The sequence below is a fragment of the Cyanobium sp. Copco_Reservoir_LC18 genome (assembly GCF_009834675.1).
GTDB classification, from domain to species: domain Bacteria; phylum Cyanobacteriota; class Cyanobacteriia; order PCC-6307; family Cyanobiaceae; genus Cyanobium; species Cyanobium minutissimum.
In genome coordinates this window covers 1-54,610 of sequence record NZ_ASAC01000022.1, presented here as the reverse complement: position 1 = coordinate 54,610, position 54,610 = coordinate 1, and the positions used below count along the sequence as shown (strand labels likewise).

Annotated in this window: 55 protein-coding genes (1 of these 55 cut by a window edge); 27 read left to right on the top strand and 28 right to left on the bottom strand. The window is 70.4% G+C overall.

What is annotated here, in order from left to right; genetic code table 11:
• The 3 genes from L107_RS11490 to L107_RS11480 form a co-directional block, all read right to left on the bottom strand.
• A protein-coding gene (locus tag L107_RS11490) for an efflux RND transporter permease subunit (protein WP_159818950.1) crosses the window boundary here: on the bottom strand, window positions 1–304 show its beginning. 2,966 nt of this gene lie to the left of the window's left edge; 304 of the gene's 3,270 nt are visible here — the first part of the coding sequence; it begins with the start codon at window positions 302–304; its stop codon lies beyond the left edge, outside the window.
• A 303-nt stretch (window positions 305–607) separates the two neighbouring features.
• Complete coding sequence (locus L107_RS11485) at window positions 608–1,297, bottom strand: response regulator transcription factor (RefSeq protein WP_159818948.1); 690 nt, start codon at window positions 1,295–1,297, stop codon at window positions 608–610.
• 51 nt (window positions 1,298–1,348) lie between these two features.
• Window positions 1,349–2,920 carry an iron uptake porin gene (locus L107_RS11480; protein ID WP_159818946.1) on the bottom strand — a complete coding sequence of 524 codons (1,572 nt, stop codon included), beginning with the start codon at window positions 2,918–2,920 and terminating at the stop codon, window positions 1,349–1,351.
• 127 nt (window positions 2,921–3,047) lie between these two features.
• Between L107_RS11480 and L107_RS11475 the strand changes: the two genes are divergently transcribed.
• From L107_RS11475 to L107_RS11455, 5 genes are read left to right on the top strand one after another with little or no spacing between them, the layout of a single operon-like run.
• Window positions 3,048–4,613 carry a glycosyltransferase family 39 protein gene (locus L107_RS11475; protein WP_159818944.1) on the top strand — a complete coding sequence of 522 codons (1,566 nt, stop codon included), beginning with the start codon at window positions 3,048–3,050 and terminating at the stop codon, window positions 4,611–4,613.
• Entirely contained in the window at window positions 4,610–7,120 is a 2,511-nt protein-coding gene (locus tag L107_RS11470; protein ID WP_159818942.1) for a glycosyltransferase family 39 protein, read from the top strand. The genes L107_RS11475 and L107_RS11470 overlap by 4 nt, the downstream gene beginning before the upstream one ends.
• On the top strand, window positions 7,117–8,520 hold the full coding sequence (locus L107_RS11465) for a glycosyltransferase (protein ID WP_159818940.1): 1,404 nt from the start codon (window positions 7,117–7,119) through the stop codon (window positions 8,518–8,520). The genes L107_RS11470 and L107_RS11465 overlap by 4 nt, the downstream gene beginning before the upstream one ends.
• Window positions 8,521–8,569: 49 nt before the next feature.
• A complete protein-coding gene (locus L107_RS11460) occupies window positions 8,570–9,514 on the top strand; it encodes a lysylphosphatidylglycerol synthase transmembrane domain-containing protein (RefSeq protein ID WP_159818938.1) in 945 nt (314 codons plus the stop codon).
• The gene (locus L107_RS11455) at window positions 9,511–11,535 is read left to right on the top strand and encodes an acyltransferase family protein (protein ID WP_159818936.1); all 2,025 of its coding nucleotides are present in this window, start codon (window positions 9,511–9,513) and stop codon (window positions 11,533–11,535) included. The genes L107_RS11460 and L107_RS11455 overlap by 4 nt, the downstream gene beginning before the upstream one ends.
• Before the next feature lie 476 nt (window positions 11,536–12,011).
• On the opposite strand, the gene psbD is transcribed toward L107_RS11455, so the two are convergent.
• Window positions 12,012–13,070: a photosystem II D2 protein (photosystem q(a) protein) gene (gene psbD / locus L107_RS11450; RefSeq protein ID WP_015108802.1), complete on the bottom strand. Its 1,059-nt coding sequence runs from the start codon at window positions 13,068–13,070 to the stop codon at window positions 12,012–12,014.
• 153 nt (window positions 13,071–13,223) lie between these two features.
• Between psbD and L107_RS11445 the strand changes: the two genes are divergently transcribed.
• Window positions 13,224–13,790 carry a photosystem I assembly protein Ycf4 gene (locus L107_RS11445; RefSeq protein WP_106222324.1) on the top strand — a complete coding sequence of 189 codons (567 nt, stop codon included), beginning with the start codon at window positions 13,224–13,226 and terminating at the stop codon, window positions 13,788–13,790.
• A 2-nt stretch (window positions 13,791–13,792) separates the two neighbouring features.
• Window positions 13,793–14,524, top strand: coding sequence for a peptidylprolyl isomerase (locus tag L107_RS11440; protein WP_159818934.1), 732 nt, complete (start codon window positions 13,793–13,795; stop codon window positions 14,522–14,524).
• A gap of 28 nt (window positions 14,525–14,552) precedes the next feature.
• Here the strand turns inward: L107_RS11440 and ilvN are convergent, their stop codons facing one another.
• Window positions 14,553–15,083, bottom strand: a complete 531-nt coding sequence (gene ilvN, locus L107_RS11435; RefSeq protein WP_015108799.1) for an acetolactate synthase small subunit — start codon at window positions 15,081–15,083, stop codon at window positions 14,553–14,555.
• An 88-nt stretch (window positions 15,084–15,171) separates the two neighbouring features.
• Entirely contained in the window at window positions 15,172–16,131 is a 960-nt protein-coding gene (locus L107_RS11430; protein WP_159818932.1) for an alpha/beta fold hydrolase, read from the bottom strand.
• Between the two features lie 25 nt (window positions 16,132–16,156).
• Between L107_RS11430 and L107_RS11425 the strand changes: the two genes are divergently transcribed.
• The 4 genes from L107_RS11425 to L107_RS11410 all read left to right on the top strand — a co-directional run bounded on the left by L107_RS11425 (window position 16,157) and on the right by L107_RS11410 (window position 18,742).
• Entirely contained in the window at window positions 16,157–17,320 is a 1,164-nt protein-coding gene (locus L107_RS11425) for a N2,N2-dimethylguanosine tRNA methyltransferase (protein WP_236550646.1), read from the top strand.
• Window positions 17,321–17,346: 26 nt separating this feature from the next.
• Window positions 17,347–17,445, top strand: a complete 99-nt coding sequence (gene petM / locus L107_RS11420) for a cytochrome b6-f complex subunit PetM (RefSeq protein WP_015108796.1) — start codon at window positions 17,347–17,349, stop codon at window positions 17,443–17,445.
• A 65-nt stretch (window positions 17,446–17,510) separates the two neighbouring features.
• The gene (locus L107_RS11415; RefSeq protein WP_159818930.1) at window positions 17,511–18,473 is read left to right on the top strand and encodes an NAD(P)H-binding protein; all 963 of its coding nucleotides are present in this window, start codon (window positions 17,511–17,513) and stop codon (window positions 18,471–18,473) included.
• Window positions 18,474–18,523: 50 nt separating this feature from the next.
• A complete protein-coding gene (locus L107_RS11410) occupies window positions 18,524–18,742 on the top strand; it encodes a hypothetical protein (protein ID WP_015108794.1) in 219 nt (72 codons plus the stop codon).
• Here the strand turns inward: L107_RS11410 and L107_RS11405 are convergent.
• On the bottom strand, window positions 18,711–19,331 hold the full coding sequence (locus L107_RS11405) for a pseudouridine synthase (protein ID WP_159818928.1): 621 nt from the start codon (window positions 19,329–19,331) through the stop codon (window positions 18,711–18,713). The genes L107_RS11410 and L107_RS11405 overlap by 32 nt on opposite strands.
• 256 nt (window positions 19,332–19,587) lie before the next feature.
• Here L107_RS11405 and infA point away from each other — a divergent pair, with 256 nt between their 5' ends.
• Window positions 19,588–19,857, top strand: coding sequence for a translation initiation factor IF-1 (gene infA / locus L107_RS11400; RefSeq protein WP_015108791.1), 270 nt, complete (start codon window positions 19,588–19,590; stop codon window positions 19,855–19,857).
• Between the two features lie 48 nt (window positions 19,858–19,905).
• Here the strand turns inward: infA and L107_RS11395 are convergent, their stop codons facing one another.
• Both L107_RS11395 and L107_RS11390 read right to left on the bottom strand, forming a co-directional pair.
• A complete protein-coding gene (locus L107_RS11395) occupies window positions 19,906–20,196 on the bottom strand; it encodes a hypothetical protein (RefSeq protein ID WP_159818926.1) in 291 nt (96 codons plus the stop codon).
• Window positions 20,197–20,334: 138 nt separating this feature from the next.
• Complete coding sequence (locus tag L107_RS11390; RefSeq protein WP_159818924.1) at window positions 20,335–21,828, bottom strand: DEAD/DEAH box helicase; 1,494 nt, start codon at window positions 21,826–21,828, stop codon at window positions 20,335–20,337.
• Between the two features lie 139 nt (window positions 21,829–21,967).
• On the opposite strand from L107_RS11390, the gene L107_RS11385 reads away from it, so the two are divergent.
• The 4 genes from L107_RS11385 to L107_RS11370 are packed head-to-tail and all read left to right on the top strand — an operon-like array spanning window position 21,968 to window position 25,893.
• Complete coding sequence (locus tag L107_RS11385) at window positions 21,968–23,125, top strand: NAD(P) transhydrogenase subunit alpha (protein ID WP_236550645.1); 1,158 nt, start codon at window positions 21,968–21,970, stop codon at window positions 23,123–23,125.
• Complete coding sequence (locus L107_RS11380; RefSeq protein WP_159818920.1) at window positions 23,122–23,415, top strand: NAD(P) transhydrogenase subunit alpha; 294 nt, start codon at window positions 23,122–23,124, stop codon at window positions 23,413–23,415. Before L107_RS11385 ends, L107_RS11380 begins: the two co-directional genes overlap by 4 nt.
• Complete coding sequence (locus L107_RS11375) at window positions 23,412–24,842, top strand: NAD(P)(+) transhydrogenase (Re/Si-specific) subunit beta (RefSeq protein WP_201295874.1); 1,431 nt, start codon at window positions 23,412–23,414, stop codon at window positions 24,840–24,842. The genes L107_RS11380 and L107_RS11375 overlap by 4 nt, the downstream gene beginning before the upstream one ends.
• Window positions 24,843–24,858: 16 nt before the next feature.
• Window positions 24,859–25,893 carry a YheT family hydrolase gene (locus L107_RS11370; RefSeq protein ID WP_159818918.1) on the top strand — a complete coding sequence of 345 codons (1,035 nt, stop codon included), beginning with the start codon at window positions 24,859–24,861 and terminating at the stop codon, window positions 25,891–25,893.
• Here the strand turns inward: L107_RS11370 and L107_RS11365 are convergent.
• Together L107_RS11365 and L107_RS11360 are read right to left on the bottom strand one after the other, a co-directional pair.
• Window positions 25,868–26,212, bottom strand: coding sequence for a ferredoxin (locus L107_RS11365; protein WP_159819348.1), 345 nt, complete (start codon window positions 26,210–26,212; stop codon window positions 25,868–25,870). The two genes, L107_RS11370 and L107_RS11365, sit on opposite strands and share 26 nt — an antisense overlap.
• Window positions 26,213–26,214: 2 nt before the next feature.
• Window positions 26,215–27,465, bottom strand: coding sequence for a 1-deoxy-D-xylulose-5-phosphate reductoisomerase (locus L107_RS11360; RefSeq protein WP_159819346.1), 1,251 nt, complete (start codon window positions 27,463–27,465; stop codon window positions 26,215–26,217).
• Between the two features lie 94 nt (window positions 27,466–27,559).
• Between L107_RS11360 and L107_RS11355 the strand changes: the two genes are divergently transcribed.
• On the top strand, window positions 27,560–27,787 hold the full coding sequence (locus tag L107_RS11355) for a hypothetical protein (RefSeq protein ID WP_159818916.1): 228 nt from the start codon (window positions 27,560–27,562) through the stop codon (window positions 27,785–27,787).
• On the opposite strand, the gene L107_RS11350 is transcribed toward L107_RS11355, so the two are convergent.
• The 4 genes from L107_RS11350 to L107_RS11335 are packed head-to-tail and all read right to left on the bottom strand — an operon-like array spanning window position 27,777 to window position 30,967.
• Window positions 27,777–28,943 (bottom strand): glycosyltransferase family 9 protein, encoded by a 1,167-nt coding sequence (locus L107_RS11350; protein WP_159818914.1) that lies wholly within the window; start codon window positions 28,941–28,943, stop codon window positions 27,777–27,779. The genes L107_RS11355 and L107_RS11350 overlap by 11 nt on opposite strands.
• Window positions 28,921–29,172, bottom strand: coding sequence for a hypothetical protein (locus L107_RS11345; protein ID WP_159818912.1), 252 nt, complete (start codon window positions 29,170–29,172; stop codon window positions 28,921–28,923). Before L107_RS11345 ends, L107_RS11350 begins: the two co-directional genes overlap by 23 nt.
• Window positions 29,169–30,200, bottom strand: coding sequence for a glycosyltransferase family 2 protein (locus tag L107_RS11340; protein ID WP_159818909.1), 1,032 nt, complete (start codon window positions 30,198–30,200; stop codon window positions 29,169–29,171). The genes L107_RS11345 and L107_RS11340 overlap by 4 nt, the downstream gene beginning before the upstream one ends.
• Complete coding sequence (locus L107_RS11335; protein ID WP_159818907.1) at window positions 30,200–30,967, bottom strand: hypothetical protein; 768 nt, start codon at window positions 30,965–30,967, stop codon at window positions 30,200–30,202. Before L107_RS11335 ends, L107_RS11340 begins: the two co-directional genes overlap by 1 nt.
• Window positions 30,968–31,179: 212 nt before the next feature.
• Between L107_RS11335 and L107_RS11330 the strand changes: the two genes are divergently transcribed.
• The gene (locus tag L107_RS11330; RefSeq protein ID WP_159818905.1) at window positions 31,180–32,499 is read left to right on the top strand and encodes a hypothetical protein; all 1,320 of its coding nucleotides are present in this window, start codon (window positions 31,180–31,182) and stop codon (window positions 32,497–32,499) included.
• A gap of 18 nt (window positions 32,500–32,517) precedes the next feature.
• On the opposite strand, the gene L107_RS11325 is transcribed toward L107_RS11330, so the two are convergent.
• The gene (locus L107_RS11325) at window positions 32,518–33,717 is read right to left on the bottom strand and encodes a glycosyltransferase (protein WP_159818904.1); all 1,200 of its coding nucleotides are present in this window, start codon (window positions 33,715–33,717) and stop codon (window positions 32,518–32,520) included.
• 44 nt (window positions 33,718–33,761) lie between these two features.
• Between L107_RS11325 and L107_RS11320 the strand changes: the two genes are divergently transcribed.
• A complete protein-coding gene (locus L107_RS11320) occupies window positions 33,762–34,898 on the top strand; it encodes a hypothetical protein (protein WP_236550644.1) in 1,137 nt (378 codons plus the stop codon).
• A gap of 27 nt (window positions 34,899–34,925) precedes the next feature.
• Here L107_RS11320 and L107_RS11315 read toward each other — a convergent pair whose 3' ends face one another.
• Genes L107_RS11315 through L107_RS11295 form a run of 5 tightly spaced genes read right to left on the bottom strand, consistent with a single transcriptional unit; the run spans window position 34,926 to window position 43,399 of the window.
• On the bottom strand, window positions 34,926–35,201 hold the full coding sequence (locus L107_RS11315; RefSeq protein ID WP_159818900.1) for a hypothetical protein: 276 nt from the start codon (window positions 35,199–35,201) through the stop codon (window positions 34,926–34,928).
• Window positions 35,198–36,712 carry an HlyD family efflux transporter periplasmic adaptor subunit gene (locus L107_RS11310; RefSeq protein WP_159818898.1) on the bottom strand — a complete coding sequence of 505 codons (1,515 nt, stop codon included), beginning with the start codon at window positions 36,710–36,712 and terminating at the stop codon, window positions 35,198–35,200. Before L107_RS11310 ends, L107_RS11315 begins: the two co-directional genes overlap by 4 nt.
• Window positions 36,712–39,663: a peptidase domain-containing ABC transporter gene (locus tag L107_RS11305; RefSeq protein WP_159818896.1), complete on the bottom strand. Its 2,952-nt coding sequence runs from the start codon at window positions 39,661–39,663 to the stop codon at window positions 36,712–36,714. Before L107_RS11305 ends, L107_RS11310 begins: the two co-directional genes overlap by 1 nt.
• The gene (locus L107_RS11300; protein ID WP_159818894.1) at window positions 39,660–40,490 is read right to left on the bottom strand and encodes a peptidylprolyl isomerase; all 831 of its coding nucleotides are present in this window, start codon (window positions 40,488–40,490) and stop codon (window positions 39,660–39,662) included. Before L107_RS11300 ends, L107_RS11305 begins: the two co-directional genes overlap by 4 nt.
• On the bottom strand, window positions 40,490–43,399 hold the full coding sequence (locus L107_RS11295; protein WP_236550643.1) for a glycosyltransferase: 2,910 nt from the start codon (window positions 43,397–43,399) through the stop codon (window positions 40,490–40,492). The genes L107_RS11300 and L107_RS11295 overlap by 1 nt, the downstream gene beginning before the upstream one ends.
• On the opposite strand from L107_RS11295, the gene L107_RS11290 reads away from it, so the two are divergent.
• The 5 genes from L107_RS11290 to L107_RS11270 all read left to right on the top strand — a co-directional run bounded on the left by L107_RS11290 (window position 43,398) and on the right by L107_RS11270 (window position 47,641).
• Entirely contained in the window at window positions 43,398–45,140 is a 1,743-nt protein-coding gene (locus L107_RS11290) for a hypothetical protein (RefSeq protein WP_236550642.1), read from the top strand. The two genes, L107_RS11295 and L107_RS11290, sit on opposite strands and share 2 nt — an antisense overlap.
• Window positions 45,137–45,451, top strand: a complete 315-nt coding sequence (locus tag L107_RS11285) for a hypothetical protein (RefSeq protein WP_159818890.1) — start codon at window positions 45,137–45,139, stop codon at window positions 45,449–45,451. Before L107_RS11290 ends, L107_RS11285 begins: the two co-directional genes overlap by 4 nt.
• Window positions 45,452–45,708: 257 nt before the next feature.
• On the top strand, window positions 45,709–45,930 hold the full coding sequence (locus tag L107_RS11280; protein ID WP_106222378.1) for a CopG family transcriptional regulator: 222 nt from the start codon (window positions 45,709–45,711) through the stop codon (window positions 45,928–45,930).
• A complete protein-coding gene (locus L107_RS11275; protein WP_159818888.1) occupies window positions 45,930–46,292 on the top strand; it encodes a type II toxin-antitoxin system VapC family toxin in 363 nt (120 codons plus the stop codon). Before L107_RS11280 ends, L107_RS11275 begins: the two co-directional genes overlap by 1 nt.
• Before the next feature lie 8 nt (window positions 46,293–46,300).
• Entirely contained in the window at window positions 46,301–47,641 is a 1,341-nt protein-coding gene (locus tag L107_RS11270) for a DUF6880 family protein (protein WP_159818886.1), read from the top strand.
• A gap of 13 nt (window positions 47,642–47,654) precedes the next feature.
• Here L107_RS11270 and L107_RS11265 read toward each other — a convergent pair whose 3' ends face one another.
• Window positions 47,655–48,059, bottom strand: a complete 405-nt coding sequence (locus L107_RS11265; protein WP_159818884.1) for a type II toxin-antitoxin system VapC family toxin — start codon at window positions 48,057–48,059, stop codon at window positions 47,655–47,657.
• Window positions 48,056–48,307, bottom strand: coding sequence for an AbrB/MazE/SpoVT family DNA-binding domain-containing protein (locus L107_RS11260; protein ID WP_159818882.1), 252 nt, complete (start codon window positions 48,305–48,307; stop codon window positions 48,056–48,058). The genes L107_RS11265 and L107_RS11260 overlap by 4 nt, the downstream gene beginning before the upstream one ends.
• Before the next feature lie 407 nt (window positions 48,308–48,714).
• Here L107_RS11260 and L107_RS11255 point away from each other — a divergent pair, with 407 nt between their 5' ends.
• Both L107_RS11255 and L107_RS11250 read left to right on the top strand, forming a co-directional pair.
• Window positions 48,715–48,978, top strand: coding sequence for a type II toxin-antitoxin system Phd/YefM family antitoxin (locus L107_RS11255; protein WP_159818880.1), 264 nt, complete (start codon window positions 48,715–48,717; stop codon window positions 48,976–48,978).
• Entirely contained in the window at window positions 48,975–49,367 is a 393-nt protein-coding gene (locus L107_RS11250; RefSeq protein WP_159818878.1) for a type II toxin-antitoxin system VapC family toxin, read from the top strand. Before L107_RS11255 ends, L107_RS11250 begins: the two co-directional genes overlap by 4 nt.
• A gap of 195 nt (window positions 49,368–49,562) precedes the next feature.
• Here L107_RS11250 and L107_RS11245 read toward each other — a convergent pair whose 3' ends face one another.
• Complete coding sequence (locus tag L107_RS11245; protein ID WP_159818876.1) at window positions 49,563–49,832, bottom strand: hypothetical protein; 270 nt, start codon at window positions 49,830–49,832, stop codon at window positions 49,563–49,565.
• On the opposite strand from L107_RS11245, the gene L107_RS11240 reads away from it, so the two are divergent.
• Window positions 49,831–50,256 (top strand): nucleotidyltransferase domain-containing protein, encoded by a 426-nt coding sequence (locus L107_RS11240; protein WP_236550641.1) that lies wholly within the window; start codon window positions 49,831–49,833, stop codon window positions 50,254–50,256. The two genes, L107_RS11245 and L107_RS11240, sit on opposite strands and share 2 nt — an antisense overlap.
• 105 nt (window positions 50,257–50,361) lie before the next feature.
• Here the strand turns inward: L107_RS11240 and L107_RS11235 are convergent, their stop codons facing one another.
• The 4 genes from L107_RS11235 to L107_RS11220 form a co-directional block, all read right to left on the bottom strand.
• Entirely contained in the window at window positions 50,362–50,637 is a 276-nt protein-coding gene (locus L107_RS11235) for a type II toxin-antitoxin system VapB family antitoxin (protein WP_159818874.1), read from the bottom strand.
• A gap of 403 nt (window positions 50,638–51,040) precedes the next feature.
• Window positions 51,041–52,240 (bottom strand): hypothetical protein, encoded by a 1,200-nt coding sequence (locus L107_RS11230; RefSeq protein WP_159818872.1) that lies wholly within the window; start codon window positions 52,238–52,240, stop codon window positions 51,041–51,043.
• Between the two features lie 200 nt (window positions 52,241–52,440).
• Window positions 52,441–52,620, bottom strand: a complete 180-nt coding sequence (locus L107_RS11225) for a hypothetical protein (protein ID WP_159818870.1) — start codon at window positions 52,618–52,620, stop codon at window positions 52,441–52,443.
• A gap of 714 nt (window positions 52,621–53,334) precedes the next feature.
• On the bottom strand, window positions 53,335–54,300 hold the full coding sequence (locus L107_RS11220; protein ID WP_159818868.1) for a hypothetical protein: 966 nt from the start codon (window positions 54,298–54,300) through the stop codon (window positions 53,335–53,337).
• Window positions 54,301–54,610 lie beyond the last annotated feature (310 nt).

Sequence of the window (54,610 nt, the reverse complement as noted above, 5' to 3'; positions counted from 1 at the left end):
TGTCAACGGCAACGGGAAAGAAGACGTTGATGTTGCTGATGCCATCGGAAGAGGTATTGGAGGCCATGTATTTCATCTCCTCCACCCCGTTGATTTCCTTCTCCAGGACCCTTGTGGTGGTATCGAACGTGGTGCGGGCGTCAGCGCCGATGTTGGTGGCGGTGACTTGAATCTGGGTGGGTGCCAGCTGCGGCAGTTTCTCCAGGGGCAGCAGGGGGATCGCCACACCGCCAACGAGCAGGATCACCAGGGAGCACACGGTGGTGAGGACCGGATTGCGGATGAAGCGGTCGGAGAGGCTCACGGCGGAGTTCGCGAAGGGAGGTGGGCGAGGAGCCGGAGACCAAGGCTCTGGTGATGGGTGAACAGCCGTCCAAGATGTGCTGGCTTGGCTCGTTTGATGTGGTGAGATCAGCTTGTTGGGGGTGGACCCGGCGAGCAGGCTCTGTTGCGCGTTCTTGATGTCTCCGCATGGGCTGGCGCGCCACGCATCGGTGTCCTTGGAGCGGATCCCCTCGGTAGGCAAGGAAGTGGAGCTCTCCAGACGACATCCGCGAACGCCGCCATGCACCGATCGGTCACGCTTCCATTGGATCCCCTGATCGTCTCAACCCAGCTGCACCATCCCGCAGCGCACCCCCTTGAGCACGGCCTGCAGGCGGTTGTTGACGCCCAGGGTCTGGAGCAACCGCTTGGTGTAGGTGCGGGCCGTGGCGTCGCTCACCCCCAGCTTGCGGGCGATCTCCCGGTCGCTGAGGCCGCTGGCCAGCAGGTCGAGCACCTCGTACTCCCGCGGCGTCAGCCGCGGACAGCTGAGGTAGGGCAGCTTGCCGGAGCGCAGCGAGGGGCTGCGGTAGGAGTGGTGGCCCATCACGGCGATCACGGCGGCCTGCAGGGGCCGCTGGTCGTCGACGATGTCGGCCTCGGCCACCACGGCCTCCAGCCAGGGGGCGTGCTCGTACTCCGCCGGGATCACATCCCCGAGGGCCAGCATCACCACCTTGAGGTCGGGGTACAGCGCCTTGGCCCGGCGGGTGAGGTCGAAGCCGTTGCCGCTCTCCAGGTGGTCGGTGCAGAGCAGCAGGTCGTAGGGATCCCGCTGCAGGTAGTCGAGGCAGCCCTGCTCGTGGGTGATGGCGCAGCCGATCAGGCTGCGGTCGCTGATGCTCTCGCACAGGGCCCGCAGCAGGAAGCGGCCCTTCATGGCGATCGCCACCTTTCCCCCGGACGCCACCGACAGCAGCACCGCATCGAAGGTGTTCCCCTCCAGGCTGCCCAGGAACGGCGTGAGATCCATGGTGGCCAGGCCATCCAGGTCTCCCTCATCATCCGTTCCCGTGGGCCGGGATCAGAAGCGGAAGGTGGTCTTCACCAGGCCACCCAGCTGGCGGAAGCTGGTGTCGGGGCTGGTGAACTGCCCCAGGGGCCGGCTCAGGTAGAAGAGCGCCGGGGTGACGCTGATCTGGTCGGTGACCTGCCACTTGTACCACCACTCCCAGGCGAAGTTGCCGTCCTGGGGCGTCTGGCCGTCGGCCAGGGCCGTGGCGAAGATCGGCTGACCCACCGCCATGCCGAGGGCATTGCCCTTGACGAAGGCGTCGTCCCACTGCAGGCCCACCATCCACGACTGGCTGGTGCGCAGGGCGCCGGGGGCCTGGGCGGTGTCGTAGCTGGTGCCGTTGATGCCCCAGCCCAGGCTGATGGAGGGACTCCAGCCGGCGTTGGCCGGCTGCCAGTAGCCGCTGATGCCGAAGGCATCGGTGCGGCTGTTGGGGTTGGCTTCGTAGGTGAGGCCGGTGAAGGGGGTGGTGCCCGGCACCCCCACACCCGACTGGATGCGGGAGTAGATCGCCGCCAGGCCCCACCGCTCCCTGGCGTAGCCGATCTGCACGGTGCCGGTGCCGGCCGACGCCACGGTGCCGATGCCGCCGCTGTTGGGATCACCCACGTCGCCGTTGGCGGCCACGTAGTTGGCGCTGATGCTGAAGCCGCCCTGCTGCCACCAGAGGCCGGCACCGGGTCCGAGATTCTTGTTGTAGGCCGCCGGGGCGCCGTTGAGGGTGAACAGGTTGAGGATGGTGTCGGAGGGGTAGGCGCTCGGCCAGAGGGCGAGCATGTCCTCCTGGCCGACGCGGCCGCCGAAGGTGGCGGTGAACTGGCTGCCGATCGGGAACTGATAGAAGATCTTGTCGATCGCCACCACGTCGCCGCAGTCGACCCCAAGGCCGCAGTCCTCCTGGAAGGCCACCTCCAGGGTGGAGAGGCCACCGGTGGGGCCGGCGCCTCCGAAGGCGGAATCGGCGAAGTTGCCGGCCCGCAGGATCGTGCGCAGCAGGTCCTTGCCGGTGAAGCTGGTGTCGAAGCTCAGCTGGATGTCGTAGCTGAAGGTGGTGGCCCCCACGGCGGCCCGGGCGGCATCGACGTTGAGGGTGTCACTGCCCGAAAACGCATTGGCACCGATCACGAAGGTGGCCTGGCCGCTCAGCTTGGTGGTGGTGGAGAACTGGGTGGCCTCCAGCTCGCCCACCTTGGCCTCCAGGCCATCCACCCGGCCGCGCAGCACGGCGAGTTCCTTCTCGAACTCGGCCATCAGGCGCTTCAGCTCGTCGGTCACCTCGGTGATCCGGTCGAGGCAGGCGTTCAGCAGGGCCGCCGCTTCATAGCGGGTCATGGCCTGGCCGCCCTTGTAGGTGCCGTTGGGATAGCCGGCGACGCAGCCGTAGCGCTCGATCAGGTTCGAGAGCGCCTGGTAGGCCCAGTCGGTGGGCTTGACGTCGGAGAACTGGTTGATGCTGGTGACTTGCTCCTCGGAGGCGTACTTGTTGACGCCGTCGATGTTGAGCTCAGCCGCCTGGACCGCCACGGGGGCGAGCAGGCCGAGAGCTGCAGGAGCGACCAGCAGTTGCTGGAAGAGTTTCATGGGTTCCTCACACGGAAGCGGCGCAATGCGCCAAACGAAGAATCCCGCACGGGACCAGGACCATCCAGCCACCATGTGCCAGAAAGCACAACGGCCGGTACCCGGGGGTGCTGCCAGAGTGCCGCCCATGAAGGCCCTGTGGGCGTCGCTGCCCTTCCTGCCCCTGTTGCTGACGGCGGCGCCGCGCAGCTTCCTGGCCCACGACGAGGGCTACTACGCCCTGCAGGCCCGCTGGATCGCCCAGAGCGGCCAGTGGCTGGGCCCTCCCTGGTGGGACCAGGTGGTGTTCGATCGCAGCATCGGCCTGCCCTGGCTGATCGCCGCGGCCGGCCGGCTGCCGGGGGTGGGGTCCTGGTCGGCCCATCTGCCCTCCCTGGTCGCCGCCTTGGCCTGCCTGCTGCTCACGGCCGACCTGGCCCGACGGCTGCTGGACGGGGACGGTGCCGGCTGGCTGGCCGCGGCCGTGCTGGCCCTCACCCCCCTCTGGCTCGACTATGCCCATCTGGCCAGCCAGGACATGCCGCTGCTGGCCCTGGAACTGCTGGGCATCGTCGCCCTGCTGCGGGCCGGTGACACCCACGGGCGGCCCTGGCCCTTCCTGGCCGGCGCCTGGATCGGCCCGGCCTTCCTGATCAAGGGCTTCATGGTGGCCCTGCCCGTGCTGGCCCTGCTGCCCTTCCTGCTGCTGGAGCGTGGGGCCCTGCTGCGGCGGCCGGCCTTCTGGCTCGGCCTCCTCCTGGGCTGGCTGCCGGTGGCGCTGTGGCTGGGCCTGAGCCTCCGGGTGCTGGGCCTGCCGGTGGTGGCCGGCCTGTGGCAGAAGCTGCTCTACCTCTCCGAAAGCGACGTCTACAGCGCCGGCCCCCTCTATTACCTCTGGAACCTGCCGGCCAACACCTTCCCCTGGAGCCTGCTGGCCCTGGCGGGCTGGTGGGGCTGGCTGGCCGGGCCCCTGGAGCGGCCCCGGCGCCTGCTCCTGCTGCTCTACCCGCTGCTGATGCTGCTGCTGCTCAGCGCCTTCCGCACCAAGACCCCCTACTACGGCCTCCAGCTCACCCCGTTCATCGCCCTGGCGGCCACGGCCGGCCTGCGCTCCTGGGGCGCCGGGGCCGGCCGGTGGGCCCGGGGGGCGAGCCTCGGCATCGGCGGGCTGGGACTGCTTCTGGTGCTGGCGGCGGTGACAGTGCTCTGGCCCGGCACGCCGGCCGGCCGCCTGGTGGCCAACGCGGTGGCAGACCTGCCCCCATCTCCCCAGCTGTTCGCCCTGGCGGCGGGGTGCCTGGGGCTCGCCTGGGCCCTGGTGCCCTGGTGCCGCCCGGGCTCCCCCCGACTGGGGGCCCTGCTGATCGGCCCCTGGCTGGCCCTGGCCCTGCTGGTGCAGGCCGGCCTGTTCACCGATCGCAGCCCCCGGCAACGGCAGGCCCTGGAGCGCCCTGAGGCCAGGGCGGCGCTGGCGGCGGGGCCGATCGCGGCGGTGGCCGGTGTCCCCCTCAGCGGCGAGGAGCATGCTGGGCTGATCCTGGTGGCCCTGGCCAGCCCCCGGCTCACGCCCCGCATCGGCCCGGCGGAGCGGGTGCTCCCCGGGGAGCGGGTGTGGATCCGTCGCCGGGAGCTGCCGTCGGGATGGCCCGTGCGGCTGCAGGCCCCGGAGCTGGAGCCCTGGGTGCTGGCCCAGGCCCCGGGGGCGGCCCGATGAGACGGGCACGGAGCCGGGACGGGTGGATCCTGCTGGGGCTGTGGCTGGCCGGGGTGCTGCTGGATGGGCTCTGGCTGCAGGGCCACGCCCAGCCGCCGGCCTGGGACCAGGGGGAACACCTGAGCCGGGCCCTGGGGGTCTGGCGGGTGCTGGGAGAGGCGGCGCCCTTCGATCCGCTCTGGTGGCAACGGCTCTGGGCCGAGACCCCCACTTACCGGGGGCCGTTCACCTATCTGGTGACCGCACCGGTGTTCGCCCTGCTGGGCCCGGGGTATGGCAGCGCCATCCTCTCCAACAGCCTCTTCCAGGCCCTGCTCCTGGGCAGCCTCTACGGCCTGGGGCGCCTGGCCCACAGCCGGGCCGCCGGGCTCTGGGCCGCCTTCCTCTGCGCCGTCGCCCCGGCCCTGCTGAACCAGCGCAGCGACTACCTGATCGATTTCAGCCTGACGGCGGTGCTCACGGCCACCTGGTGGCTGCTCACGGTGCGGGTGCTGGGCCGCCCGCGGCACCCCTGGCTCTGGAGCCTGGGGGGCGGGCTGGGGCTCGGGGCGGTCGTCCTGACCCGCCCCACCGGCCTGGTGATGCTCTGGCTGCCCCTGCTGGGCCTGGCCTGGCGGGCCCTCGTGCCCCTGCTGCGACAGGGCCGGCCGGCCCCCCGGGCCCGATTCGGGCGGCTGGTCGAGGTGCTGCTGGCGGCGGGGGCGGCGACGGCCGTGGCCTGGCCCTGGTGGAGCCAGAACTGGCTGACGATCCTCTCCACCGTCAACAAGGCCCGCCAGTGGGGCGTCCTCTACCAGGACGGTCTGGAGGCGAACACCCTGGCGGGCTGGCTGTTCTACCCGCGCCTGCTGCCCACCATGGCCGGGGCCGGCCTGGTGGCGGTGGTGGTGGCGGGGGGGGCGCTGAGCCGCTGGCAGCGACGCGGCGGCCCGGGCCCCATCCTGCCCTGGCGGCGACTCACCTGGTGGCTGAGCTTTCCGCTCGGCGCCCTGCTGCTGGCCACCCTGATGAGCACCAAGGACTTCCGCTTCGTGCTCCCGCTGGTGCCCCAGCTGTGCCTTGGCCTGGGGATCGTGCTGGCCTCGGCCGCCGGCCGCTGGACGCCCGTCTGGAGGCTGGCGGTGGTGGGAATCGGGATCTGGGGCGCGCTGGCCAGCCAGTTCGCCCTGGCGGCCAATCCGACCGCCTTTCCGCCGCGGCCGCCCGTCGCCGGCCCCCCCTGGCCCCTGGAGGCGATCGTGGCCACGGTCCGCCAGCGCAGTCCCCACCAGCTCTCCACCCTGGCGGTGCTGCCCGACAGCCAGGGGCTGAACGCCTTCAACCTGGACGCCGAAGGGCGCCGCCAGGAGTTCCGCGTCGCCGCCCGCCAGACCGTGGCCCCCGTCGACCAGCTGGACGGCGACCTGGCCGGCTTCGACTGGTTCCTGCTCAAGGGGGGCGACCAGGGGGTGATGAGCGACGAGCGCCAGGCCGCCCTCGACGGCCTGGTGAGGCGATCACCCGCCTTTCAGGCCGCCGGGAGCTGGCCCCTGCCGGATGGCAGCAGGGCCGAGCTCTTCGGGCGCCGGGACCTGGGCCTGGAGGTGGTCCCGGTGGCCTGCGGGCCGGGGCGGGACCTGGACCTGAGCCTGGCCGTCGAACCGCCGCCCCCCCTGCGGCCGGGCAGCGGGGCGGTGCTGGTGAGCCGGCTGCGGGGGCCGGCGGCCGAGCTGCGGGACGGCCTGCTGCTGCTCGACTGGCTGCCCCAGCCGTCGGCCGCCTCCGGCCCGCTTGCCACCGGGACGGGCCCCGCCTGGCGCCATGACCGCGGCATCGGCCAGGGCATGGTGCGCGCCGCCCCCGGGGGATGCCTGGAGGTGCGCGAACGGCTGGCCCTGGTGGTGCCGGGCGGGCTGCCCGACGGGTCCTACCGGCTGCGGGCCCGGGCCCTCGACCGCCAGGGGCGGCCGCTGGCCCTGCGCAGCGCCCCCCTGACCCTAACGGTGGCCGGCGGTGGCGCCGCCCAGCGCGGGGAGACGCGGGCCATGGACGCCGGAGCGCCCCCCAACCGGATCGACCAGCTGCTTGAACTCGGCCGGCTGCTGCGGGCCGGCGATCTGGATCGGCTGTTCCGGCAGGTGGGGCAGATCAACCAGCGGGACCCCCAGCAGATCTACCTCTCCCAGGGGGAGCGGCTGCTGCGGGCCAGGCTGCAGGAGACTGGCGCCGACCCCGGGGAAGCCGATCTGGAGGACCTCTATGGTCTGGCCCTGGCCCAGGCGCTGCAGCGGCACGCCGATGGGGCCGTCGACACGCTGCAGCGCATCGTGTCCCTCGAACCCACCAATCCCCATGCCCTGATGGCCCTCGGCTTCGTGCAGCTCTACCGCTTCCACCCCGGCCAGGCCCAGGTGGCCCTCGATGCCGCCGCCCAACTCGACCCCGGCAACCGCACCCTGCGGACGCTGCGGGCCGTGGCCCGTGGCCTGCGGCTCGATGTGGCGGGCACCCTGGCCCTGCTGCGATGAACGGCACGCTCCAGCCGGAGGGACTGCAGCGGTTCCACCGCCGCAACCGCGCCTATTACGAGGACCTGAACCGGCTGCATCAGCTGCTGGTCGCCCCGGGGCTACGGGTGCTCGAGATCGGCTGCGGCCTGGGGGATCTGCTGGCGGCCACCCATCCGGGCCACGGGGTGGGCATCGAGCGCGACCCCGCCATCGCCGCCGCCGCCCGGGCGGCCCACCCCCAGCTGCGGATCGTCTGCGCCGAAGCGGCGACCATCGACCCGGAGGCGATCGGGGAGAGCGCCCCCTTCGATGTGATCCTGCTGGCCAACACCCTCAACACCCTCGAGGACGTGCAGGGGGTGCTGGAGCGGCTGGCGGCGTTCTGCCATGACCGCACCCGGCTGGTGGTGAGTTTCCACAACTGGCTGTGGCAGCCCCTGCTCAAGGCGGCGGAAGGGCTGCGGCTGCGCCAGCCCCAGCCGCCCGAGAGCTGGCTCACCCCCCGCGACGTGCAGAATCTGCTCGATCTGGCCGGCTGGGAGGTGCTCAAGCAGGGGCACCGCTGCCTGCTGCCCCGCCGGATCCCCCTGCTCGCCCCTCTGGCCAACCGCTGGCTGAGCCAGCTGCCCGTGCTGGAGCAGTTGGGGCTCACCCACTGGCTGGTGGCCCGGCCCGCCACCCCGGCCCAGCGCCGCCCCAGCGTCAGCGTGGTGATCCCGGCCCGCAACGAAGCCGGCAACATCGCCGCCGCCATCGAGCGCATGCCCCTACTGGGGTCGGCCACCGAGGTGCTGTTCGTGGAGGGCCACTCCACCGATGCCACCTGGGCGGAGATCGAGCGGGTCTGCGGCTCCTACAGCGGGCCGCTGCAGCTGCGGGCCCTGCGCCAGAGCGGCCGCGGCAAGGCCGACGCCGTCTGGCTGGGCTTCGACCAGGCCGAGGGGGAGGTGCTGATGATCCTCGACGCCGACCTCACCGTGCGTCCCGAGGATCTGCCCCGGTTCTACAAGGCCCTCGCCGAGGGCCGGGGGGAGTTCGTCAACGGCTGCCGGCTGGTGTACCCCCGCAGCAGCGCCGCCATGCCGCCGCTGAACACGGCCGCCAACCGCTTCTTCGCGGCCGCCTTCTCCTGGCTGCTGCGCCAGCGGCTCAAGGACACCCTCTGCGGCACCAAGGTGATCTGGAAGGCCGACTACGAGCGCCTCAAGGCCGGGCGGGCCTACTTCGGCGACTTCGACCCCTTCGGCGACTTCGATCTGCTGTTCGGCGCGGCCAAACTCAACCTCAAGATCGTCGAGGTGCCGGTGCGGTACCAGGAGCGCAGCTACGGCAGCTCCAACATCGCCCATGTGAAGGAGGGACTGATCCTGGCGAGGATGTGTCTGTATGCGGCCCAGAAGCTGCGCTTCACCCCGTGAGCCTGTGGCTGTCCGTCCCGGTTCCGCCCCGTCGGCGGCGAGCCCGGCGATGAGAAAGCGCTGGTTCCTGGGGTTGGTGGTGACCCTGGCGCTCTACCTGGGGCTCAGCCTCTGGTTCGGTTTCGCCGATGTGGTGCGCTCCCTGGGGGCGCTGCCCTGGTGGTGCTGGGCACTGGTGCCGGCCCTGGTGGCCATGGGCTATCTGCTGCTGTTCCAGCGCTGGCAGTTCTACCTCCGCCAGCTGGGGCACCCCCTGGCCTGGCGGCCCAGCAGCCGCATCTACGTCGCCGGCCTGGCCCTGGTCGCCGCCCCCGGTCGCAGCGGCGAGGCCCTGCGGGGGCTGTGGCTGCAGCGCCGCCACGGCATCCCGATGCAGGTCGGCGTGGGGGTGACCCTGGCCGAACGGGTGACCGACCTGGCCGGAGCGCTGCTGGTGCTCGCCTGGGGCCTTGGGGGGCGGATCCTGCCGGCCCTGGTGGCGGGCGGAGGGACCCTGGCCATCGGCGCCTGGCTGCTGACCCATCCGGCCGCCCTGCGACGCCTGGAGGCCTTCCTCGACCGGCTGCCGGCCCACCGCCGCTGGCACGGACTGACCCGGCTGCTGCGGGAGGCCCTCGGGGCGGTGGGCCGGCTGCGGCGGCTGCTGCGCCCCTGGCCCCTGCTGGCGGGCACCGCCCTGGCGGCCCTGGTGTGGCTGATCGAGGCGTCGGCGCTGATGGGCCTGCTGCAGCTGCAGGGGGATCCCCTGGCCCTCACCCAGGCCGCCGTGATCCGCACCGCCATGGCCCTGGGCGGGGTGCTCTCCTTCCTGCCGGCGGGGGTCGGCACCGCGGAGGCCACGGCCATCGGCCTGGCGGTGGCCTTCGGCGTCGACCGGCCGGCGGCGCTGGCGGTCACCCTGGTGCTGCGGGTGTGCACCGTGCTGCTGCCCACCGCGGTGGGCCTGGTGGTGCTGGGCCGCCATCGGGACGGTGGCGAGGCGATGGCGGCGTGAGCAACACCCCCCTCTCCCCCGGGGCCGGCTACCGGACCGAGATCGACGGCCTGCGGGCCCTGGCCGTGGTGGCGGTGATCCTCAACCACATCGACGACCGGCTGCTGCCCAGCGGCTACCTGGGAGTGGACGTCTTCTTCGTGATCTCCGGGTTCGTGATCACCGCCTCCCTGACCCGCCGTCCGGCCCGTTCCCTGGGGGATCTGCTGCTCGGCTTCTACAGCCGGCGCCTGAAGCGGCTGGTGCCGGCCCTGCTGGTGTTCGTGGTGGTGGTGGGGATCCTCTCCTGCCTGGTGATCCCCCGCCCCCATACGGCCCTGCGCACGGGGATCAGCGCCCTGTTCGGCTTCTCCAACATCTACCTGCACGGGCAGGCCACCGACTACTTCGGCACCGCCACCAAACTCAACCCCTTCACCCACACCTGGTCGCTGGGGGTGGAGGAGCAGGTCTACCTGCTGTTGCCTCTGGTGGCCTGGCTGACGGGCTTCGCCCGCCCCGGAGCCGGGGGCCACCGGGCCCTGTTCGGCGTGATGGGGGTGGCCTCGCTGGCGTCCCTGGTCGCCTTCATTCAGCTCTATCCCACCCAGCAGGCCGCCGCCTACTTCCTGATGCCGCCGCGCCTCTGGGAGATGGGGGCTGGCTGCCTGCTGTTCTGCCTCGGCGGCGTCTGGCCGGCCGCCGCCAGGGGCCTGGGCCGCCTGCCACCGCTGCCCGCCGTCCTGGGCCTGGTGGCCGTGATGCTGCTGCCCCTGGCCTGGGCGGTGCCGGCCACGGTGGCCGCCGTGCTCCTGACCACGCTGCTGATCGCCAGCCTGCGGCAGGGGACCGCCGCCTACCTTCTGTTCACCCGGCCGGCCCTGGTGCAGGTGGGGCTGATCTCCTACTCCCTCTACCTGTGGCACTGGGGGGTGCTCTCCCTGAGCCGCTGGACGATCGGCCTGCACTGGTGGTCGCTGCCGTTCCAGATCGGCCTGATGGTGCTCCTGTCGGTGGCCTCCTACCGGTGGGTCGAGAAGCCCCTGAGACAGGCCAGCTGGGCGCCGCGGCGGGACCGGACGATCGCCATCGGCGTGGGCGGCCTGGCCGCCGGGGCGGGGCTGCTGATCGCTGTCGACAACCTGCCCCCGTTCAGCCTCTACGCCGGCCGCAACCCGATCCCCGCCGGCATGGGGGTGGAATCACTCGTGGATCCCTATCGGGTGGCGGGTGCCGCCGGCACCTGGCAGGGATCCCCCTGCGTCCTGGCCAACGACGGCGAGGCGGCGAAAACCATCGCCATCGAGGACTGCACCCTCGGGGACTTCGCCACGGCCCGCCACCGGGTGCTGGTGGTGGGCAATTCCTTCTCGGCCTCCTTCGCCGGCGCCTTCGATGAGCTGGTGGCCCGGGACGGGTACGCGGTGACGATCACCTCGGCCTGGGCCGCCTCCCCGGTGGGCAACTTCGCCGCCCTCGGCGGCGGCGGCCCGTTCGCGGCCACCAACCGCGCCTACTGGAACCGGGTGGTGCCGGAGCTGGTGGCGCAGCTGCGCCCGGGCGACTGGGTGTTCCTGGTCAACGACATGGTGATGTTCTCGCCCCCCAGCCAGGGGCCGGGCAGCCGGCTGATCCTGCAGACCCTGAGGGTGGGCCTCAGCGATTTCTCCGCCGACCTGGCGAGGCGTGGTGTGAGGCTGGCGGTGCTCAACGGCCTGCCCTTCGCCCGGGAGGCCAACTGCCACCCCGCCAGTGCCGTGCCCCAGTGGTTCTCCCCCTTCGGCGGCCCCTGCCTGATGCCGGGCCGGGCGGAATCCCTGCGGCGACGCCAACCGCTCGACCGGGTGCTGGGCGATCTGCAGACGCAGGGAAAGCTGGAGGTGGTGGACCTGTTCGATCTGTTCTGCCCCGAGGGGGCCTGCACCTATCGGGCCCGGGGAGGGGAGATCCTCTACCGGGACGAGCATTCCCATCCCTCGAAGCAGGCCGTCCAGCTCGCCGCGCCGCTGATCCGGAACGTGCTGAGGCCCAGGCCGGAATGAACGATGCCCCCGGGTCCGTGGGATCCAGGACGACCTGGGCCACGGGCTCGGGGGCTCTCGCCGGGTCCGCTCTGGCGCGGAACCGATGGATCAGGAGTCAGCGGCCGTGATCAGCCGGCATTCTCCGCGATCAGCAGACCCTGAATGGGACAACTTGGGGTCATGGACACCTCCTCCTGTGGGTTGAATGCCAGCCGGCGACGCCTGCGGCAAGGGCGGAAGACGACCGAGTCGAAGTGGCACCGGATCGGTCAGGGCTCCGGAGGACCTCAGGCCGCTGCCATGGCGGCGGCGACAGGAGGCTTCGGGCCAGACGTTGCGGTGCTCCCCGATCAGGCGTTTCCGTCGATCACCACGTCACTGCTGACGGAACGAAACCATCGTAGCCAGCTTTCGCCGCCACAGGCGGCTTCCCATCACCACGGGGGCCATGAAAAAAGCCCCCGTGGAGGGGGCTCGGGATCCAGGAAAAGGAATCAGAGCGCGTTGCCGCGGGGCAGAACCTCTTCAGGGAAGATGAAGTTTTCGTGCGGCTGGTCGGCTGGCGCCATCCAGGCACGCAGACCTTCGTTGAGCAGGATGTTCTTGGTGTAGAACGTCTCGAATTCAGGATCCTCCGCCGCGCGGATCTCCTGGCTCACGAAGTCGTAGGCCCGCAGGTTGAGGGCCAGGCCGATGATGCCGATGCTGCTGGTCCACAGACCCATCACCGGCACGAACAGCATGAAGAAGTGCAGCCAGCGCTTGTTGGAGAAGGCGATCCCGAAGATCTGGCTCCAGAAGCGGTTGGCGGTGACCATCGAGTAGGTCTCCTCTTCCTGGGTGGGCTCGAACGCCTTGAAGGTGTTGGCCTGGTCACTGTCCTCGAACAGGGTGTTCTCCACCGTGGCCCCGTGGATGGCGCACAGCAGGGCACCGCCGAGGATGCCGGCCACGCCCATCATGTGGAACGGGTTCAGGGTCCAGTTGTGGAAGCCCTGCAGGAACAGCAGGAAGCGGAAGATCGCCGCCACCCCGAAGGAGGGGGCGAAGAACCAGCTGCTCTGACCCAGGGGGTACATCAGGAAGACACTGACGAACACCGCGATCGGGCCGGAGAAGGCGATGGCGTTGTAGGGACGGATGCCGACGAGACGGGCGATCTCGAACTGGCGCAGCATGAAGCCGATCAGGGCGAAGGCGCCGTGCAGGGCCACGAAGGGCCAGAGGCCGCCGAGCTGGATCCAGCGGACGAAGTCACCCTGGGCTTCCGGGCCCCAGAGCAGCAGGAGGCTGTGCCCCATGGCATCCGCCGGGGTGCTGACGGCGGCGGTGAGGAAGTTGCAGCCCTCCAGGTAGCTGCTGGCAATGCCGTGGGTGTACCAGGAGGTGGCGAAGGTGGTGCCGGTGAGCCAGCCGCCCAGGGCCAGATAGGCCGTGGGGAACAGCAGCAGACCGGACCACCCCACGAAAACGAAGCGGTCGCGCTTGAGCCAGTCGTCGAGGACGTCGAACCATCCACGGGTGGCAGGGGCGCGCCCCAGGGCGATCGTCATGGGTGAAAGCGGTGCGGAAGACCCGCAGGGCTGTGGGTTACCGGGGGATGGTAACAACGTTGATCGGCCTGGCGCGCCGGGTGACATGGGCTGAAACTGACGCCTCCGGCACGCTTCGCGGCAGGATGGCGGCCCATCGCCCCCTCTTCCCGCATGGCTTCGCCCGGCGTCGCTTCTCCTTCGGCCGACGAGCAGGTGCTGGAGCAGCCGGTGCTCGGCTCCCGGCGTCTCTCCAACCTGCTGGTGGCCGCGGCCGTGAGCATCGGTGGGATCGGCTTCGTGCTCACCAGCGCCTCCAGCCGCTTCGGCCGCGACCTCCTGCCCATCGGCCACCCCGCCGCCCTGGTCTGGGTGCCCCAGGGGCTGGTCATGGGGCTCTACGGGGTGGCGGCGCTGCTGCTGGCCACCTATCTGTGGCTGGTGATCAGCATCGATGTGGGCTCCGGCCTCAACCGTTTCGATCGGAAGGCCGGCGAGGCTCGCATCAGCCGGCGAGGCTTCCGAAAGCTGATCGAGGTGGTCATCCCCCTGCGGGAGATCCAGGCGGTCAAGGTGGAGGTGCGCGACGGCCTCAGCCCCCAGCGGCGCCTGGCCCTGCGGGTGCAGGGCCGGCGGGACATGCCCCTGACCCGGGTGGGCGAGCCCATGCCCCTGGCGGATCTGGAGCTGGCGGGAGCCCGCCTGGCCCGTTTCCTGGGCGTCCCCCTGGAGGGTCTCTGACGATGGGAACCGCCACGAAAGCCGCCGGCCTCGGCTGGCGCCTGCTGCTGCTGGTGCTGCTCGGCCTGACGCCCCTCGGCCTGTCCGCCTGCGCCGCCGACAGCGGCAACCGACCCATGGGCTGCGAGGCGGCCACCACCCCCTGCCTCAAGGGCACGGCCGTGGTGGCGATGGAGACCAGCAAGGGGCCGGTGGAGCTGACCCTCGATGGGGCGGCGGCGCCGCTCACGGCCGGCAACTTCGTCGATCTCGTCCGCCGGGGCGTCTACAACGGCACGGTCTTCCACCGGGTGGTGCGGGAACCGGTCCCGTTCGTGGTCCAGGGCGGCGACCCCAGCAGCGCCGATCCCAAGGTGCCCGCCAGCGACTACGGCTCGGGCGGTTTCGTCGATCCGGCCAGTGGCGAATCCCGGCGCATTCCCCTGGAGCTCAAGCTCGACGGCGACCAGGAACCCCGCTACGGGGAGCAGATCACCTCCCCGACCGCCACCCGCCAGCTGGCCCTCAGCCACGAGCGCGGCGCCGTGGCCATGGCCCGCTCGAACGATCCCAATTCGGCCAGTGCCCAGTTCTATGTGGCCCTGCAGGCCTTGCCCGAGCTGGACGGCCGCTACGCCGTGTTCGGCCGGGTCAGCAAGGGGATGGACGTGATCGACCGGATCCAGCAGGGGGACAAGCTGATCCGGGCCCGGGTGATCGAGGGCGGCACGCTGGTGCAGAGCACAAAGCCCTGAGGCCGCCGGAGCCGGAACCGGCCTGGCCTCAGGCCGGAACCCGCTTGTCGGAAACGGTGGCCTTGAGCAGCTCGGTGTTCACCCCCGAGGCCCGCTCCAGCGCCACCTTGCCCGTGCGGGCGATCTCCAGGATGCCGTAGTTCTCGAGCAGGCGTTCCAGGGCCACCAGCTTGCCCGGGTCGCCCACCACCTCGAGGGTGAGGGCGTCGTCGGCCACGTCCACCACCTTGGCCCGGAACACCTGCACCAGATCGAAGATGGCGCCACGGTTCTCCGCCGGCGCCGCCACCTTCAGCAGCATCAGTTCGCGCTCCACGGCGGGAATGGTGGAGAGATCGATGACGCCGAGCACGTTGATCAGCTTGTTGAGCTGCTTGGTCATCTGCTCCAGGGTGCGGTCGTCCCCCTCCACCACCATGGTGAGGCGGGACATGCCGCGGTGCTCGGCCGGGCCCACCGCCAGGCTCTCGATGTTGAAGCCCCGCCGGGCGAACAGACCGGAGATGCGGCTGAGGGCCCCCGATTCGTCTTCCACCAGCACCGAGAGGGTGTGCTTCATGTCGGGGTCGGGAGCGGGGTGCGGCGGGGGACCGGAACGGCGACCGGAATGGTCCTCCCAAAACTACGCGCCGGGGTGGGCCCTGCCGTCAACCGGCCCCCAGGAGCTCCAGCCAGGGGAGCACGGCGTCGTGGAAGGCGGCGGGGGTCTCGTCGTGGGGGCAGTGGCCGCAGTGGGCGATCACCTGCAGGACGAGGTCGCTGCGCAGGCCAAGGCACTGCCGGGCCACCTCCACCGGCACCAGCCGGTCCTGGCCCCCCCAGACCAGCAGGGTGGGCCGCCCCGGCCGCTGCAGCAGCGAGACGGCCGTGGCCCGGTGCGGCCGCAGGGCCATGCCGATGCTCATCGCCCGCAGGGCCCGCACCGCGCCGGGCCGGCGGGCGGGGCGGGCGATCACCCGGCGCAGCTCCTGGTCACCGATCACCGGATGGTGGTAGGCCGACTGGATGCCCAGGTCGAGCAGGGGGGAATGGGCCAGCAGGGGAACCGCCAGCTCCAGGGGCAGCAGCCGCAGCAGCAGCCGGATGCCGCCCCGCTTCAGCCGGCGCCGCCAGGGCCGGCGCCGGGGCGGACGCCGCTGGGCCATCAGCAGGCTGGGGTCGGGGAGGGGGGCCGCCACCACGGCCCGCACCCAGGTGGGGAAGAAGACGCTGCAGGTGAGGGCCACCAGACCGCCGAGGGAATGGCCCACCAGCACCGCCGGCCCGCCGACCACCTCCGCCAGGAACGCCCGCACCTGGCGGGCCCAGAGGCGGTTGTCGAGGGCCTGATGGGGATGGGTCCCCGGCTGGCTGGAGGCGCCGAAGCCGATCAGGTCGAGCCCGTAGACGCACCAGCCCGCCGCTGCCAGGGCACCGGCATTGCGGCGCCAATGGCCGCTGCCGGCCCCGAAGCCGTGCAGCAGCACCACCGCCGGCCGGTCGGTGTTCCCCAGGCGGCGCCAGTGGCAGCCGTGGCCTATCCAGTGCCAGACGGCGTGCTCCCCCCAGTCGGCCCCCTCCGGCGAGGGGATCTCCCCGGGGGCAGGCTGGGGGTCGGCGGACGACACCGATGGCTGGGGCAAGGATCCGAACGTGAGCGGACCTGATCACTATTGCGAAGGGGCGGCCGTGCTGGAGACCGGTGACGGCTTCTTCCGGCCCGCCTCCCGGCCCGCCAGGGACGTCGGCGTGCTGCTGGTCCGGAGCCTGGCCGCCACGGCGGCGGGCGGGCCCGTGCGGGTGCTCGACGGGATGGCGGGCTGCGGCATCCGGGCCCTCCGCTACGGGCTGGAGGGCGGGGCCACGGCGGTGTGGGCCAACGACGCCGACCCCGACCGGCTGCCGCTGCTGGAGCGGAACCTCGCCCGGCTGCCGGCGGCGGTGGAGCGGCAGCTGGGCACGGCCACGGCCCAGCAGCTGCTGGCGGGCTGCCTGGTCGAGGGCCGCCGCTTCGAGCTGGTGGATCTGGACGCCTTCGGCTGTCCCGCCGCCCTGGTGCCCCTGGCCCTGGAGGCGGTGGCCTTCGGCGGGGTGCTCTACCTGGCCAGCACCGATGGACGCTCGGCTACGGGCCACGACCGCCGGGCGGCGCTGCGCCGTTTCGGGGCCGCCGCCCGGGTCCACCCCGCCAGCTGGGAGATCGCCCTGCGTCTGCAGCTGGGGCTGCTGGCCCGGACCGTCTGGGCGATGGGCCGGGGCCTCACCCCCCTGCTGAGCTTCAGTGAAGGCCGGGCCTTCCGCACCGCCGTGCGGCTGGAGCGCCATCCCGCCCGCGGCGAGGAGGGGCAGCTGGGCCTGGTGGCCCACTGCCACGGCTGCGGGGACCAGCAGGTGCAGAGCCTGGGACGGCTGGGGCGGTGGCGGCCCTGCGGCTGCCCCGCGACCTCCGCTGAGGGCCCGCCCCTGGCGGTGAGCGGCCCCCTCTGGATCGGACCCCTCCAGGATCCCGCCACGCTCACGACCATGCTCCTGGAGGCCGGGGTCGGCGGCGCCCATCTCGACCGCCCGGGCCGGCGGCTGCTGGAGCGGCTCCGGGCCGATCCGGCCACCACCCCCCGCTGCTGGCCCGTGGCCGCCATCGCCCGCCACCTGGGCCAGGGCCCCCCGCCCCTGGCGGACCTGGTGGCGGCCCTGACGGCCCAGGGGTTCGCCACCGGCGCCAGCGGCGTGATGGCCGGCCAGCTCCGCAGCGAGGCCCCCTGGCCCGTGATCGTGGCCACGGCCCGGGACCTTGTGGCCGCGACGGCTGCTAGATAGGTACCCCGTTCCCCCCTGTCCGGGCCATGGCCTCTGAAATCTTCGGCACCGCCGCCATCTTCTGGGTGCTGATCCCCGTCGGCCTGGCGGGCGGCGCGCTGCTGCTCAAGCTGCTGAACGACTGAAACGCCCGGATCGCGCCGGCGCCGGACGCACCACTAGGCTCAGCCCGCTTCCTTTGCTGGGGTCCATGAAGGTTCTTGTCATCGGCGGAACAGGAACCCTCGGTCGCCAGATCGCCCGTCGCGCTCTTGATGCGGGCCATGTCGTGCGCTGCATGGTGCGATCACCCCGCAAAGCGGCCTTTCTGCAGGAGTGGGGCTGCGACCTCACCCGGGGTGACCTGCTGGAGCCCGACAGCCTCGATTACGCCCTCGAGGGCCAGGAGGCGGTGATCGATGCCGCCACGGCCCGGGCCACCGATGGCGGCAGCGCCTACGACATCGACTGGGCCGGCAAGCAGAACCTGTTCGCGGCCTGCGGCCGGGCCGGGCTCCGCCGCCTGGTGTTCATCTCGCTGCTGGATGCGACCCGCCATCGCAGCGTGCCGCTGATGGACATCAAGGCCTGCACCGAGGACTGGCTCGAGGCCTCCAACCTGGATTACACGATCCTGCGCTGCGTCGCCTTCATGCAGGGCCTGATCAGCCAGTTCGCCATCCCCGTGCTGGAGAGCCAGACCGTCTGGGTGAGCGGCGCCCCGACCCCGATCGCCTACATGAACACCCAGGACGTGGCGCGCTTCGCCGTGGCCGCCCTGGAGCGGCCGGACACGGTCCGGCAGGCGTTCCCCGTCGTCGGCCCCAGGGCCTGGACCACCGGGGAGATCACCCAGCTCTGCGAGCGCTACAGCGGCCGTGAGGCCCGGGTGTTCCGGGTGCCGCCGGTGCTGCTGCGGCTGATGCAGGCGATCACGAGCTTCTTCGAAGCCAGCCTGAACGTGGCCGAACGCCTCGCCTTCGCGGAGGTGGTGGGGGGTGGCGAGGCCCTCACGGCGTCGATGGAGGCCAGCTACGCCGCCTTCGGCCTCGAAGAGGCCGAGACCACCCGTCTGGAGGACTACCTCAAGGAGTATTACGACACGATCCTGCGGCGCCTGCGGGAGATGGAGTCGGACCTCGACAAGGAAGCCAAGAAGAAGCTGCCCTTCTGAGCTCCCGGCCCGCCAGTTCGTGTGTACTATTGCAGCGTTTGGCGGCGGCCATGGCGATTTCCCAGATCAAGAACCTGCAGCGGCGTCTGGCCAACCTGGAGGAGGAGGCGATCGCCGAACTCACCCGTGCCTGCGGCCATGAGCTCTGGGCTTCCCTGGGCTTCGATGCCTTCGACAGCCTCGAGGATCCCGACCGTCGCGCCCGGGCCAACTACTACTACGGCCAGCTGCAGACCGTCAGGGAGCTGAAGGACGCCCTGACGGTCTGAGCAGCCCCTCCAGCCGTTGCCGCTCCCCGGAGCTCACCTCCCGCCAGACCCCCGGGGCCAGCCCGGTCAGATCGAGCGGTGGGCCCCCATCCATCAGGTCGATCGCCGTGCGCACCAGGCGCAGGGTGGGCAGGCCCACCGCCGCGGTCATGCGCCGCACCTGCCGGTTGCGCCCTTCCCGCAGCTCCACCTCCAGCCACGCCGTCGGCACCCGCAGCCGGTGCCGGATCGGCGGATCCCGCTCCGGCAGTCCGGGGTCCGCCACCGCCCTGGCCCGGGCCGGCAGGGTCCGGCGTCCCTTGACCGGCACCCCCCGGCGGAGGCCGTCGAGGGCCGCCTCGGTGATGACGCCCTCCACCTGCACCAGATAGCGGCGCCAGTGACCCCGGGCCGGATCGGTGAGCCTGGCCTGGAGACGGCCATCGTCGGTGAGAACCAGCAGTCCCTCGCTGTCCGCATCCAGCCGACCGGCGGCGTATACGCCGGGGCGATCGATGTGGTCCGCCAGGGTGCCCCAGGCGCTGCCGGGTTCGGGCCGGAACTGGCTGAGGACCCCGTAGGGCTTGTGGAAGAGCAGGGTGGTGCCCACCGCCCCCTGCCGTCAGGAGCTTTCCCGGGCCCGCCAGAGGTTGACCACGCCGATCGAGATCAGCAGCAGGCCCAGATCCATCGCGATGGGGGGAAGGATCATGGGGTCCGGAAGCGGGCGGCCGGCTGACCCTATCGCTCCCCTGCCGCCTGCGTGTGCCGGGGGGCGACCCGGGGTCGAGGCTGGCGCGACGGGATGGGTCACGCTAGGCGCCTAAGCTGGTGGACTGTTGTTGTCCGCAGGCCAGCCGTCCCGCATGATCGAAACGTCCGGTGTGATCGAAAAGGAGCAGGGCAACGGGTTCTACCTCGTCACCCTCGAGCAGCCTGCCGGTCACCAGTGCCTCTGCCGGGCGGCGGGCAAGCTCACCAAGTTCCGCATCAAGCTTCTGGCCGGCGACAAGGTGCTGGTCGAGATCAGCCCTTACGACCTGACCCGGGGGCGCATCACCTACCGGGAACGCAATGCCGGTGCCACCGGCCCGCGCCCCGGCGGCAACCGCCCGGGCGGCCCCCGGCGCCGCTGAGCCCGGCCGGGGCCCGTCAGCTCCGGAGATTCCAGATCTCCAGAACCTTCAGATCTCCAGCAGTCCGTCGGTTTCCGGACGGCGATCCAGGTGCAGGTCCCTCGGCACCATCAGCACGTTGGCCTGCAACAGTTCGGGGTGGTCCTCAAGGGTGAGGAGCCACTCACGGAACTCCTCATTGATGGCGTAGCTGTCCTCGAAGAGTTCGCGGCCGTCCAGGGCAGCCCGGCGGGCCAGGGCCCAGCAGACGGCCACGGTCACCCGTCGATGGACCGCCGCATCCAGGGGGCTGTCGCAGGAACCGTCGTGATTGCTGGCGTCGTCTCTTGGCCTGTCCATCGGGGTGATCTCGGTGGATGTCCTGTGGTGCCCACGTTGGCGGCTCGTGGGCACAACGACGGTGTTGGTTGTCACATCGTTGCAGGTCATCGGGCTGCCTGAGGCGAATCGAAGCCAAATGGAAGCCGATCCGCGGCGTCAGGCCGATCGGCGCCGGATGTTCGGCAGCACGGGACCGCTGACGCTGATCATCCGTCCGGCATCATCCGCCAGGGCCTGCAGCGGCAGGCGCTCGTCGCTGCCCGGGCCGCTGCCCCCGGCGCCAGCCGTCGCCGGCGGGCGTGGGCGGATCACGTAGGGCTCGCTCACCGTCCAGCCCCGGGCGTAGCCGATCAGCAGGGGATCGGCCGGTGCGAACACATAGGAGGGCTGCCGTGGGATGGATTCCTGACCGGAGCGATCCCCGTCCATGCGCACGGCCCTGGTGATGGCCTGCACGAAGCGGCTGCGGGTCACCACGGTGGTGAGGTAGGCCACCACCCGCAGCCGTGGGGCGTCGAAGCCTTCGGCGCACATGTCGATGCTCACCAGCCAGTCGGCTTCCCCGGCCTGGAACGCCGCCAGGTGCTGGGCCGCCTCCGGATCCTGGGAGTGGACCAGGTGCACCCGGTCCCCTTCCTGGGCCAGCAGGTCGGCGATGGTCCCGGCGTGGCCGATGTCGCGGGCCACCACCAGCCCGCCGGCCCCCGGGTGCTCCAGCCGCACCCGTTCCAGGCGGCGGCGGGCCTGGAGCAGCAGCCGCAGGGCGATCCCGCCCCGATCCCCGGGCCGAATGGCCCGACGCAGGTTGCGGGCCCGCCAGCTCTCCCGCTGCTCCGCCGACAGGGGGGAGGTCTCGCGCTCGTCGCCGTCCTCCGGTCGCCCGTGTTCCACCCAGCCGTCCTGGAAGCGGAACTCCAGGGGCCGCACGTCGCCGGCGGCGATCAGGGCCCGGGGCTCGACGCAGAGGTCCGGGATGATCCGCTCGGCCGGTCCGTCCTGGTCGTGCACCCGGATCCGGCGGGCGGCACAGAAGCCCAGGTTGTCGGCGCGGAAAGGGGTGCCGGTCAGCCCCAGCCGTAGCCGCGCGCCGCCGCTGAGGCTGCTGAAGGCATGGCCCCAGGCCGTGGCCTCCGGCTCCAGGGGATCGAGGCCCAGGTGGTGCACCTCATCGGCGATCGCCAGCCAGGGCCGGCCCGCCAGCAGGCGGCCCAGCTCCCCCTCCAGGCGATGGCGGTGCAGGGCCGCCGCCTGGTAGCTGAGCAGCAGGCCATGGCCAGGGGCTGACGGGGGGGCTCCCCCCGGGGCGTCCCAGTCCCGCAGGTCGAGGCCGAGGCGGGCGGCGGCGCTCACCCACTGGCGGCCGATGGCGCTGCGGTGGCAGAAGACCACGAACCGCTCCAGCCGCCCTTCCCGCTGCAGCTGCCGGAAGGCCAGCAGGGCCCCCAGGGTCTTGCCGGCGCCGGGCCCGGCGTGGAGGAGCACGTCCTGGCCGCCGGGGCTCGCCACCACCAGCCGGGCCCGCAGCAGCTGGATCAGGCGCCTCTGCCAGGCCCGCGGTTCGGGGCCGCCCGGGGAGGCCGAGGGAGAGGGGGAGGGGTCGAGGGCCCCGGCCTGACGGCGCAGACCCAGATCGAAGGACGGTGGCGCCATGGGGCGATTCTGCTGGCCCGGCCCAGGGCCTGCCGCCGACCGTCGCCCGGTCCGGTGGGGGTGTCCGCACATTGGGGTCCGGTTGCTTGCCGTCGTCGGTGGGTCTGTCTATCGCGGAAGGAGTGTGGGTGGCCTCGCGTTGGTCAAATTGCTGATTCCCCGGGAGACGGCCCCCGGTGAGCGGAGGGTCGCTGCGACCCCCGAGACGGTCAGGCGGCTGGTGGCCAAGGGGGCGACCCTGCAGGTGGAGCGGGGGGCGGGCCAGGCGGCCGGCTTCCTGGACGCCGACTACGCCGCCGTGGGCGCCGAGCTGTGGGACGGAGAGGCCAGGGACTGGGAGACGGCCGACGCCGTGCTCTGCGTCCAGCCCCCGCGTCCGGAGGCCCTGGCCCGCCTGCAGGCCGGGGCCCTGCTGGTGGGGCTGCTGGCCCCCTACGGCGCCACGGATCTGGTCGACACCCTCAACGACCGGCGCGCCTCCGCCATCGCCCTGGAACTGCTGCCGCGGATCACCCGGGCCCAGTCGATGGATGTGCTCTCCTCCCAGGCCAACATCGCCGGCTACAAGGCGGTGCTGCTGGCGGCGGCGGCCCTCGATCGCTACGTGCCGATGCTGATGACGGCGGCGGGCACGATCCAGCCCTCACGGGTGCTGATCCTGGGGGCCGGTGTCGCCGGGCTGCAGGCCCTGGCCACCGCCCGCCGCCTGGGGGGCGTGGTCTACGTCTCCGACGTGCGGCCGGCGGTGAAGGAGCAGGTGGAATCCCTCGGCGGCCGCTTCATCGACCCGCCGCAGCTTGAGGAGGCCCCCGCCGAGGTGGGGGGCTACGCCCGCCAGGCCAGCGAGGCGTTCCTGGCGGCCCAGCGCCAGCAGCTGGCCGACCAGCTGGCCCTGGCCGACATGGTCATCTGCACCGCCCTGGTGCCCGGCCGGCCGGCGCCCCGCCTGATCAGCGAGGCGATGCTCGACGGCATGCGGCCCGGCGCCGTGGTGGTGGATCTGGCGGTGGCCCAGGGGGGCAACTGCTTCGGCACGATCCCCGGCGCCACGGTGGAACGCCGGGGCGTGCTGCTGATCGGGGCCGATGCCCTGCCCAGCACCGTGCCCAACCACGCCAGCGCCCTCTACGCCCGCAACATCGCCGCCCTCATCGAGCATGTGCTCGGGGAGGACGGCTTCCGGCTGGATCCGGAGGATCCGATCCTCGACGGCTGTCTGCTGACCCATGCCGGCGCCTGCCGCCGGGACGACATCGTCGAGCCCGCCGGCCTGTCCCCCATCGGAGCCCGTTCATGAGCCTTCTGACGCAGTCCCTCTGGGTGCTCCTGCTGGGCAGCCTGCTCGGGCTGGAACTGATCGGCAAGGTGCCCCCCACCCTGCACACCCCGCTGATGTCGGGGGCCAACGCCATCAGCGGCATCACCGTGCTGGCCTCCCTCACCCTCATCCAGCAGGCCGGCGACAACACGGCCCTGCTGGTGATCGGAGCCCTCTCCCTGGGCTTCGCCCTTTACAACGTGATCGGCGGCTTCCTCGTCACCGATCGCATGCTCGCCATGTTCCGCCGCAAGGGTGACGCCCGATGACGTTCTCCATGGATGCTTTCGCCGCCGGCATCGACCTGGCGGCCGTTCTCCTGCTCGCCCTCGGCATCAAGGGCCTCTCCAAGGTGAGCTCGGCCCGCGGGGCCAACGGCCTGGCCGCCCTGGCCATGGGCCTGGCCGTGGTCGGCCTGCTGATTCAGATCCGGCCCGATCCGATCGCCTGGCTGTGGATCGCCGCCGGCAGTGCCGCCGGCGGCCTGGCCGGCCTGGTCACCGCCCGCCGGGTGCCGATGACCGCCATGCCGGAAACGGTGGCCCTGTTCAACGGCTGCGGTGGCATGGCCTCCCTGCTGGTGGCCATGGGTGTGGCCATCTTCGACACCGGCGCTGCCGACATCGTCGCCCTGGTGTCGATCGCCGTGTCGGTGTTCGTCGGCGCCATCACCTTCAGCGGCTCGATCGTGGCCATGGCCAAGCTCCAGGGCTGGCTCGACACCCCCGGCTGGACCCAGAGCCGCCTGCGCCACGGCGTCAACATCACCCTGGCGGTGCTCTGCCTGGTGTCGGCCCTGCTGCTCCCCGGCGATCCCGGCGGCCTGCCCCTGTGGCTGCTGATCGGGGGCTCCACCCTGCTGGGCATCGGCGTCACCCTGCCCATCGGCGGTGCCGACATGCCGGTGGTCATCTCCCTGCTCAACTCCTATTCCGGGGTGGCGGCGGCGGCGGCCGGTTTCGTCGTGGGCAGCCAGCTGCTGATCGTGGCCGGCGCCATGGTGGGGGCGGCCGGCCTGATCCTCACCCAGGTGATGTGCACCGCCATGAACCGCTCCCTGGTGTCCGTGCTCTTCGGCGGTGCCCTCGGGGCCAGCGCCGGAGCCGTGGGCGGCGGCGGCAGCGAGGCGGGCTACACCCGCATCACCAGCTGCAGCGCCGAGGAATGCGCCATGGCCCTGGAGCAGGCCGAGCGGGTGGTGTTCGTGCCGGGCTACGGCCTGGCCGTGGCCCAGGCCCAGCACTCCCTGCGGGAGCTGGCCAAGCTGCTCGAGAGCCATGGGGTGGAGGTGAGCTACGCCATCCATCCGGTGGCGGGACGCATGCCCGGCCACATGAACGTGCTGCTGGCCGAGGCCGACGTGCCCTACGAGCAGCTCCTGGAAATGGAGCTGGTCAACCCCGAGTTCCCGCGCACCGACGTGGTGATCGTGCTGGGGGCCAACGACGTGGTGAATCCCCAGGCCAAGAACGACCCCACCAGCCCCCTGTACGGCATGCCCGTGCTGGAGGTGGACCAGGCCCGCCAGGTGTTCGTGGTCAAGCGCAGCCTCGGTGCGGGCTATGCGGGCATCAACAACGCCCTGTTCGAGATGCCCCAGACCGCCATGGTGTTCGGGGATGCCAAGGCGGTGCTCAACGGCCTGCTCAGCGAGCTGCGCGCCATGGGCGTGGGCAAGGTGAAGGTGGCCGCCTGAGGGTGGGGCCCCGGTCGTGTCCCAGCTCCCGGACCACCTCGGCCTGGCCCCCTTCCGCCAGCGCTCCCCCTGGCTCGGGGGGGATCTGCAGACCCTGCGGGACACCCTGCGTCCCCTGCGCTTCCCCCCCGACCGGGCCGAACCGCTGACCATCCCCCTGGGGGATGGCGGTGCCCTGCTGGGGCTGCTGGATCGCCCCGCCGATCGTGCCCCTGTCGCCCTGGTGCTCGTGCTGCACGGGCTGGGGGGCTCCAGTGACGGCCCGGGCCCGCGCCGGCTGGCCCTGGCCCTGGTGGCCGAGGGCTTCGCCGTGCTGCGGCTCAACCTGCGGGGGGCCGGCCGCGGCCGGTCGCTCGCCCGGGGCACCTACTGCGCCTGCTGCAGCGAGGATCTGCGTCCCGCCGTGGCCCTGGCCCGGCAGCTGGCCGCCGACCGGCCCCTGTTCGGCGCCGGCATCTCCCTGGGGGGCACGGTGCTGCTCAACGGCAGCCTGGCCGGTCTGGGATTCGATGGCCTGGTCTGCGTCAGCAGCCCGCTCGAGCTCCATGTCTGCGCCGTCCAGTTCGAGCGCCGCCGCAACCGGGTGTACCAGCGCTGGCTGATGCAGCGCCTGCGGGAGCAGACCCTGGCCGACCCGGGTGGGCTGCAGGAGTCCGAGCGCCTGGCGCTGGCGGGGCCCGGCCGGGCCCGCACGATCCGGGCCTTCGATGCGGCCATCACCGCCCCGCGCTGGGGTTTCGCCTCGGTGGCGGCCTACTACGACGCCGCCAGCCCCCTGGCGTCCCTGGTGGCGGGCCGGCCCCTGCCCCCCACCCTGCTGCTCCATGCCGGCGACGACCCCTGGGTGCCGGTCGGCCCGCTGCGCCAGCTGGCGGCCGCCACCACCGGCGGGGGCGCCGGGGTGCCCCGGGTGGCGCCCCGGATCGTGATCACGCCCCGGGGCGGCCACAACGGCTTCCACGCCCCCGGCGACGGGCCCGCCGCCTGCTGGGCCGACCGGCTGGCGGTGGCCTGGCTGCGGCGCCTCAGCCGGGGGGAAGGGGAGGGCTGAAGGGGGTGCGCCGCACGATCCACTCCTCGATCGGCATCCCGCCGATGACGTGCTCGCGGACGATCCGCTCGATCCGCTCGGGGGTGACGCCTCCGTAGGTGAGGCCTTCGGGCCAGATCAGCAGCACCGGGCCCTCGCAGCAGACGCGCAGGCAGTCGGCCTTGGTGCGCAGCACCACCCCCCGGGGCCGGCCCGGGTCCTCCAGCCCCAGCTCCCGCACCAGCTGCTTGAGCCGCTCCCAGCTGGCCGCACCCACGGCCGGATCGCCGCAGAGCGCCTTGGTGGGGGTGGCGCAGAGCAGCAGGTGGTGCTGGACCATGCTCACGCCGGCAGGGCCGGCGCCGGATGGCTGCGCAGCGTGGCGGCGGCCTCGCGGGTGGCCTGGCGGGCCCAGCCATCCACCGCCAGCACGTCGTCGAGGCAGGGCGTGCTGTGGTGATCGCTGCGGTGGCGGTCGCAGACCCGCTCGATCAGCTCGGGGATGGCCAGGAAGGGAACCGCCTCCTCCAGGAACAGGGCCACCGCCTGCTCGTTGGCGGCGTTGAGCACCGCGGGCATGGTGCCGCCGGCGCGGCCGGCGGCGTAGGCCAGCGCCATGCAGGGGTATTTCTCCCGGTCGGGGGCGCAGAAGGTGAGCTGGCCCACGGCGGTGAGATCGAGCCGCCGCCAGGGGGTCTCCAGCCGCTCCGGCCAGCTGAGGCAATAGAGCAGGGGCAGCTTCATGTCGGGCCAGCCCAACTGGGCCAGCACCGAGGAATCGGCCAGCTCCACCATCGAGTGGATGATGCTCTGGGGGTGGATGACGATCTCGATGTGGTCGTAGTCGAGGCCGAACAGGTAATGGGCTTCGATCACCTCCAGCCCCTTGTTCATCAGGGTGGCGGAATCCACCGTGATCTTGCGGCCCATGCTCCAGTTGGGGTGGCTGGTGGCATCGGCCACCGTGGCCTTGGCCAGGTCGGCGGCGGGCCAGTCGCGGAAGGCGCCGCCGGAGGCGGTGAGCTGGATCCGCCGCAGACCCGGGGTCGGCACACCGGTGGAGAGGCGGGCGGTGTCCGCCCAGGGGGTGCCCTGCAGGCACTGGAACAGGGCCGAATGCTCCGAATCGGCGGGCAGCAGCCGGCTGCCGCTGCGCTGCAGTTCGGGCAGCACCACCGGGCCGGCGGCGATCAGGGTCTCCTTGTTGGCCAGGGCCAGGTCCTTGCCGGCGCGGATCGCCGCCAGGGTGGGCAGCAGGCCGGCGCAGCCGACGATGCCGGTGACCACCAGATCGGCGCTGGCCCAGGCCGCCGCGGCACAGAGGCCGTCGGAGCCCCCCAGCAGCTCGGGCAGACGGGCGGGGCGCCGGGCCGGTTCGAGGTCCGCCAGGCGGCCGGCCAGTTCGGCGAGCCGGCCGGCATCGGCCAGGGCCACCACCTCCGGGGCATGGCGCAGGATCTGCTCCACCAGCAGGTCCAGGTTGTTGCCGGCGGTGAGGGCCACCACCTTGAAGCGGTCGGGGAACTCCTCGGCGATCTCCAGGGTCTGGGTGCCGATCGATCCGGTGGAGCCCAGAACGCTGATGGCCTTCACGCGCGGCTCCCCCATCGGGTTCGTGGGCTCCCAGTGTCCCATCCCCGGCCGCCCTCCCCCGCTGGCTTAACTGGGGCCACACCGATCCCTCCCCATGTCGTGGCTGCAGCGCTGGAACTTCATCGAGCGGGCCCGGATCGAACGCCAGCTCTGGGAAGCCTTCGAGCGCCGCGAAGACCTGGAGGCGCTGGTGGAGGACTGTCGCCGGGCGGTGGCGGCGGGCGATCGCGAGCGGGCCTTCCAGCTGGAGGTGTGGCGGACCACCCTGCAGCGGATCCGCAAGATCGAGAAGCTGATGGCGGACCGGATGCCTAACCCCTGACGGGACGGGAGCTCTGCCAGGCCTGCTGCACCAGGGGCCAGACCGACGCTGGGCTCAGGTGGTCCATGCAGAGGTGTTGCTCCAGCAGACAGTCGGGGTTGTCGAAGCGGGCCTGCTGGCAGCCGGTGCAGCGGTGGTCGCTGCTGCTGACCCAGACGTGGCCGGCCCGGGGCGCCCAGAGATCCCGGGGGCTGGCGCCCACGCCCTCGCTGTCGGTGCCGAACAGGGCCACGGTGGGGCAGCCGGCCGCCGCCGCCAGGTGCATCGGGCCTGAATCCACGGCGATGCAGAGCCGGCTGCGGGCCAGGGCGCCCACCAGGGCCGGCAGGGAGAGCTGGCCGCGCAGGTCGCGGAGGCCGGTGCGGGCCAGGAGCTCCTGTTCCAGCAGATCCCCCGGCTGGCCGGGCCGGGCGGGCGGGGGGCCGCCGATCAGTCCGATCGCCGTGGCGGGCAGATTCAGCTCCCGGCGCAGCTGGCCGAGCAGGCTGAGCCAGTGCCGCAGCGGCCAGAGCTTGGCGCTGCGTTCACCATTGACCGCGACCAGCACCGGTGGCACTCCGGCGGGTGGGGGCTGGGAGGGCAGCTCCACCCGCTCGTAGTCGGTGCTGACCCAGGCCACGCGGCAGTGGAGTTCGCGGATGCTGTTGCTGCCGATCCAGCCGGCGTAGCGCGTCACGAGGCTGGGACAGGCCCAGTGGGGGTCGAGGGCCAGGGCCTGCAGGGGATGGGGGCCGGGGGGAAGCCGGGCGGCCCCGACCACGAACCGGGGGGCCAGGGCCGTGACCCAGGCGGGTGTGTGGGGGGCATGGCCATCGGCATTGATGACCAGATCCACCTTGGGGTGGCCGTCCTGGCTCAGGGCATGCCGCCAGGCCGCCAGGGCGGGCAGGGCCTCCACTCCCTGCTCGGCGATGGGCAGGCGGGCATCGAGCCAGGGGTTGAGCTCCTCCAGGGGGAGGGTGCGCCGGCTGCCCACGTAGGTGAGGTGGGCCCCTGGGTAGTTGTGGCGCAGGCCCCGCAGCAGCGGCTGCAGCACCACGTAGTTGCCCAGCTTGGGGGCACCGAGCACCACGATCCGGGGGCTCGGTCCCAGGGCCTGGTTCTGGAAGCGGCGCATCAGCAGGCCCTTCCCGTCACGGCCGGGGCGGTCGGCCACGGCCCATTCCATAGCCGACCACCAGCCCGGCCAGGCCGCCGGCCAGGGCACCCTGCAGCTGCCACATCTGCCGGCGGAAGCGCCAGGGCATGGCGCCGAGCTGCAGGCCCACCACCAGGGTGACGGTCACCACGAGGGCCAGCCCGCCGCCGATGGGCCAGCCGCGGGAGAGGGCTCCGCGCCCGGCGGGGCGATCGCCGCAGGGGTCGGGGGGCAGCGGCAGGCTCATGGCCCCAGGGTGGCCGAAGCGGCCGGCTCGAGCACCCAGCGACTCAGCCAGCGCCGCATCCAGGTGCCGGGGTGGGGGTTCCGGAGGCGGCGGGAACTCTGCAGCCAGAGGCAGTTGAGCAGGTAGGTGGTGCGGTTGCAGGCCGCGAGCCTGGGGTCGCTGCCGATGGTGGCGCTGGCGTCGGGGTTGGCCTGCTGCTGCAGGCGCTGGAGCGTCTCGGGCGCGATCCATTCGATCGCGGCAGAGCGGCGCAGGCGTTCGGCGTAGTCGAGGTCTTCGCAATAGGCGGGGTGGAAGTTGGCGTCGAACAGGCCCACCCGGTTCCAGACTCCCGGGGTGATGGCGAAAGCGGAGAATTCCTGGGGGGCCGGCAGCAGGGGAAGGAACTGGGGACGGGCCGGGTCGATCTGCTGGATCAGCCCGGCCAGAACCCCTGGCGCAAACACCACATCGTTGTTGACCAGCAGGGCATAGGGGGTGTCGGGAAAGGCGGAGAGGATGGCGTTCCAGCTGGCGGCCACCCCCAGATTGCTGAAGGGCCGCGCCACCTGCACCCGGCCGATGGGGGCGGGGGGTTCCCGTTCCAGACGGGCCAACAGAGTCCTCAGGGCCTCACCATCCTCCAGGCCGGCCTGGAGGCTGTTGTCAACGATGGCAAGGATCTCGATGGGCGCATCGAGACTGTCGAGCAGCCGCAGCAGCAGGTCGGGGCGGTTGAGGATCGGAACCCCGAGCAGGGGAATGGCGGCGGGGCGAACCGTCTGGGGGGTGATGCGGTCGAGTCGGTCCCAGAAGTCGTCGACCGGGGAGGGATCGCCGCTGAGGGAGGCGTACTGGGCCAGGCAGCCCCAGAGGTCGGGATTCGTGAGCTGGCTGCGGCTGGGGGCCTCGGGCAGGGAGCCGAAATAGGTCTGGGTCCATAAAAAAAGAAGGGACCTTGCGGCGGCAAGATCCCCTTTCTGGACGCAGGTGACGTAGTTGCGGGAAAACCGGACTTGATCCAAGGTGACCTCCGGGGCAGAGATCATCAACCGAAGGTGATGGAGTCCCCTGGATCGGTGGTGGAGATGAAGGCGGAGTCAGCAGCACTGAAGATGTACTCACTGCCACCGATGATGAGCTGATCGCCTTCGCCCGCGCCGGTGATGACCGTGCCACTGGCGATATCCGAGCGGGTCTGGAAGTAGACCTTGTCGATGTCAAAGTCGTTGCCGAGATCGATGGAGGTGTTCCGGGCGGAACCGTTGAAGCGCAGAACATCGGCTCCTTCTCCCATCTCGATGGAGGAGGACAGCACCCTGCCGCCGAAGATCAGGGTGTCATCGCCGGTGCCCATGTCGACGTCGACGGAGGTGGCGGTGCGTCGGATGGTGACCTGATCGGCCCCGGTGCCTGCGATGATGGTGGAATCCATGATCGCGCCGGTGACGGCGGCATCGTCCCCCTCGCCCAGGTCGATGGTGCCGTCGATGAAACTGTTGACGTTGACCGCATCATTGCCGCCGGCGGTGCTGATGAAGGCATTGTTGGCGACGGCTCCGAAGACAACGCTGTTGGAATCGGCATTACCGATCAGCGATGTGTCCTCGGAGCGGGTGAGGAATCTGGTTGTGGTGTCGCCGCTTTCGGGGGCCTGGATGCCGACGTCACGGATGCGTCCATCCTGATTGGGAAACACCTGGGTCCGCAGGGCATCGCGGAGATTGCCGGTGACCACCTCGGCTCCGTTGACCGTCTGGGTGAGGGTCTGGCCGATATCCGGGACGAATAGGGAAAGGGTGTCGGAAGAAGCCACGAAATTCGCACCACATGAACCGGTAGACAGAAGTTACGGGCTGGGATCAGTGATGGCATGTATCGGAGATATCATTTCCATCTACCTGAACCTTTGACTCACCGAATGGACGCGTTGAATTCAGATAACTCCGCCTTGCCTTAAGGGCAGCTGCATGCAGGACGGTCGACAAAAACTTGCAGCGGTTTCCTGGCCAGGCCAGGATTCGCGCCATGGCTGGTTTTCCGATCGTTCAGGGGTTCGAGCAGGTGCTGGAGGAGGCCAGGCAGGCGGAATCCAGCCAGGAATGGCGAGAAGCCGCCTGCATTTACGCGGATTTGCTGCAGTCCCATGGGGAGAATCCAGTCCTGCTGCTGCGGGCGGCCAATGCCTTGTGGCTGTCCGATCAGCCGGAGGACGCCCTGGTGCTCTACCGGCGTGCCTCGCTGCTGGCACCACGGAGCCCTGCCCCGTTCATGGGGATCGGCAACAGCCTGCGCGACCTCAACCGGTTCGAGGCGGCCGACCGGGCCTTCCGGGCCAGCCGTCAGCTGGGGGATGGCCCGGAAGTGGCCTGCAACCATGCCTCGGTGCTGATCGGGCTGGAGGCCTACGAGGAGGCCTTCGCCCTGGCCGAACGCCGTTTCGAACTGGCCAGCCACGCCCCCGGACCGGAGGGAGGGGTGGGGGCCGTCGTGGCCCGGGCGCGGCGGCTGTGCGTCCGCACCGAGCAGGGCCTGGGGGATGGCCTGCAGTACCTGCGCTGGATCCCCCCCCTGATGGAGCAGGCGGCCGCGCGGGGCCAGCAGGTGGTACTGGAGGTGGAACCCTCGCTGGTGCGGCTGCTGCAGGTGGGGCTGGCCTGGATGCCCCGGCCACCGGAGGTGCGGGCCAGGCGGGAGCCGGCCGGCGTCGGTCACGAGGAGCCTGCCGGCGGGAATGTGGTGAGCCTGCTGTCGCTGCCGGCGGCCCTCGGGGGTGCCCCCTGCCCCCAGCCGCCGGGGCCGGATGGGCGCGGCACCTACCTGCGGGACGTGGCCCCGGCCGCCGCCGGGGAGGATTTCGGCCCGCCGCCGCGGATCGGACTCACCTGGGCCAGCGGCCGCAAGCTCAGCGATGGCTTCACAACCCGGGAATACCGCAAGCGCACGCTGCCGGCCGCCGCGCTGGTGACGCTGGTGGAGGGGGTGGTGGCTCTCGGTGGTGAGCCGGTGCTGCTGCAGCAGGGGGAGGACCGGCAGCTCTCGGAGCCCGTGGCCCACCTCTTCGTCGACGCCATTGCCCCCGACGGCGATTTTCTGGCCACGGCCCGGGTGCTGGCCAGCACCGACCTGCTGATCACGGTGGACACCGCCATGGCCCATCTGGCCGGGGCCATGGGCCATCCGGCCTGGGTGCTGCTGCCCTTCAGCGCCGATCCCCGCTGGCTCCGGCAACGGGCCGACAGCCCCTGGTATCCGAGTCTGCGGCTGTTCCGCCAGGCCGACGACCGGGACTGGCGGCCGGTGGTGGAGGCGGTGCTGCAGGCCCTGGCCCACCGCCGCCACCGCTGAGGCGGCGGGATTGGGGGCTCAGCGCAGCAGTCGCAGGCTGAGGATCAGGGCCTCGAAGGCCTCGGCTGCCCGGTTCACCTCGTAGCGGGTGGCCACGGTGGCGCGACCCGCCGCCGCCAGGGCGGCGTAGGCGGGCGGGTCGGCCAGCACCTTCAGCAGGGTGGCGGCGAGCTGGTCGGGGTCGTTGAAGGGCACCAGCAGCCCGTTGTGGCCGTGCTGGATCACCTCGTTGATCGGTGGGTTGGCGGAGCCCACCACCAGGGCGCCGGAGGCCATGGCCTCCAGCAGGCTCCAGGAGAGGGCGTAGGGATAGCTGAGGTGGACGTGGACGGCGCTGAGGCGGAACAGGGCCAGCAGATCGCGGTGGGCCAGGGGCGGCAGGAGATGGACCCGCTCCGGGGGCAGCCGGTGGCCGAGTAGGGCCAGCAGTTCGCCCTTGTGGCCCCCGGGGTGGGAGGAAGGGGCGCCGTAGCCGTTGGCGGTGCCCCCCACGATCACGGCCCGGGCGTCGGGGCGGGCGGCCAGCACGGCGGGCAGGGCCCGCATGACGGTGCGGAAGCCCCGCAGGGGTTCGAGGTTGCGGCTGGCGAAGGTGATCACCGGATCCCCCTTCACCAGGGTGGGGCCACCCTCCAGCCGCAGGCCGGTGCTCCCGGTGGCGGCGGGCGGCAGGGCGATGCCCTCGTGCAGCACGTGGAAACGGCTGCGCAGGTGCGCTGGGAAGGTGTCGCGGGCGAAGCGGGTGGGCACGACGCAGGCGTCGGCGTCGGCCACGGCCGCCAGGCCCATCAGGTTGCCGCGGCGCCACTGGGCCCGCAGGGCGTGGGAGGGGACGCCCAGGTCGGCATCGAAGCCGTAGCCGAGCAGGAGCGGGGCGGCATAGAGCTCGGGGTAGGCGATCAGCACCGCCTCGGGCCAGACGTCGCGCAGGTAGAGCAACTCCCCCCAGCCGCTGTGGCCGATCACGGTCTCCGGGCGATATCCCTCCTCGCGCAGCTGCAGGCAGCGCTCCTGGACCCGGGCGGCCCGGTGCAGATGGGTCTCCAGCTGGGGATCGGCCAGGCCCTCCGGCAGCGCCGGCGGCTGCCAGGCGTAGTCAAACCGCTGGCCGCGGGGGGAGGCCCCCAGGCCGAGCACACGGTGGCCGCGGCGTTCGAGGGCGGGCGTCAGGTCACGAAACTGGCCGGGATGGTTCTGATGGATCAGCAACAGTTCCATCGGTCAACGCTATTACAATCCCGCTGCCTGAACTGACCTGCGTCATGTCGCTCTGGAGCCGTCTGTTCGGACGCCGGGATACGGTGAGCTGGGGTGAAAGAAAGCTGCAGAAAGATAGTGGTCTGCTGGATACGCTGGTGAGTGATCCAGGCACCATCCCGATGGAGATGGATCGCCGGCCCCAGATCACGCCCTGGTCGGCGGCGCGGCTGGGCATGATTTTCGCTGATTTCGCTCACGAAGCCACGCCCACACGGCTGGCGGAGGCCCGGCTGGCCCGCCAGTGCCTGTCGAAGTTCTGGTTGAGTGCGCCGATCGACGCACTGGAGCTTCTCTATGGCTCGGCGGTGGGCGAGAGCTACCGCCAGATGATCAGCGGCGAGCTGGCCTCCCAGCCGCTGCTGCGCGATGAGGAGAGCTGGAGAGACCACCTCTCCGAGCGCCTCCAGAGCGGTTTCGATCGACCGGAAATGGCCAACGTTCTGCTGGCGGTGATGCCCTACTTTCGCCGCGGCAAGATGAAAGTGCGCAACTGCGAACAGACGCTTCCGGCCTGGTTGCTGGAGGACTACGCCAGCCTGTTCGAGCCGGAACTGCTGCCGCGCCTGCGCCAGCCCAGCCCCCTGGAGCGTCGGGCCCTGGCACCGGCGGGCTCGGCCGGGGCACAAACGGCGACGGGGCCGGCGACGGGGCCGGCGGCCATGGGGCCGGAGCCGTCGTCCCTGCCCCAGCTCTCCGGCTTCACCGGCGCCCAGGCCCTGCAGCTCACCGGCAGCGAGGGGTTCCTCACCCGCCTCAACGGGCTGCTGAACCTGTTCGAGATCGACCCCGACGACGGCGCCATCCGCCAGGAGCTGGGCGGCTACCGGCGCCAGCTGGGCCAGATCTGGCTGGACACCCCCGACGACCGGTTGCAACCGTTGTTCGAGAGCAGCTTCGGCGATCTCTACCGCAAGGTGCTGCGCAGCGGCTACGCCGGCAGCCACCTGACGGAGGAGGACCGGCAGCTGCGGGCCCAGCTGGCCCAGTACGTGCGCAACATGACCCGACCCAGGGCCGCCCAGGCGGTGCTGGCGGCCCTGCTCTTTTACGCGCCCGGCAAGATCGGCTTCGCGGGCGGGGAGCAGTTCATGCCCCAGTGGCTGCTGGGGGCGCTGCCGAGCCTGTACGTGAAGAGCTGAACGTGGTCGGCCGCCAGGACGGGGGCCTCACTCGTGGAACTCCTTCCACAGCAGCCAGTAGGTGAGGTAGCCAAGCAGGGGGAGCAGGACCATCGGGGCCAGGGCCAGCAGGGTCACCACCGGAGGGAGGTGGAGCACCAGCCAGAGCAGCACCAGGCCGTAGGCGAGGAAGGCCAGGGAGAGGCCCACCCAGCGCTGGCGCAGGCGCTCCCTGCAGCGCAGGCGCCAGGCCTTGAAGCGGCGGCGGCGGCGCTGCTCGGGCGGCACGAAGCGCCACCAGTCGCCCTGGGGCCGGGTGCTCAATTGGATCGCAGGCGCTGGAGATTGCGGCGCTGATCCTCGAACAGGCCGGTGAGCAGGCTGATCACCCGCCGCTCGCGCAGCTTGATGTCGGCGGTGAGGGCCATGCCGGCCTGGAGCGGCACGCTGTCCTTGTCGGGCAGGGGGATGGTCTGGCGGCCCAACCGGAGGATCACCGGGAAGTGGAGGCCCTCGGCCTGGGTGCCGAGCACCTGGGCCTGCTCCTCGGGGGTGAGGGCGTCGGAGCCGATGCGCTCCACCTTGGCCGGCACATAGCCGAAGCTGCTGGCGGGGAAGGTCTCGAGCGAGAGTTCGGCGCTCTGGCCCACCTGCACGAAGCCGATGGCCTTGTTGGGCAGGTAGACCTTGGCGCGCAGCGAATCCTGGGGGACCACCTTCAGCAGGGGGGTGGTGGCGGCGGCACCCACCACGCTGCCGGCGCTGACGTCGATGTCGAAGACCAGGCCATCGGCGGGAGCCGTGAGCACGCCGTACTGGATCTGGAGGCGGGCCTGGCGGATCTGGGCGTCGAGGTCACTGATCTGGCGCAGGTTGGCTTCGATCGCGGTGCGCAGCTCCACGTCGGTGCCGGAGCCGGTGTTGACCAGCTGGGAGCGCAGCCGGGCGATCTCGCGCTCCTCTTCGGCCACGTTGGTCTGGAGGTCCTGCATACGGTTGCGGGCCTCGAGCAGCTGCACCTCGCTGACGGCCCCATCGCGCACCAGTGACTGGTAGCGGCGTTCGATGTCGCTGTAGATGCGCAGGGAATCGCGGTAGCCGGCCAGGCGGGTGGTGCTCTTGGCCAGCTCCTCGCGGGCGGCCTCCAGGCGGCTGTTGAGCTCGCGGGCGCGGTCCCGCAGCTGGCTGCGCTGGTTGGCGGTGAGGCCGGCGGTGGCGGCCTCCTCGCCGAGGGTGGCCTTGGCGATGCGGTTCTCGTTGAGCAGCCGCTCGCGGATGCTCTCGGCGGCGGCCAGCTTGCTGCGGGGTTCGCGCAGGTCGAAACGGATCAGGGGCTGGCCCTGCTTCACCGCCTGGCCCTCCTTCACCAACACCTCCTCCACCACACCGGGGACGGGGGAGGCCACGTCCTTGACGGTGCTGGTGGGTTCGAGCTTGCCGGGCACGGCCACCGTTTCGGAGATCGGTGCGGTGACGCTCCAGAGGCCGAGGGCGGCCACCCCCCCCACCCCCGCCCAGACCAGCAGGCTGGAGCTGCGGCGGCTCTTGCGCAGCACCACGGTGTCGCGGAACGACCACTCCTGGGCCGCCTCCGACCCGGTGGCGGTGAGACCGCCGCTGAACGGGTGACTGGCCGCGGCGGGGCCCGTGGGCTCGGGCGATGCGTCCGCCGCCGGCTCCGGGGCGGGAAGGGAGCCCTGGCCCACCAGATCGACGCGCACCGGAATCACCGGCTGGCGGTGGCTGGAGCGGGGGGAGCGCAGCCAGCTGACGCAGCCGTCGAGCAGGGCGACGAGGCGGGAGGCGGGATCGGAGGCGCGGGGCGGGGTGGCCATCAGCTGAGACCTTCCTGGTTCTGGCTGCGGTAGAGGGCGTAGTACCAGCCGCGCTGCTGCATCAGCTGGCGGTGGCTGCCCTGCTCCATCACGGCGCCCCGGTCCATCAGCACGATCAGGTCGGCGGGCTGGACGGTGGTAAGGCGGTGGGTGATGAAGAAGACGGTGCGGCCCCGGAAGGCCTCGAACAGGTTGATGCACACCTGGCGTTCGGTGCTGGCATCGAGGGCGCTGGTCGCTTCGTCGAGGATCAGCAGGCGGGGGTTCTGGAGCACGGCCCGGGCCAGGGCGAGGCGCTGCCGCTGACCGCCGGAGAGGCCGGCGCCCCGTTCGCCGACGCTGGAGTTGTAGCCCTGGGGCATCTGCATGATGAAGTCGTGGGCGCAGGCGATGCGGGCGGCGCGGATCATCTCGGCGGCGGTGGCATCGGGCTTCACCATCAGCAGGTTCTCGCGGATGGTGCCGTCGAAGAGGAGTGAATCCTGCGGCACCACACCGATCTGCCGGCGCAGGGAATAGAGCTCCACCTTGCCGATGTCGAGGCCGTCGATCAGCACGCTGCCCCGCAGGGGGGCATAGAAGCGGGAGAGGAGCTTGAGCAGGGTGGATTTGCCGCTGCCGGAGCCGCCCACCAGCCCCACGAAGGAACCGGCGGGGACCTCCAGATCGACGCCATCCAGCACCAGGGGACCCTGGTCATTGAAGCGGAAGCCCACATCGACGAACTGCACCCGGCCCTGCAGGGGGGGCAGGGGGATGTTGCCGGCCTGCTCGGCGGTCTGCTCGGTGTCGCGGTCGACCACATCGGCCACCATGCGCAGGGCCTGGGTGTTGAACTGGAAGTCCTGCCAGGTGGCCACCAGCTGCACCAGGGGCTGGCGGATGTAGCCGGAGAGGATGTTGAAGGCGAACAGGGCGCCGAGGTTGAGATCGCCCTGGATGATCAGCCAGATGGCCACCGCGATCAGCACCAGCTGCCCCATGTTGCTGAGGAAGCTCGAGAGATTGGCGATCGATTCGCGGGTGACCTTGAGCTTGAAGTCCTCGCCGATGTAGGCGGCATAGCGGTTCTGGAACTCCCAGCGGGTCTTGAGTTCGGCGTTCTGGGATTTGATCGTCTGGATGCCGGTGATGGCCTCGTTGAGGAAGCTGGAGGCACGCACGGCTCTGGCCATGGTGCGGTTGATCTGGCTGCGCACCAGGGGATTGCTGACCAGGCCCACGGCGGCGATCAGGGGCAGGGTGGCGAGGACCACCAGGGTGAGCACGGGGCTGATGGCGAAGAGGATGGCCAGATAGAGGATCGAGAAGGCGAAGTCGACGAGGGTGGGCAGGGTCTGGCCGAGCAGGAAGTCGCGCAGGCGATCGAGCTGGGAGAAGTAGAAGGTGATCTGGCCCACGGGGCGGGCATCGAAGAAGCCCTGGGGCAGGCGCACCATCTGGTCGAGGATCGTGGCCTTGGCCTCCTGGTCGACGCGGTTGGCCAGATCGGTGAACAGGAAGCTGCGCAGGGTCTTGAAGATGCTCTCCATGAGGGTGGCGAGCAGCATCACGCTGGCGATGCTCACCAGGGCGCCGATGTTGCGGCTGGCCACCACGCTCTGGATCAGCACCATCAGCCCGAGGGGGAAGACGAGCTTGAGGGCGTTGATCACCACCGAGGCCACCAGCACCTCGATCAGTTCGCGGCGATGGGGGCGCAGGAAGGGGAGGTACCAGCTCCAGCTGAAGCGCTGCTGCTTGGCATCGGGTTTGCGGTCGAACAGCAGCAGCTCCACCTGGCCGCCGTCGTGGGTGATCAGCTCCTCGACCGGCACCAGCAGGGCGCCGAGCTCGGCCTCCAGCAGGCGGGCGCGGCCATCGGGATCGACGCCGTCGAGCAGGCCGAAATGGCCGTTCTGGAACAGCAGGGCCGGGGCGGGCACCCGGGCCAGGCGGCTGGCGGGCACGCGGGAGAGCACCACCCGCAGGCCGAGGGTGTCCATGATCTGGCCGATGTTGACCAGGTTGAGCCGGTCCTGGCGCTGCAGGATGGCGTCCACCTGATCGGCCAGGGCATCGCGGTTGAGCGGCAGGCCGAAGTAGTCGGCCAGGGCCTGGCAGAGGGCGATGGGCACGGCCCGGGGGCCGCTGGCGCGGGTGAGGGCGAGCTGGCCCGCGCGGTCACCGGCGCGGCGGGGCGGGGGCTCGATGGCGGGGGCGTAGGTGCCGCCGGCCTCCTCGGCCAGCACGGTGGGGGTGAGGGGCTCGGGGCCGAGGGTGATCGGCGCTTCCGCCTCCCGGGGGATCGCCAGGCCCACCAGCCGCAGCCAGGGGGCCTCGGGGCCGGGGGGTGCGAGGGGACGCTCCGACCAGGGCTCGGCCAGGGGCAGGCCGCTGCTGGCGTACCAGCGGAAGCCGGGGGGCAGGCCCAGCTCGGCGGGCCCCCCGGGGGGCAGGCTGCGAAGGCGCACCTGATCGGGCGGCAGGGGCCAGTCCTCGAGGAGGGCTTCGCCGAGGGGATCCCGCTTCGCCAGGGCCAGCAGCAGGGTGTGGAGCTCGCCGGCGCTGGGACGGTTGGCGAACCAGGCGGCGAAATCGGGATGGCCGCTGAGGAGATCGCGGAAGCAGGCGGCCGGGAGCTGGAGGGCCTCCACGTCGGTGGTGGCGCGCAGATGGTCGCAGGGATCGCGGCGCAGCAGGCCGGCCCAGCCCACCAGGGAGCCGGGGCCGAGGCGCTCGATGGTGCGCAGGCCCCGGCCGCTGGGGCTGGGGCCGAGGCTGCGCAGCTGGCCGCTGCAGAGCAGCAGCACACCCTCGGGCAGCACGTCCGGGCGCAGGACGGTCTGGCCGATGCGGAAGCGCAGGGGCTCCAGCAGGGGGTCGATCGCGTCGCGACGGGCGGGCGGGAGCCGGTCGAAGGGGGCGAAGTCGTTGAGCAGGCCGCTGATGGCCCCGGGGGAGGAGGTCATGGGCTGTCGTCCTCCTGCAGCAGGGCGAGCATCGCGTCGAGGGGCGGCAGCGGCTGAGCTTCCAGGAGGAGCCGCACCCGCTGCTCGAGCCATTCCTCGAAGAGTTCGCCCATCATGCGCTCCCTGGTGGCGTCGTTCAACTCGGCCGGCAGGACCTGTTCGAGCCTCAGCACCACCCAGCTGTCGCCCGCCTGGAAGGGTTCGAACAGCTGGCCCGGGCGGGCCCGGCGCAGGCGGCTGACCAGGCTGTCGTGGCCGGTGGCCAGGGGCAAAGGGCCGATCTGGCCGCGGCAGTGGCGTTCGGGGCCTTCGGAATGGAGCGGGGCGAGGTCGGCGAAGTCGGCTTCCCCTTCGGCGATCTGGTGGTGCAGCTCGGCGGCCAGATCCTCGCTGTCGACGCGCAGCAGCGAATAGACCACCTGGTCGAGCTCGGGCTTGCGCTGCAGGAAGCGCACCTCCACCTCGTCGTCCCAGCGGCAGCGCACCAGGCGCTGCAGGCGCCGCTTCTGGGTGGCGAGGATGCGCAGGTCGTCGAAGACCAGGCCGTGCTCCTGCAGCCAGCCGGGCACGTGGTCGTCGTCGTGGATGCCGCGGCGCTCCAGGTAGGCGGCCATCAGGGCCTTCTCCTCCTCCACGGGCAGGGGGATGGCGTGCACGAGCTGGTCGAGCACCCAGGCGCGGGCCAGGGGCCTGGCCTGGCCCTGCTGCCGGATCAGGCGGTTGAGCTCGGAGAGGGCCAGCCAGGGCCGCCCGGGGGGCAGCTCCACCACCGCCGGTTCCGGCAGGCCGGCCAGGGGTTCGGGCAGGGAGTCGCGGGGGGTGCCCATCACGCGGGCCTCCGGTGGGGCAGCTGGAGGCGGTCGAGGGCGTCGGCCATCAGGGCCAGGCCGTTGTCACGGCTCCAGGTGGCGCGGGCGTAGGCGAAGGCGGCGGCGCCCATGGCCCGCCAGGCGCCGTCGTCGTCGACCAGGTGGAGCACGGCCTGGCACCAGTCGTCGGGGCTGCGGGCGACCAGCACCTCCTGGCCGTGGCGCAGGCCGGTGGCCTCGGCGGCCAGGGGGCTGAGCACCTGGGGGATGCCGTGGGCAGCGGCGGCCACCACCTTGCCCTTGAGGCCGGCCCCGGAGCGCAGCGGCGCCACGAAGACGCGATGGCGGCCGTACACCGTGGCGGGATCGGCCACCCAGCCCTCCACCACCACCCGGGGCTCGGCGCTCCAGCGGGCGGCCAGGGCGCCATCGAGGCCGCTGCCGTAGAGGTGCAGGCGCAGCTCGGGGCGCCGCTGCAGCAGCAGGGGCCACACCTGCACCAGGAAGGCCTCGACGGCGTCCCGGTTGGGGGGATGGCCGTAGCTGCCCAGGAAGGCGAGGCCGCTGCGGCCCTCGAGGGGGGCGGGAGCCTCCGGGCCCTGCACCACCCAGGGGCAGGGGGCGGTGGCGGCCTCGCCAAGGGTCTCGGCCTCGATCACCGCCCGCTCCACGTCGGAATAGCTGAAGGTGAGATCCACCTGGCGCATCACCGCCAGCTCCTGGCGCTTCACCTCCTCCACCGCGTCGAGGGCCCGCCGGGCCGCCTCGCCCTCCAGCCCCTCGGCGCGGGAGGCCCGCAGCTGGCGCAGGTGGTGCAGGTCGGCGTTGCAGAACAGCAGGCGGGCCTGGGGGGCATGGCGCCGGACCAGGGGCAGGGCCGCGGCGGCCACCGTGTAGCGGGTGAGGTAGATGAGGTCGAACTCGGCGCCCCGTTCGGCGAGGACCTGCGCGAGGGAGAGCGCGAAGGGGGCGTGGAGCACCTCGACGCCGCGGCGCTGGAGCTCCTGGCTGTAGCTGGCCAGCCAGGCCAGGTTGAGGGGCACCAGGGTCACCTTCCAGCCCAGGGCCTGGAGCAGCTCGATCTCCACCAGGGCGGCATGGCTGCCGGCGTCGCGGTCGGGCCGGGGGGTTTCCTGGTCGATGAACAGGGCGCGGCCCAGGATCCCCCGGTCCTTGATGGCTTCGGCGCCGGCATGGCTGGGCTCGCCGCTGGGCTCGAAGGCCGCGGCCCATTTCTGCTGGAAGACGGGGCCGTTGACGGCCTGGAAGCGCTTGAGCCCCGTGTGGGCGGCGGTGTCGGTGCCGCAGCTGAGGCCCTCGTGGTGGATCACCCGGGCCAGGGGGGCATAGCGCACCGTGTGGCCGGCCTGGCGCACCTTGAAGGCCAGGTCGGTGTCTTCGTAGTAGGCGGGGGAGAACTCGGGGCTGAAGCCCCCGAGGGCGTTCCAGAGCTCGCGGCGGATGGCGAGGGCGGCGGCGCTGACGTAATCCACCTGGCGGGTGTAGGCGACACGCGGGTCGTGGGGGTTGCCGCCGCGGCCGTAGTTCCAGGGTTCGCCGTTGCCCCAGACGATGCCGCCCGCTTCCTGCAGGCGGCCGTCGGGGTAGAGCAGCTGGGCGCCGACCAGGCCGGTGTCGGGCCAGCGATCAAAGGGATCGAGCAGCTCCTCCAGCCAGGCGGCGCAGGGTTCGGTGTCGTTGTTGAGAAGCACCAGAACGGGGGCGCGGGCGGCGGCGGCGCCGCTGCAGCAGGCCTGGTTGAAGCCGCGGGCGAAGTCGTGGTGGATGACGCGCACCCCGGGGGCCTCGGCGGCCAGGGCCTCGGCGGTGCCGTCGCTGGAGCCGTCATCGACCACCAGCACCTCGAAGGGGACGCGGGTGGGGGCGTAGGCGATCGCCGCCAGGCAGCGGCGGGTGACGGCGTACTGGTTGTGCACTGGGATCACGATCGACACCACCGGATCGGCGGCGATCGGCAGGTGCAGGGGCTGGCGCGGCACGGCGCCGCCATCGGAGCCGGGCTCCTGGTCGGAGGTGCCGCTGGGCAGGGGGTGTTCGAGCAGGCGCTGCAGCAGGGGCAGGTCGGCGGGCAGGGGGGTGCCGTGGGCGTCGGCCCAGGCGAGCCAGGTGCGCAGGCTGCGGTAGCGCTCGCGGGCCAGGGGGGCGAACTCGTCGGGGAAGGGGGGGCGGGCGTGCTGCTGCAGGGCCGCCCAGGGGGTGAGGTGGAAGGGCAGCAGCTCGAAGCGCTGATCCAGCACCTGGCCGGCGGCGGTCTCCAGCTGCAGGTGGTGGACGGCGCCGTCGCTGAGGGCGGTGGGGAGCAGCTGCTGGAAGGGCCAGGGCCCCTCCGGCAGGGGGGCGGGGGGCGTGATGGGCAGGGTGGTGGCGCCGTCGAGGCGCAGCACCAGGGGCTCGGGGCCCCGGCCCCAGCCGTGCAGCAGGGGGGCCTCCAGGCGGGTGAGGGCGCCGTCGCGCAGGGGACCCTGCTGGCGCTGCCGGTCGATCTGGGCGTAGGTGGCCGCATCGAGGCGCATCGGACTGCCGGCCAGCTCGACACCGCCCTCGGCGGTCAGCACCCGCAGCACCAGGCCCTGGGCATAGGGCGGCAGGGGGATGGAAGGGCCCCACCAGAAGCGGAAGCCGCAGGACTGGGCGATGCCCAGGGGGTGCAGATCGGGTCGGGGCTGGGCGGCGGTGAGCTCGGCGACCAGCCGGCGCTGGCCTGGATCGAGCAGGTCGTCGATCAGCAGCTGCAGGCGCAGGGGCGGGGCCTGGGGCTGCAGGGGCCAGGGGCAGGCCCAGCCGCCCAGGCCGCCCTCCGCGCTCCAGCCCTCCAGCCGGCCCACCAGGCCAGGGCGGCGCCACGCGGCGAGGGAGGCTCCGCTGCCTTCCAGGGTGCCGGGCGGCTCGGCGAGCATCGCAGCCATGCTGGAATCGTTGGCGGAACCTTATTGCCCCTGTCCCGCTTTGTCTCGTTCCGCCATCGACACCGCGGGCGGCGATGGCGGCGAGGCTGGCGTCTGGGTGCCGCTGCGGCTGCTGCGGCAGCTGGCGCTGCCCTACCCGGCGTATCACCAGCTGATCGAATCGCTGCGGGTCGGGGCGGGCCGCGGGGACGACCCCCTGCTGGCGGAACTGGCGGAAGCCAGTGCCACGGCCCTGCGGGAGGCCCTGGAGCAGGGACGGCTGGAGGCGGCCCTGGCCGCCCACGATGATCTGCTGGGCCATGTGATCGAGCTGGCGGCGGTGCGGCCGGCGGTGGCGGCGGTGCTGTGGCAGCGGTATGGGGATCTGCTGGGCCAGCTGACGATCCAGGTGCACGGGCGGGTGATCCCCGCCGATGGGGCCGCGCCGGATTTCGCCGCCGCCGAACGGGCCGGTGACGGGGCGCTCTGCCTGCGGCTGGCGGCGATCCTGGAGGAGGCGGCGGCCCATCCGTGGCCGGTGCCCGACTGGCTGCCGGTGCTGGAGCAGCAGCTGGTGCAGCACGGGGCCCTGGCCTGGCAGCAGCGGCTCCGGGTGGAAGCGGACGCCGCTGGTCCCTGTCTGGATCTGTTCCTGCGCCTGGCCCAGCTGCTCGATCCGGTGCCGGCGTGGGTGGATCTGGCCTGGCGCGCCGCCCTGGAGCGGCTGATCGAGGCGCTGCCGCCCGCCGGTGCCCTGGCGGAGGCGGACCTGGCCCGGCTGGTGGAGCGTGTGGGTCGGTTGCCGGTGGCGGCGGAGCAGCGGCCGGCCTTCGAGGCGGCGCTGCTGCGGGCCCGTTTCAGCCTGGAGCTGCTGCAGCAGGGCCGCGCGGTCGGGCGCGCCGGCGCGGGGGTGGAGGTGCTGGAGGCGGAATGGCTGGAGGAGGAGCCCGCCTCGGCCGCGGCGGCTCCGGCGGATCTCCCGGCGGCGGCTCTGCCGGCGGTGGAGTGGCGCCCCGGCGCTCTGGTGGTGGAGCTGGATCCGCTGGAGCTGCAACTGCTGCAGTGCGCCGAAGGGCCGGCCGAGCCCCTGGAGGAGGCCCTGGCCGAACTGCGCCGCCGCCACCACGACAGCGACTTCTGGGCCGCGGCCGTCGTGGAGGGCCCCGAACCGCTGGACACGCTGGAGTTGCTGCGGCGCTTCGAGCGGGAGGCCGGCTTCTACGCCACCACCCATGCGCCGCTGGAGAGCCTGCGGCAGTGGGCCCGGCCGGCGCTGCAGGCCCTGCTGCAGGCCCAGGTATGGAGCGGCGATGGGGCCACCCTGGAGCTGTGGCAACGCTGGGGGCAGGCGGGCCAGCGGCGGCAGCCGCCCGGCGGCACCGCCCTGCTGGAGCGGCTCGGCGGTGCGGAGGTGCTGGTGGTGGGCGAAGCGCCCGAGGCGATCGAATCGCTGCTGGAGGCGCACCGGGCCGGCCGGCTGTTCGTCGGGGAGGCCTTCGGCCTGCGGAGCCTGGCGGTGCCCGAGAGCCGCCACCCGCAGCGGCCCGCGGCCGGCTTCGAGCACAGCCTGGAGGGTCTGGTGGCGGCGGTGGAGGCGCTGTACGAGGAGCGGCCGTTCACGGTGCTGCTGGCCGCGGGCGGCGCCTACCGGCTGCCGCTGGTCCAGGCGATCGGCAGCCGTTACGGGGTGCTGGCGGTGGCGCTGGCCTCCCCCCTGGCGGCGTGGCTGGGGGCTGAAGCGGTGGCGGAGCCGGGCCGATGAGCCAGCCGGACCCCAGGCCGACGGACTGGCGGGCGGTGATCGCGGCCCATCCGCTGGAGAGCCACGAGCCGGCGGCCTGGCTGCGCTATGGGGTGGCCCTCAGCCAGCTGATCGAACCCTCGGCCCAGGAGCGGCAGCAGCAGCAGCAGGTGGGGCTGGCCTTCGCCCACGCCGAAGCCCTGGGCGCCTCGAAGCAGGCGGTGGCCCTGGGCCAGCGCCAGGCGACGCTGCTTAGCCTGGTGGAGGCCCTGGAGCTGGCCGGCGCCGGAGCGGCGGCAGCGGCGCTGGCGGGCCTGGCCGACGGGCGGTGACGGGCAGCTTCTCCGGCTGACTGAGGTAAGGCTTCGCGCCGGAGGTCACCCATGGATGCCCTGCTGACGTCAGCTGCTGGGGTTTTCGCCCCGGGTGACGGTGCCTCCAGACGCGCTGACGTGGGATGGCGTCCACCGATTGTCCGCGGTTGCGGGCGGCGGAGGGTGCTGGTTGGCAGGCTGAAGCGTTGTGTACAGCCTGTACAGGGTCGGCGACAACGGCGCTTATGATGACGTCATCTGATGACGGTCATGTCATGCGGACCATCGTGGATCTGCCCGAGGGCGAGCGCGATCAGCTGGATGCCCTCTGTTCCCAGCGGGGCATTTCCCGGGCCCAGGCGCTGCGGGAGGCTCTGACCCTCTGGCTGGAGCGGGAGCGTCCACGCCACCGGGAGGTGTTCGGGCTATGGAGCGACCGGGACCTTGATGGGGTGGCGCTGCAGCGGCGGATTCGGCAGGACTGGGACCCGCACTGATGGGGTTGCTGCTCGACTCCAACATCCTGATCGATGTGTTGCAGGGCCGGGATGTTGCCTTGGAATGGATCCAAGCGCAGCCGCGCTGTTCCATCAGCGTGATCACCTGGATCGAGGTGCTGGTGGGTTGTGGCCCGGGTGAGAGCGAGGCGGTGGAGGTGTGGTTGCGGGGGTTCCACTGCCTGCCGCTCGATGGCGCCGTGGCCAGAGAGGCGGTGGACTGCCGCCGCGCCCTGGGGTTGAAGGTGCCGGACGCCATCATCCTGGCTACCGCCCATTGCCATCAGTTGCGGCTGGCCACGCGCAACAGCCGGGATTTTCCGGAGCAACTGGCCGACGTGGTTGTCCCCTACACCCTCTGAAGGTCGCCGTGGCCAGCAAGCGCACCCTCAACGCCCGCAACCTGGAGGCCCTGGGGGCGGCGGCGCTGGCGGAGCTGCTGATGGAGGTGTCCAGTGGCCAGGCGGTGATCCAGCGGCGGCTGCGGCTGGCGCTGGCGGCGGCGGAGGGGGCCGGGGATGCCGCCCAGGAGGTGCGCAAGCGGCTGGCGTCGATCGATCGGGCCCGCACCTGGGTGAGCTCGGCCCGGCGCCCGGCGCTGCTCAGCGATCTGGAGGCCCAGCTGGCGGCGATCACCGGGCCGATCGCGGCGGAGGACCCCCGGGGGGCCTGCGAGCTGCTGCTGCGCTTCCTGGAGATTTCCGGCGGGGTGCTGGCGCGCTGCTCCGACGGCACCGGCGCGGTGATCGGGGTGTTCGAGCGGGCCGCCGGCCAGCTGGCCCCGCTGGCGCTGGCGGCCCGGCTGGCGCCGGAGGCCCTGGCCGAGCAGGCCGCCGAGCTGCTGCTGGAGAACGACCATGGCCAGTTCGATGGGCTGGTGCCCGCCCTGCAGGAGGCCCTGGGCGAGGCTGGCCTGCAGCAGCTGGAGCGCTGCTGCCGCGAACGGGGCGCCCGCGACGGCAGCCATCTGCTGCTGCAGATCGCCGAGGTCCGGGGGGATGGGGAGGGCTACCGGGGCCAGTTCAGCGCCGGGGAGCTGCGCCGGCGCCCCATCGCCGCCGACGTGGCCCGGGTGCTGCTGGCCGGCGGCCAGGCGGCCGAGGCCCTGGAGATCCTCGATGGCGCCGGCACGGAGCCGGCGGGGCGGCTCGACGGCGACTGGCAGGACACCCGTGTGGCCGTGCTGGAGGCCCTCGATCGCCCCGCCGAGGCCCAGGCGCTGCGCTGGCAGTGGTTCTGCCGCAGCCTTTCGATCCCCCACCTGCTGGAGTACCTGCGGCGCCTCGACGCCTTCGAGGACGGGGAGGCGGAGGAGCGCGCCCTGGGGGTGGCCGAGCGGCACCCGAACCGGCTGCTGGGGCTGGAGTTCCTGGTGGGCTGGGGGGCCCTGGCCCGGGCCGCCCGCCTGGTGCTGGCCCAGGCCGGGGAGTGGGACGGGGAGGCCTATGCGATCCACAGCGCCGCCGCCGAACGGCTCAGCGCCGACCACCCCCTGGCGGCCACGCTGCTGCTGCGGCCGATGGTGTGGGGGGCGCTGGCGACGGGGCGCTCCAGCCGCTACCGCCACGCCGCCGCTCACCTGCGCAGCTGCGATCTGCTGGCCGACCGCATCGACGCCTGGCAGGGCCATCCCGACCATGCCGCCTTCGTGGGGCGGCTGCAGGAGGGCTTCGGCGGGCGCTGGGGTTTCTGGCGGCTGGTGGAGGGGTGAGGCGTCGGATGGGCTAGGGGACGGGGAGCAGCTCGGCGGCGAGGCCCTGTTGCTGCAGCAGCGTCACGGCCTGCCGATCAAAGGACAGGAACGTGTCGCCACCCAGCCACTGACCCTGGTGAGCGATGACCGCATCGGCGAAATCACCACCGGCCTCCAGCTGCCGCAGACCCACCTCCACGGCAGCGCGATCGAGGTTGACGTTGCTGGCGGCCATCAGGGCCCGGATCGCGGAGGTGATCTCAGCCACCTGGAAGGCGTAAACGCGGCGCAGCACCCAGACGAACTCGCAGAGGGCCGGCAGGGCCACGGCGATCTGCTCGGCGCCGCGCAGGGCCGCGATCGCCGCTTTCGACTGGGACGGGTCGTCGACCACCACGGCGCGTACCAGCACGTTGGTGTCGGCCGTGATCCTCATGGCTCCCCGGCCCAGCCGGCCGCGGCGGCCGCCTGGATCTCTTCAAGGCTGGCCAGCTTCGGGCTGCGGCCCGCCAGATGGCCGATGAAGGCCTCGATGCTGCCTGGGGGCTGGATGGCGCGCACCTCGATCCGACCGCCGGGAAGCGTCGTCACCTCGATCCGCTGGCCCGGCTGCACCCCGAGATGGCGCAACAGCTCGCGGCGGAGGGTGACCTGGCCCTTGGCGGTGACGGTGAGATGGGCCATGGGTACACCACCAACAATCCAACGGTAAGGCATTAGGCCCTTACTGAAGACCGATGGCGCCGAGCGTCTCCGGCGGGATCGCACTGACCACGCAGCTTTGCCGCCAGCCCGCAAGGACGCCTTACGACAAGGAGGCCTCCGGAACCTGAGCGCTGCCCAGGCCCCATGCTTGTGGTGGTCTGGCGGATGGATCCGGCGTTCTGTACAGGCTGTACAGGTCTGGGATCTGGCCCGGCGCTGCGGGGGAGTCACCGCCAGGGGGCCTTCGGCCAGGCCGGGCCCCTGGATGAGGTGCTGGTCATGGCTCGTAAAGCCTTGATGCTGCAGGTCACCGCCAGCAGGCCGTCCGCAGCTGTTGGTCCGCCAGTGGACTAACCTTCCAATGCCGGCCCCTGCTCCGTATCGCCATGGGTGCTCCTGTTCCGCGGGTCGTGAACGTGCACGAGGCCAAAACCCACTTCTCGCGCCTGATCGACGCCGCCCACGCCGGCGAAACCATCGTGGTGGCCAAAGGCGGGCGGCCCTGGGCGCGGCTGGTTCCCCTGGAGCCGCCCATACCCAGCCGCAGGCCCGGCGTCTTGAGCGGGGTGGTCGCCCTGCCTCCGCCGGAGGTGCTGCTCGAGCCGCTGCCAGAGGAGGAGCTTTCTGACCTGGAGAAATCTCTCCTGTGAGCGCTGGTGTGCTGCTCGACACCCACGCCCTGCTCTGGTGGCTGGCGGAACCCGATCGCCTCTCGCCGGCAGCCCATGCCGCCATCGCCGATTCCAGGGCGCGGGTGCTGGTGAGTGCGGCTTCCGGCTGGGAGATCGCCACCACGGTGCGCCTGGGCAAGCTTCCTGCCGCCGCTTCCCTGCTGGAAGAGCTGCCCACCGTGTTGGCCGCCCAGGGGTTCGAACTGCTGGCGATCGAGCTGCGCCATGGTCTGCGGGCCGGCAGCTATGGCCTGGCCCATCGTGATCCCTTTGACCGCCTGCTGGCCGCCCAGGCCGAGCTGGAAGCCCTCACCCTGGTAAGTAGCGATCCAGCCCTCAGGGCCTTTCCCTGCCACCTGCTCTGGTAGCTGCGCCATCAGCCCAGCCCTCCCAGCGCCCGCTCCAGCTCCCGCGGCTTGGTGGGTGGGTTCTCCGATCGAGCCCACCACGTTGAACCCCTTCAGGCGCAGGATCGTTGAGGGCCAGGCCCCAGCCATGGCGGTAGAGCAGCGATGGCATCCTGCAGCCAGCGTTTTCCTCACCAGGCTTTGCCAGCGCCCGCCTCAACACCCACAGGCCGGCAACCCCGGCATCAGGCGGCAGAGGTGCTCGTGCAGCGGGGAGACCGGCGGCAGCCAGTACTGGCTGGTGCCGCGAACAACAGATAGGCCAATCAGCAGCGCCCAGAGCCAGGTGAAGCGGGAACCACCAGGGAGGATCATCGGTTGTGGGGCGGAGGGAGCTGTGGTGACGTGACCCCCTCCGCTGCCGCGGAGCTTGGCCAGGCCGTGATGGACCTGGAGGATCTGCAAAGCGACGACGCTCTCCTCCATGCCCGTGCGCTCGTTGACGCCATCCGTGCTGCGATGGCCAGAGCCAGACCAGGTGATGCACCAGGTGGAGGCCTGGGCGGTGCAGCAGGGTGAGCAGGTTCCCTCGCTCGAGCGCGTGGCGGTGTTCGGCAGTTATGGGCGAGGCACCGCAGGAGTGGGCAGCGACCTCGATCTGCTGCTGATCGATGCAGGGGCCAGCGGCCCCCAGCAGGCTCGTCTGCTGAGCTGGCCACTGGAGCAGCTTCCGCTCAGCTGCGACGCGCTCGTGTTCACCCCGGAGGAACACGACACCCTGATGGCGGCTGGATCCCGTTTCGCGATGGGGCTAGGGCGCGATGCCCGCTGGGTGTGGTCCCGGAGGGCGGCTGAGCCCTCACCCTTGAGCGGCCCGCTTCCATCGCCGATGCAAGATCGGTGTGGATGAAGTCATCGCCCTTGGCCATCGGCGTCAAAGCGGGCCTCGAGAACGATAGAGAGTTTGAGCAAGGAGGCAGCGGACAGCCGCTGGAACGCGGCGGATTGGATGGCCTCATTGAAGGAACGACGTTCGTCCGATGGCGTCGTAGCCGAGGATGTCCTCGGGCGAGCGGTTGTCCTTCTGTGGTCGCGCTGCGCTACGCAGGGCGATCTCATCGAGGCGATCGGCCAAGCTGGGGCGCCCAGCGGCCTCACGCTGCTGTTGTTTAGGGCGTTGCAGCGGTTCCTGCAGGGCTTGAATGACGGCAGCGATTTTGTTTTCACCCGAGAGGGCGGCCACCTCCCCAGCCAGGCGATCGGCCTTTGAGTTGCGGATGTTCAGCGCCATCAGGGCAGCGTGTAGACAACCAACGCTCAATCTAGATGTCCCATGGGCTTCTTGGTCTGCGACAGGCGTGGCTGTGGTTGCTGGAGGGTTCCGTGGGGAGATCCGGCGTTGTGTACAAGCTGTACAGATCTGGGATCCGGCCGGGCGGACAGGGTCGGATCGAACTCAGCTCTCCCGTTCGAGCCGAGCATGGTGTTGGCGGCCAAGTGCTACGGGGGAGTCACCGACCACAGGCCGGCAACCCAGGCATCAGGCGACACAGGGATGGATGCAGCGGCGACCCCTGCGGCAGCCAGAGCGGGCTGGAGCCGCGAAGGACGGATAGGCCGATGAGCAGGGCCCAGAGCCACGTGAAGCGGGAACCACCGGGGAGGATCATTGGCTGAGGGGCAAGGGCCGTCGGCTACAACCTGGCTGTGAATCGGTAAAGCTTCTGCATGCCAGGAACCTGCGCCAGCACCAAGGCTTCAGCGTCCTCAAGATCTTTCTGGTGCGCCTGAATCAGCTCGGCCACCCTCGATGAACGGCGTTGCATCACATCCGGATGGCGAGGAGAGAAGGCGAGGCCATGCTCCCCCTCCAGCCTGGCCAGTCCGAAGGAATCGAGAAGCTGCTCGGAACGACCAAGATCTTCGTAGCGGAGCAGGAAGTTGCCACCCGTCAGACGAGCACCAAAGGGGAAGGGCTTCGCCAATGGAAGCCACTTCTCTAGAAACCTGACGACGTAGCGAACTTTGCGAGTCAGCCACTCGGAGACCTGCTCGGTGGTCATCACCACGCCGGCCTGGTCGATCAGCCGCCAGGCTTCCTCAAGAACTTCTGCTTCATGATAGAGATAGATCCTTTCCAAGGCAATACTTGCTTGCTGCAGAAGCTGCCGATTTTCGTTCAGCTGCTCCAGCTCAAGCCAGGACACCAGGGCATGGAGTGGCCGCCGCACCTGGATCAGACGCACCATGCCCAGAGGCGGCTCAAAGGTTGAATCCTTGAGATTGAAGTCGTGCGACTTCAGCAATCTGAGATGGGGCTGACGATGATCCCTTGCAAAGTGCCAGTAGGCGGCAACATGGCATGGGCTGGTTTTGCAGCAGCCTGGCTCTTGATAGCCTTCACAGTAGGAGAAGTGATCGCCGCAAGCGCTGGCAAGCAGCGACTTCAGATAATGGTGGCCACTGCGAGGGAGAGAGCGGCCTTCCACCAGCCACATCCCTGGGAGGCGTGGGTGACCCGTGGAACAGGCGTTCAAATGCAACTCCGTCAGAGTCTCTATGTTTGCGGCTTGTGCTGCCTCTGCAGGTTGTTCCTCTAGCCAGGATCTGATCAGTGTCAGGGCCGTCTGCCACTCGCCATGGAGCAGGGCATCACAGGCATGGGCTCGTGCGTTGTTCCAACGGCGCACGGCCTCTGATCGTTGTCTCATGGCATCAGCCGCCTGGGCCAGGCCTGCGGCCTTCAGCGAGTCCAGAAGGCTGGCCTCCACCATCTCCAGCTGGGCCGCTTTCACTTCCGCATCACTCGCCCCTTCCTTCTGAGCCTGGAGGAAGGCAAGGAAGGCCTGCTGGAGCTGACGCCCCTGCTCCGGGCCTGGCTGAATGGCGCCCATCAACGCACGCGCGTGCCGGAGCCATTCCCCTGGATCGTTTCTCTCTAAGGCCTCCTGGCTCATCAACCTCGCCTACCGAGTGGTTCGCTGATCATGGCGTCTCCGCTTGGTCCTGTGTCCTGATTCACCATTTCACTAAGAGTTTCCCCTGTGCCTAGGGCCTTCTCCTTCCGCTGTACCTCTTTCTTGAGGCCCTTGTTCTATTGCTGGTCCTTGGCGGGGAGCCTCTCCAGCTCCTTTTGCTCGGCCATTGTCAGCACTGGCGCGGTGTTGGCATCGGCGGCGGCCTGAAGCCATTGGCTCACCTGCACAAGGAACAGACCCTGCTCCTGGCAGTAGGCACCGAGTTCGTTGCCATTGAGACCAGCGGTCTTGAGCACCGCCGAGAACTTCCCGTCAGCGCTTCAGGCTTCTGGCTCATTCTCTGATACGGAAACTACATCTTCCTACAGCCAGCAGACCTTCTTCCAGTTGCAGAGGGTCACGACGAGGATGCCAAGCTCCTCTGAATCCGGACGAAGCTCTGACGCTTGGGGTAGAGGGATTCGCATCTTAATCTTAAGCCTATCAGCCTCAATGAAGCAATACCTTCAACTGCTCAATCAAGATGTTGATGAGCCACGTGAGACTCAGTTCAAGGCGCAAGCCACTCCCACCGCCCACCCACTATAAACTAAATCTAGCTTGTGCAATTCTTGAGTCGTCCTGTTGTTCAGGACAAGAAGGTCTTGACAACTGATTGGGCGAGAATCGCCATCAAGACAGGGATATGTGTCTCAGCATTTAGCCTGTTCGAAGCCCTGGTTTATGCATGCTTCCCAGAATTATCATTTGAATTCTTTCTAACAACTCTTGTCGATGAGAAAATCTCATCCTTTCATAAATCTAGCGGTAAACTCCGATCAGTTATCGTAAGTTTATCGAATCTTGAAAACCCCACACGTACATATTCAAGACCACCAATCCGCATGTAGAATAATCATTGTACTAAAGCTGTACAAATCATATGTCATTACCAAGATAAAGACGCTGATATATATCCAGTCTGATCATTAAGTTGCTTCTAATTCATGAGGTCTTAACTCCAAGCAAAATCAAGCTGGAGAGAGTCTTAAGCTTCTGGCAGATTCTACAGGTAGCTTCTCAAGCTTGCTTCTCTCCTGTTCGAGCGCGTCGGTTGAAAGAGTAATCCTGAGTTCCTTATTCTTGCCAATGCTAGCAATCAATACGGGAAGAGAGAAAAAACTCCTGTAGTAAATAATTCCCTGCAAGTAGTGGGCTAGTGGTGTCATCTCACAGAAATGGATGAATTGACCTGTTGTGTCGTGAAGCCCACCTTTCTTCGCAGAGAAGGTTGAACTAACATAATCAACGCTCCACATTGAGGTGTTAGGAGATGTTAGCTGCAGCAAATTGCGATAGTCAAAAGGAATTGAGCATTCAGGATGTCTGCTAATTGCTGCTCCAAAAATTGGCTCGTCACTGACTTGGCCAGGACGCGCGAAATAGCTCAATCCCGTGCTAGGATCATCTAGGAATGACAGATAGAGAGAGCGCACTGTTTCAAAGAATCGATTGCTTTTGGATTTAGAAGACTCATAGTAAAAAACCCCAGAATTGAGTAAATAAACTGAATCAACCAAGCCCTTTGCAATAAGGTTGTCAATAGATATTGCACCGTTCCAGTGAGTTCCAGATTCTTTTCTCTGAGATGGAAAGCAGGCTGGTAAACCCGCAAACCGTTCCCAAAATGCATTCATTCCCTTTCTGACTAAAAGACAGTCAGCGTCAACATGTATATTCCGCCCGTATGGGCTCTCTTGATCGAGGATGAACTTCCGACTGAAGCTGCCATCGTAAGGCTCAGAAGGTGAAGAGGCAAAAATATCAGTAAATACTTGATGAAAGTAAGGCGGCAAGTCCTTTAGGCTGTCAGTAAGAAGACATATATCACGCTTAGGATCGTTTAATCGGATCGAACATGCACAAGCAAGAGCCAACTCCTTGTAATGGATGTCTCCGAATGCTTGAATAATGTAACCTTGGCTTGAATTCGTCATTGATTGGCCTGATCTCGATGTATAGTAATTGAAGTTTGGAGTTAATAGGAAATCAAGATGTAAGGTTGGATCAGTAGTTTAGTAGTCCTAATGGCCATGCATGCTTTCCCATATCGTAGGTGCTGGGATGCAGCTAGTGAAGGCAAGATAAAGAGACTATCCTAACATCAAGCTGACCGCTCAATGGTTTTTTGTACGGAAAGTGCAGCGACGGCAGGCAGGCTACCTAGGAGCCTGCTGAAATACCCGCCAATCCGAGCTCTGCCAAATCGGCCTGGGCCCTCCGCGGAGTCAATCGGCAGGCCGGTTC

What these genes read in the sequence shown, in the direction of transcription:
- L107_RS11330 (WP_159818905.1), top strand. Translation starts at nt 31,180, where the DNA reads ATGGCTGGTTTTCCGATCGTTCAGGGGTTCGAGCAGGTGCTGGAGGAG.
- L107_RS11245 (WP_159818876.1), bottom strand. Translation starts at nt 49,832, where the DNA reads ATGGAGGAGAGCGTCGTCGCTTTGCAGATCCTCCAGGTCCATCACGGC.
- L107_RS11305 (WP_159818896.1), bottom strand. Translation starts at nt 39,663, where the DNA reads ATGACCTCCTCCCCCGGGGCCATCAGCGGCCTGCTCAACGACTTCGCC.
- L107_RS11320 (WP_236550644.1), top strand. Translation starts at nt 33,762, where the DNA reads ATGTCGCTCTGGAGCCGTCTGTTCGGACGCCGGGATACGGTGAGCTGG.
- L107_RS11280 (WP_106222378.1), top strand. Translation starts at nt 45,709, where the DNA reads ATGCGGACCATCGTGGATCTGCCCGAGGGCGAGCGCGATCAGCTGGAT.
- L107_RS11230 (WP_159818872.1), bottom strand. Translation starts at nt 52,240, where the DNA reads ATGGGCGCCATTCAGCCAGGCCCGGAGCAGGGGCGTCAGCTCCAGCAG.
- L107_RS11485 (WP_159818948.1), bottom strand. Translation starts at nt 1,297, where the DNA reads ATGGATCTCACGCCGTTCCTGGGCAGCCTGGAGGGGAACACCTTCGAT.
- L107_RS11355 (WP_159818916.1), top strand. Translation starts at nt 27,560, where the DNA reads ATGTCGTGGCTGCAGCGCTGGAACTTCATCGAGCGGGCCCGGATCGAA.
- L107_RS11465 (WP_159818940.1), top strand. Translation starts at nt 7,117, where the DNA reads ATGAACGGCACGCTCCAGCCGGAGGGACTGCAGCGGTTCCACCGCCGC.
- L107_RS11240 (WP_236550641.1), top strand. Translation starts at nt 49,831, where the DNA reads ATGCCCGTGCGCTCGTTGACGCCATCCGTGCTGCGATGGCCAGAGCCA.
- petM (WP_015108796.1), top strand. Translation starts at nt 17,347, where the DNA reads ATGGCCTCTGAAATCTTCGGCACCGCCGCCATCTTCTGGGTGCTGATC.
- L107_RS11325 (WP_159818904.1), bottom strand. Translation starts at nt 33,717, where the DNA reads ATGGAACTGTTGCTGATCCATCAGAACCATCCCGGCCAGTTTCGTGAC.
- L107_RS11235 (WP_159818874.1), bottom strand. Translation starts at nt 50,637, where the DNA reads ATGGCGCTGAACATCCGCAACTCAAAGGCCGATCGCCTGGCTGGGGAG.
- L107_RS11390 (WP_159818924.1), bottom strand. Translation starts at nt 21,828, where the DNA reads ATGGCGCCACCGTCCTTCGATCTGGGTCTGCGCCGTCAGGCCGGGGCC.
- L107_RS11410 (WP_015108794.1), top strand. Translation starts at nt 18,524, where the DNA reads ATGGCGATTTCCCAGATCAAGAACCTGCAGCGGCGTCTGGCCAACCTG.
- L107_RS11285 (WP_159818890.1), top strand. Translation starts at nt 45,137, where the DNA reads ATGAGCCAGCCGGACCCCAGGCCGACGGACTGGCGGGCGGTGATCGCG.
- L107_RS11275 (WP_159818888.1), top strand. Translation starts at nt 45,930, where the DNA reads ATGGGGTTGCTGCTCGACTCCAACATCCTGATCGATGTGTTGCAGGGC.
- L107_RS11290 (WP_236550642.1), top strand. Translation starts at nt 43,398, where the DNA reads ATGCTGGAATCGTTGGCGGAACCTTATTGCCCCTGTCCCGCTTTGTCT.
- ilvN (WP_015108799.1), bottom strand. Translation starts at nt 15,083, where the DNA reads ATGAAGCACACCCTCTCGGTGCTGGTGGAAGACGAATCGGGGGCCCTC.
- L107_RS11460 (WP_159818938.1), top strand. Translation starts at nt 8,570, where the DNA reads ATGAGAAAGCGCTGGTTCCTGGGGTTGGTGGTGACCCTGGCGCTCTAC.
- psbD (WP_015108802.1), bottom strand. Translation starts at nt 13,070, where the DNA reads ATGACGATCGCCCTGGGGCGCGCCCCTGCCACCCGTGGATGGTTCGAC.
- L107_RS11255 (WP_159818880.1), top strand. Translation starts at nt 48,715, where the DNA reads ATGGGTGCTCCTGTTCCGCGGGTCGTGAACGTGCACGAGGCCAAAACC.
- L107_RS11470 (WP_159818942.1), top strand. Translation starts at nt 4,610, where the DNA reads ATGAGACGGGCACGGAGCCGGGACGGGTGGATCCTGCTGGGGCTGTGG.
- L107_RS11415 (WP_159818930.1), top strand. Translation starts at nt 17,511, where the DNA reads ATGAAGGTTCTTGTCATCGGCGGAACAGGAACCCTCGGTCGCCAGATC.
- L107_RS11375 (WP_201295874.1), top strand. Translation starts at nt 23,412, where the DNA reads ATGACGTTCTCCATGGATGCTTTCGCCGCCGGCATCGACCTGGCGGCC.
- infA (WP_015108791.1), top strand. Translation starts at nt 19,588, where the DNA reads ATGATCGAAACGTCCGGTGTGATCGAAAAGGAGCAGGGCAACGGGTTC.
- L107_RS11480 (WP_159818946.1), bottom strand. Translation starts at nt 2,920, where the DNA reads ATGAAACTCTTCCAGCAACTGCTGGTCGCTCCTGCAGCTCTCGGCCTG.
- L107_RS11220 (WP_159818868.1), bottom strand. Translation starts at nt 54,300, where the DNA reads ATGACGAATTCAAGCCAAGGTTACATTATTCAAGCATTCGGAGACATC.
- L107_RS11440 (WP_159818934.1), top strand. Translation starts at nt 13,793, where the DNA reads ATGGGAACCGCCACGAAAGCCGCCGGCCTCGGCTGGCGCCTGCTGCTG.
- L107_RS11445 (WP_106222324.1), top strand. Translation starts at nt 13,224, where the DNA reads ATGGCTTCGCCCGGCGTCGCTTCTCCTTCGGCCGACGAGCAGGTGCTG.
- L107_RS11380 (WP_159818920.1), top strand. Translation starts at nt 23,122, where the DNA reads ATGAGCCTTCTGACGCAGTCCCTCTGGGTGCTCCTGCTGGGCAGCCTG.
- L107_RS11475 (WP_159818944.1), top strand. Translation starts at nt 3,048, where the DNA reads ATGAAGGCCCTGTGGGCGTCGCTGCCCTTCCTGCCCCTGTTGCTGACG.
- L107_RS11365 (WP_159819348.1), bottom strand. Translation starts at nt 26,212, where the DNA reads ATGGTCCAGCACCACCTGCTGCTCTGCGCCACCCCCACCAAGGCGCTC.
- L107_RS11310 (WP_159818898.1), bottom strand. Translation starts at nt 36,712, where the DNA reads ATGGCCACCCCGCCCCGCGCCTCCGATCCCGCCTCCCGCCTCGTCGCC.
- L107_RS11345 (WP_159818912.1), bottom strand. Translation starts at nt 29,172, where the DNA reads ATGAGCCTGCCGCTGCCCCCCGACCCCTGCGGCGATCGCCCCGCCGGG.
- L107_RS11265 (WP_159818884.1), bottom strand. Translation starts at nt 48,059, where the DNA reads ATGAGGATCACGGCCGACACCAACGTGCTGGTACGCGCCGTGGTGGTC.
- L107_RS11395 (WP_159818926.1), bottom strand. Translation starts at nt 20,196, where the DNA reads ATGGACAGGCCAAGAGACGACGCCAGCAATCACGACGGTTCCTGCGAC.
- L107_RS11300 (WP_159818894.1), bottom strand. Translation starts at nt 40,490, where the DNA reads ATGGGCACCCCCCGCGACTCCCTGCCCGAACCCCTGGCCGGCCTGCCG.
- L107_RS11295 (WP_236550643.1), bottom strand. Translation starts at nt 43,399, where the DNA reads ATGGCTGCGATGCTCGCCGAGCCGCCCGGCACCCTGGAAGGCAGCGGA.
- L107_RS11340 (WP_159818909.1), bottom strand. Translation starts at nt 30,200, where the DNA reads ATGATCTCTGCCCCGGAGGTCACCTTGGATCAAGTCCGGTTTTCCCGC.
- L107_RS11260 (WP_159818882.1), bottom strand. Translation starts at nt 48,307, where the DNA reads ATGGCCCATCTCACCGTCACCGCCAAGGGCCAGGTCACCCTCCGCCGC.